Consider the following 57,671-nt stretch of genomic DNA (forward strand, 5'->3'; position numbering starts at 1 on the left):
AGGCCGTTTCACCGAAGTGAAACGTTGTTGCCGATGCTGCTTCGTCGTGCGACCCGAAGGTCTTTTCGTCGAAGCGAGCCGCCTATTATGTCAGGCTTTTCGTTTCCGTCAACACCTTCTTTCGAAGAAGTTGAAGTCCTGTTCCTTCGCGGTTGCCGCCTTGCGGTGGCCCCTGCGTCGGGGGAGGGAAAGTATGTCCCTATCCGCATCGTTTGTGAAGGGGGTAAGCGACATTTTTTCACGTCGCCTCCCTCCCATTCATGCTGGAAGGGGGCCGGATCGCCCGGACCCCTTGTGCCACCTAGGCCGCGACCAGCAGGACGCGTGCGAAGGTGCGCTTGCCGACCTGCAGCAGGCCTTCAAAACCGGGCGCGAACACCTGCTGGGCGTCCTCCACCACCTCGCCGTCCACCTTCACCGCACGCTCTTTGAGCTTGCGGGACGCTTCGGAGTTGCTCGGGGTGAGCCCGGCAGCGGTCAGCAGCGCACCAATCCGCAGGCCTTCGGCCGGAATGGTCACTTCCTGGAGCGGCAGCAGGGTCACATCGCCCTGCCCGGTCACGGCGGCATTCCAGCCGGCGATGGCCTGCTCGGCCGCGGCGGCGTCATGGAAGCGGGTGGTCAGCTCACGCGCCAGGCGCAGCTTCACCTCGCGCGGGTTCAACCCGCCCGCCTCGACCTGCCCGCGCAGCGCCTTGGCCTCGGCCTGGCCGATATCAAAGGAGAGCAGCTCGATCCAGCGCCACATCAGGTCGTCGCCGATCTTCATGGTCTTGGTGACGATGTCGATGGCCGGCTCGCTGATACCAATATAGTTGTTGAGCGACTTGGACATCTTGGCCACGCCGTCCAGGCCTTCCAGCAGGGGCATGGTCAGCACGATCTGCGGCTTCTGCCCGTAGTGCTCCTGCAGGCCACGGCCCATCAGCAGGTTGAACTTCTGGTCGGTACCGCCCAGTTCGACGTCCGCTTCCAGTGCGACCGAGTCGTAGCCCTGCACCAGCGGGTACAGGAACTCATGCAGCGCGATGGACTGCTGGGCGGCATAGCGCTTGGCGAAGTCGTCGCGCTCGAGCATGCGCGCCACGGTGTGCTGGCCGGCCAGGCGGATCATGTCGGCGGCGGCCATCTTGCCGAACCACTCCGAGTTGAAGCGCACTTCGGTCTTTTCGCGGTCCAGTACCTTGAAGACCTGGTCCTCATAGGTACGCGCGTTGGCGAGCACATCTTCCTTGGTGAGCGGCTTGCGGGTGACGTTCTTGCCGGACGGGTCGCCGATCATCCCGGTGAAGTCGCCGATCAGGAAGATCACCTGGTGGCCAAGGTCCTGGAACTGGCGCAGCTTGTTCAGCAGCACGGTGTGGCCCAGGTGCAGGTCCGGGGCGGTGGGGTCGAAGCCGGCCTTGACCCGCAGCGGACGGCCGCTTTCCAGACGCTGGCGCAGTTCGTCGGATTTGAGGATCTCATCGGCGCCTCGCCCGATCAGGGCAATGGCTTCTTCAATCGAGGACACGTGACAACTCCCGGCAATGCCTTATTTATATGAATGACGTTAAGTACAAGTTAACCGCAGGTGCTTCACAAAAGCCAATAGGCACAAGGGTTTGACGCGGTATTTATACCTGTCTATGTTACCGACGTTTGGGCCCGCGCTCCCGGGCCAGCCAGGAACAGACCGACGATGCTCAATTCCGATCAAGGCCGCGCGCGCAAGCAGCGCTTCAAGGAACGTCTCCACGTCCTCCACGACACCGCCCTCCATCGGAAGCTCAAACAGCATCTTCCCGCGGCCTTCAACCAGCGCTGGACCCGCCGCCACTGGATGCACGCCAGCCTGTTCGCCACCATCGGCGCCCTGGTGGCCACGATCGTCCCGGGCTTCTCGCACACCATCGACTCGCCCTACTCGGTCAGCCATTCGACCCTGGCGCTGCCGTTGCCGCCGCTGTCGCTGGAACGCCAGCAGCAGACTCCCGGCGACAGCTGGCAGGTGCTGCGCGTGCAGCGCGGCCAGACCCTGAGCAATCTGTTCGACCAGGCCGGGATCCCGGCCACGGTGATGCACCAGGTGCTGGAGCACCCCGGTGTGCGCGAGTCGCTGACCAAGCTGCGCCCCGGCGCGGAGATCGCCTTCGACCTGCCGCTGTCCGGTGAGTTGCGCACGATCCGCTTCGACCGTGATGCCGACAACCGCGTCGAGCTGTCCCTGGCCGGCGACAAGATCACCGAGACGGTGAGCAAGCGCGAGACCTCCACCCGCCGGGTGGTCGCCAGTGGCGAGATCACCAGTTCGCTGTACGCCGCCGCGCGCAAGGCCGGGCTGTCGCCCTCGGCGATCGCGACGATGACCGACGAGATCTTCAAGTACGACATCGACTTCTCCAAGGACCTGCAGCCCGGCGACCGTTTCAGCGTGGTGATGGACGAAACCTGGCGCGAAGGCGAGAAGGTGGACACGAGCAAGATCCTCGCGGCGACCTTCAGCTCGGGTGGCAAGACCTACAGCGGCTTCCGCTTCGACCGCAACGGCAAGTCCGAATACTTCGATGCCAGCGGCCGCCCCCTGAAGAAGAGCTTCATCCGCATGCCGATCCAGTTCGCGCGCTTGAGTTCGAGCTTCGGCGCGCGCAAGCACCCGGTGCTGGGCAAGATGCGCATGCACAAGGGCGTGGACTACGCCGCGCGCACCGGCACCCCGATCATGGCCGCCGGCGATGCCCGCGTGCAGTTCGCCGGCGTGCAGCGCGGCTACGGCAACGTGGTGATCCTCGACCACGGCCGTGGCCACACCACGCTGTACGGGCACATGTCGCGCTTTGGCAGCATCAAGACCGGCCAGCGCGTGGCCCAGGGCACCGTGATCGGCTACGTCGGCTCGACCGGCATGGCCACCGGCCCGCACCTGCATTACGAATTCCGCGTCAACGGCGTGCACCGCAACCCGCTGTCGGTGACGATGCCGCCGCCGGAGCCGCTGCAGGGTGCCGAGCTGGCCGCCTTCCGTGCGCAGACCGCGCCGGCACTGGCGCGCATCCAGGGCATGGAGAAGCTGATCTACGCCGACGCCAGCCCGGCGCCGGCTGCCACGTCGGCCGATACGGCCACCGCGAAGGCCGGCAAGCCGGTCAAATCCAACCGCGGCTGATCGCATCGATTGACGGCGGCAACGGGTTGCGCGGAAGCTGCATGCAACCCGTTGGACCGCCTGGCCATGACCTCTGCTGTTGATCCCACCACCCCGCTCTACCTGGGCCTGATGTCCGGCACCAGCGCCGACGGCATCGATGCCGCGCTGGTGCAGTTCCCCACCGAGGGCGGCTGCCGCTTTGTGGATGGCCTGACCCACGCGTGGGATCCGGCGATCCGCGCCGAACTGATCGCCCTGGGCGAAGGCGGCACGATCACCTCGCTGGACGCGCTGGGCCGGCTCGATGCCGAGGTCGGGATCACGTTCGCCGCGGCTGCCAACCGGCTGCTGGACAGCGCGCGCATCGACCGCACCCAGGTGCACGCCATCGGTTCGCACGGGCAGACCGTACGCCATCGGCCGCTGGCCGATCCTGCCTTCACGATGCAGATCGGCGACGCCAACCGCATCGCCGAATTGACCGGCATCACCACCGTGGCCGATTTCCGCCGCCGCGATGTGGCCGCCGGCGGCCATGGCGCGCCGCTGATGCCGGCGTTCCACCTGACGATGCTGGGTGACAGCGACGAAGACCGCGCCGTGCTCAACCTGGGCGGCATCGGCAATCTCACCTTGATCCCGCGCCAGGGCACCCCGCGCGGCTTCGATACCGGCCCGGCCAATGCGCTGATGGATGCCTGGTGCCAGCGCCACCGCGGCGAACCGTTCGACGCCGACGGGGCATTCGCGGCCAGCGGGCAGGTCGATACGGCGCTGCTGGCGCGGTGGCTGGCCGATCCGTGGTTTGCGCTGCCGCCGCCCAAGAGCACCGGGCGCGAGCAGTTCCACCTGGACTGGGCGCAGGCGCAACTGGGCGAGGGACAGGTCTCCGGCGCAGATGTGCAGGCGACCCTGCTGGAGCTGACCGCCGCGACGGTGGCCGATGCGCTGTTGGCGCACCTGCCGGGTGCGCAGCGGGTGCTGGTCTGCGGCGGCGGCGTGCGCAACCCGCAGCTGCTGCGGCGCCTGGGCGCACGCCTGCCGGGCGTGGTGATCGAGTCCAGCGCGGTGCACGGGCTGGATCCGGATTATCTGGAGGCGATGGGGTTTGCGTGGTTGGCGCAGCGCACCCTGGCCGGGTTGCCGGGCAATCTGCCGAGCGTGAGTGGCGCGCGCGGACCGCGGATTCTCGGGGCGATCCACCCGGCCTGAGGCGCCACGGCGGCGGGCGCTGCGTGCGGCAATGATCGCCGATGCGCGGCTCGGCGCGTGCCGCCGTTACAGCCCCTGCGCGTCCGGCAGCGCCTGCAGTGCCGCGATGGCATCGGCGAGCGCATCGACTTCGGGATCGTGGAAGCCGCTGCGGACCTCCAGTTCGCTGGCGAACAGGCCTTGTTCCAGCAATGCCACGCAGGTGTCCTCGCGGGACCAGCCACGCGCCACTGCGATGCGGCGGATACGTTCCAGCAACAGCGGGTCCATATCCCGCAGCAGTAGATCAGCCATCGTTCTCCCCGTTGGCGCGCCGCCATCCCCGCGGCGACTGTGCCGGCATGATCCATCAGGCTCTGCCGGCACGCAAACCACTCAGGCCGAGCTGCGGTCCCGGATCCGTGGCCACAGCCAGATCAGCAGCAGCAGGGTCGGGATGACCGTGGTGGCGCTGAGGATGAAGAAGGTGCTGTACGAGCTCGCCTCCACGATGTAACCGGAGACGCCGCCGACGAACTTGCCCGGCAGGTTGGCCAGCGAGACCAGCAGCGCGTACTGGGTGGCGGTGAAGTTGCGGTCGGTCAGCGAGGACATGAAGGCGACCAGCACCGTGCCGGCGAAGCCTTGGAACAGGTTGTCCGCGCTCAGCGCCGCATAGAACGCCCACAGTTGGCCCGGATTGTGCGCCATCAGCAGGAACGCCAGGTTGGACAGCGCCACGCCCAGCGCGGCAACCAGCAACATGCGGCGGAAGCCGAACGCGGCCACCGCGATGCCGCCGAGGAATGCACCGCCGATGCCCATCCACACGCCGAACAGCTTGGAGACGGTCGCGATGTCGGCCTTGGTGAAGCCCGAATCCAGATAGAACGGACCGGCCATCACCCCGATCACCTGGTCCGGGAATTTGTAGAGCCCGACGAAGGCCAGCAGCACCAGCGCCAGCACCACGCCATTGGTGCTGAAGAAGCTGGCGATCGGCTGCCAGAACGCGCCGAAGAAATCGATCCGGCGCTGGATGCGCACCTCGGGCTGCTCTGGCTCGCGGCACAGCAGCGTGGTGATGATCGGCAGGATCATCAACGCAGCCATGGCCAGGTAGGCCACGATCCAGCTCTCGAACTGGGCCAGGTACAGCGCGCCCGCGCCGGCCAGGATCAGGCCGATCCGATAGCCCAGCGTATAGGTCGCGGCAAGCGCCGCCTGGGCACTCTCCGGTGCGATCTCGATGCGGTAGGCGTCCACCACCGAATCCTGGGTCGCACCGGCGAACGAAGCCACGAGCACCCACAGCACCAGCGGGGTGACGCCGAGTTCGGGCCGGACGAAGGCCAGCGCGAACAACCCGCCGGTGACGCCGATCTGCGAGGCCAGCAGCCACGAGCGGCGCCGGCCCAGGAAGCCGATCAGCGGGAACGCGTAGCGGTCGATCAGCGGGGCCCAGACGAACTTCATCAGATAGAAGAAGCTGGCCAGGCTGATCAGCCCGATGCTGCCCAGGTCCAGGCCGACATCCCGCAGGCGGGTGGACAGCGTCTGCGAGGCGATCAGCAGGAACGGCAGGCCGCTGCCGAAGCCCAGGAAGGCCATCGTCAGCGCCGAGGGCGTACCGAAGGCGCGCTTGATCCCGGCCCAGCCCTTGTAGGACACCGGCTCGACCGCTTCGGTCATGGGGCGTAGTCCACCGTGAACGGCGCATGGTCGGAGAAGCGTTCATCGCGATAGACCGAGCAGCTGCGCAACCGGTCACGCAGGCCCGGGCTGACGAACTGGTAATCGATGCGCCAGCCGACATTGTTGGCGCGCGCCTGGCCGCGGTTGCTCCACCAGGTGTAGTCCTCGCCCTGCGGGTGCAGCAGGCGGTAGGCATCGGTCCAGCCCTGGCCGGCGGCGATGTCCAGTGCCTGGTCGGCATCCACGCACTGGCCGTTGAGCCAGTCGCGTTCGGGCGGCAGGCAGCCGGAGTTCTTCTGGTTGGATTTCCAGTTCTTGATGTCCAGCGCGGAACGCACGATGTTCCAGTCGCCGCACAGCACGTAGTCGCGGCCACTGGCCAGCCAGCCGGCCAGGATCGGGCGCAGCCACTCCATCACTTCGTACTTGAAGCCCTGGCGCAGATCGCCCGAGCTGCCCGAGGGGATATAGAAGGAGACCACGCTGAGGTTGCCGTAGCGGGCTTCGATGTAGCGGCCTTCATCGTCGAACGGGGCCCAGCCCAGTGAGGTGATCACCTGGTCCGGCTCGCGCTTGCTGTAGATCGCCACGCCGCTGTAGCCCTTCTTGGTGATGGCGTCGCGGTAGAAGCAGTGGTGCCCGTCCGGGCGGAACATCGGGTCGGTCAGCTGGTCTTCCTGGGCCTTGGTTTCCTGGATGCACAGGACGTCGGCGTCCTGGGCGCGGAACCACTCGAGAAAGCCCTTGGTGGCGGCGGAACGGATGCCGTTGGCGTTGAAACTGATGATGCGCATGCTGACCCGGGTCTGGAACGATACCCCCAAGAGCATACCGTTTCGGCCCTTGCAGGGGCTGGCTGGAAACGGACGGCATTACCGCCCGCGGCCATCTGGCGAAGCCGTCTCGCCAGCCCGTGCGACACCGGGCCGCATGGCTCGACGAGCGGAAAAGTGCGGGCATGCATTAGGATTTGCGCTCCAAATGAATTGAATCGAGTCTTGATGAGCGACCATCGCCACCGTTTCCTGCAACTGGCCCTGACCGCCGATGCCCTGCGTTTCGGCCAGTTCACCCTGAAGTCCGGCCGTCTGAGCCCCTATTTCTTCAACGCCGGCCGGTTCGATTCCGGCGCGCGCATGTCTCAGCTGGCGGCCTGCTACGCCGATGCCGTGGAAGCGACCGGGCTGAAGTTCGACGTCGTGTTCGGCCCGGCCTACAAGGGCATCCCGCTGGCCACCGCGACCGCCTGTGAATTCGCCCAGCGCGGCCGCGACCTGCCGCTGTCGTTCAACCGCAAGGAAGCCAAGGACCACGGCGAAGGCGGCAACCTGATCGGCGCGGACATGAATGGCAAGCGCGTGCTGATCGTCGATGACGTGATCACCGCCGGCACTGCGATCCGCGAAGCACTGGCGATCATCAAGGGCGCCGGTGGCACCCCGGCCGGCATCGTGGTGGCCCTGGACCGCCAGGAGATCGCCTCGGAAACCGACCGCCGTTCGGCCGCGCAGGCCGTGGCCGAAGAAGCCGGCATTCCGGTGGTCGCCGTGGCCACGCTGGCCGACCTGCTTGATTTTGCCTCCGGAAATCCGGAACTTGTGGGCTACCGGCAGCCGCTGGAGGACTATCGTTCCCGCTACGGCAGCCGTCCTACGCGTTGAGAGCAGGGGGCTTTCACCATGTCCAGGTTTGCCACGTTCACCGTTGTCGGCCTGTTGCTGGCCGTGCCGCTGTTGCCTGCCCAGGCGCAGAAGCGCGCGGCCGACGCAGCGCCGAAGAAGCTGTACTGCTGGAACAAGGGCAGCGAGCGGATCTGCAGTGATGCCCTGCCCCAGGAGGCGGTGAACAGTGCGCGCGAGGAATTCAACCTGCGCAGCGGCATGCGCAGTGGGGAAGTGCAGCGCGCGTTGACTGACGAGGAACGCGCCGATGCTGCGGCGCAGGCCGCGCAGCAGCGCCTGGACCTGGCCGCCGAGCAGACCCGCCAGCGTACCGAGCAGGCGATGCTGGCCACGTACGAGAGCGAGGACGACCTGCGCCGGGTGTTCGCCGAGCGCAGCGGCATCCTGGACAACAACATCCATACCGCCAGCTACAACGTGGCCAGCGTGCGTGATGCGCTGGTCACCCTGCTGGCCAGTGCGGGCAACCGCGAGCTGGATGGGCAGCCGGTGCCGGACAAGCAGGCCGAGCGCATCCGCCAGCGGCATGCCGAGCTGGTGACGCAGCGGCGCATGCAGGCCTCGTTCGAGCAGCAGCGCAGGGCGCTGGACGTGGAGATCGAGAGCACGCTGCAGCGCTATCGGTTGTTGAAGGGTATGGGGAGCGACCCGCGCGGGTAAGGGTGGATGTGCGATTGCGTTGAAACGAAGGCGGCCTTTGGGTCGCCTTCTTGTTTTAGTCCTCGCGGCAAGTGGGAAGCGTTCTGGACATTCTCAAGCGCGGCGGTCGATGGGTCGGGCGCTGGGGCGCGATGCCCTTGTCGGCGACGCCCCCGGTGCCGGCCTGCGGCCGTCCCCTCCTCCTTGATTTCGCCCACAAGGGCATAGCACCCCGCGTATCCAGACCACTGGCGCCCCGCTGAAAGCCCTGGGTTGCGGCACGCGCACCACATGCGAGCCCCGTCGCGGTGGGTAGGCTCCTGGGCAAAATCAAGGAGGAGGCTGTCGCCGTCAGGCGGCGGCCGGGGGACATTTGCCGAGGGGCCTGCCGGTCGCTGCGGGGCGTAACGATCGCGGCAGGGAAGCACCTTTTTATGCACTTTTTACGCGGGGCGCCGGTTTCGGCCGTGGAGCGTTTATGCCGTGCAGGCAGACCATGGGCGCCTGACGTGGAGTGGTTCCACCTGGACGTCCCATGAGCCCGTATCTGTCTGTCTTTCCTGCCGGTGCCCCGCGCACCGTGCGCTCCCTTTCCCGCGTTTGAGGCCACGACCATGTCTGCCTGGCTTTCCCTGCTGTGCGGCGTGCTGGTGCTCGTTGCCGCCGCCTATCTGCTGTACGTCGTGCTTCGGCCCGAAACCTTCTGACCGGAGCCGACCATGACCGAGATCCTGTTGATCCTGCTGGCCAGCATCGTGCTGGCCTTTCCGCTTGGGCTGTACCTGGCCCGGGTGATGCGCGGTGGCCCAATGCGTGGCGATGCGCTGTTCGGGCTGGTTGAAAAACCCCTTTACCGGCTGCTGGGAGTGAACCCGGCGCGCGGCATGTCCTGGCGTGGCTACGTGGGCGCCTTCCTGCTCAGCAACGTGGTGATCGCGGTGCTGGTGCAGGCCGTCTTCATGACCCAGGCCTGGCTGCCGTTCAATCCGGACCAGATCCCCAACATGCGCTGGGATACCGCGCTGCATACGATGGTGTCGTTCCTGACCAACACCAACCAGCAGCACTATTCCGGGCAGGCGCAGCTGTCGTATTTCTCGCAGATGACCGCGATCACCGGGCTGCAGGTGGTGACGCCGATGATGGGCCTGGCGCTGGTGGTGGCCACGTTGCGTGCGCTGTTCGGCGCGCGCCCCGAGGATGTGCCGGCCGACCAGGCTGCGCTGCTGAGTGCGGACCGCCGCGTCGATGTGGGCAATTACTACGCCGATGTGGTGCGCTCGAGCGTGCGCTTCATGCTGCCGCTGTGCCTGCTGTGGGCGCTGCTGCTGACCAGCCAGGGCGTGCCCGCCACCCTCGCCGGCGGTCCGCAGGCCACGCCGATCGACGCCTCGGCCGGCATGGACACGCAGAAGCTGCCGCTCGGGCCGGTCGCGGCGATGGTCGCGGCCAAACAGCTGGGCACCAACGGCGGTGGCTGGTACGGCCCCAACAGCGCGATGCCGCTGGAGAACCCGACCCCGCTGTCCAATGCGCTGGAACTGATCGGCATCCTGCTGATCCCGATCGCGGTGATCTTCATGCTCGGCGCGTTCACCGGGCGCAAGCGCCTGGCCGGGCTGGTGTTCGGCTGCATGCTGGCGATGTCCAGTGTGTCGATCGCCGCCACGGTGTGGCTGGAAGGCCACTCGGCCACTGCGGCCAGCCCGCTGCTGATGGAGGGCAAGGAAGTGCGCTTCGGTGCCGATGGCACGGGCTTGTGGGCCGCGATCACCACCCAGGTATCCAACGGTTCGGTCAACGGCATGCATGACTCGCTCAGCCCGCTGGCCGGCGCCGTGCCGATGGTCAACATGCTGGTCAATGCGATCTGGGGTGGCATCGGCTGTGGGCTGCAGCAGTTCATCGTGTACCTGCTGCTGGGCGTGTTCCTGGCCGGGCTGATGACCGGCCGCACCCCGGAACTGTTCGGCCGCAAGCTGGAAACGCCGCAGGTGCGCCTGCTTGCGCTGCTGGTGCTGTTGCAGCCGATCACCATCCTGGGCTTCACCGCGCTGACCCTGGCGATCCCGTCGATCACCGGCACCTCCAACCCCGGCTTCCACGGCATCAGCCAGGTGTTCTACGAGTACACCTCGGCGTTCGCCAACAACGGCTCGGGCTTTGAGGGCCTCGGTGATGCCACGGTGTGGTGGAACCTGAGCTGCACCCTGGTGCTGCTGCTGGGCCGCTACCCCGTGCTGGTGATCCCGTTGATCGTGGCCGCGCAGCTGGCGGCCAAGCGGCGGGCGCCGGAATCGGCCGGCACGCTGCAGATTGAAACCCCGACCTTCGCGCTGACCCTGATCGCGCTGATCGTCATCCTCACCGTATTGCAGTTCATGCCGGCGCTGGTCCTTGGCCCGGTGGCCGACCACCTGTCGCTGACGCTGCACTGAGACCGCCTTCCATGAGTACGTATCCGTTGAACGTTTCTTCCCATCGCCGCCAGCGCCTGCTCGACGGCGCCGGCTGGCGCCGAGCCCTGCGCGACGCCGTCATCAAGCTCTCGCCGCGGCACCTGCTGCACAGCCCGGTCATGGCCGTGGTGATGGTCGGCACGGTGGTCAGCGCACTGGTGACGCTGAGCGGCAATGCGCCGCTGGGCTTCGGCCTGGCGGTCACCGCGATCCTGCTGCTGACCGTGCTGTTCGGCAACTTCGCCGAGGCGGTGGCCGAAGCGCGCGGCCGGGGCCAGGCCGCCTCGCTGCGACGCGCCCGGCAGGACCTCAGCGCGCGCCGGTTGGCGGCCGCGCATGCCGGGGCCAGCGAAACCCAGGTCCCGGCGGCCGAACTGCGCCCGGGCGATCATGTGATCGTCAGTGCCGGGGAACTGATCCCGGCCGATGGCGAGATCGTGCAGGGCCTGGCCACCATCAACGAAGCGGCGGTGACCGGCGAATCGGCCCCCGTGCTGCGCGAAGCGGGTACCGACCGCAGCGGCGTGATCGGCGGCACCAAGGTGCTCTCCGACCAGATCATCGTGCGCATCACCGCCGAGCCGGGCCACAGCTTCCTGGACCGGATGATCGCCCTGGTGGAAGGCGCGAACCGCCAGAAGACCCCGAACGAGGTCGCCCTGACCCTGCTGCTGGCGGCGATGACGCTGACCTTCCTGGTGGTGGTGGCGACGCTGCCGGCGATCGGTGCGTTCGTTGGTGTGCAGGTCGATCCGCTGCTGTTGATCGCGCTGCTGGTGTGCTTGATTCCGACCACCATCGGCGGCTTGCTGCCGGCCATCGGTATCGCCGGCATGAACCGGGCGCTGGCCGCCAACGTGCTGGCCAAGTCCGGCAAGGCGGTGGAAGTGGCCGGCGACGTGGACGTGCTGCTGCTCGACAAGACCGGCACGATCACCCATGGCGACCGCCAGGCCACGCACTTCCATGCACTGGCGGGGATTGATGCCACGCAGCTGCGCGAAGCAGCGCTGCTGTCCTCGCTGGCCGACCCGACGCCGGAAGGCAAATCGGTCGTGCGTCTCGCGCGTGAGCAGGGCTGCACCACCGCCGAGCCGGACCGGGCGGACTATCTTGCGTTCTCTGCGCAGACCCGCATGTCCGGTGTGGATCTGGACGGCGGCCGCCGCATCCGCAAGGGCGCTTCCGATGCGATCACCGCGTATGTGCGTGAGCTGGGCGGGACCGTGCCGTCGGAGCTGCCGGGCCGCGTGGAGCAGGTGGCGCGCAACGGTGCCACCCCGCTGGTGGTGTGCGAAGGCCGCCATGTGCTGGGCGTGATCGAGCTGTCGGACGTGGTCAAGCACGGCATGCGCGAGAAGTTCGCGCAGCTGCGCGCGATGGGCATCCGCACGGTGATGATCACCGGCGACAACCCGCTGACCGCTGCGGCGATCGCCGCCGAAGCCGGTGTGGACGACTACATCGCCGAGGCCCGCCCCGAAGACAAGCTGGCCCGCATCCGCGCCGAGCAGGCCGGTGGGCGGCTGGTGGCGATGGTCGGCGACGGCACCAACGACGCCCCGGCGCTGGCCCAGGCCGACATCGGGCTGGCGATGAACTCCGGAACGCAGGCCGCCAAGGAAGCCGGCAACATGGTCGATCTGGATTCGGACCCGGCCAAGCTGCTGGCGGTGGTGGAAGTGGGCAAGCAGCAGCTGATCACCCGCGGTGCGCTTACCACGTTCTCGCTGGCCAACGATGTCTCCAAGTATTTCGCGATCCTGCCGGCGCTGTTCGCCTCAACCCTGCCGGCGATGGCGGCGCTGAACGTGATGCACTTGTCCAGCCCGCGCAATGCGGTGCTGGCGGCGCTTATCTTCAATGCGTTGGTGATCCCGGCGCTGATCCCGCTGGCCTTGCGCGGGGTGCGCTTCCGCCCGGCCACGGCCACCGCGCTGCTGCGCCGGAACATGCTGGTGTATGGCCTGGGCGGCGTGCTGCTGCCGTTTGCGGCCATCAAGTTGATCGACCTCTTCCTTGTCTCGGTATTCGGCGCATGAACCGCTCGCTTGCTACGTCCGTCCCCCGTCCGGCGCGCAGTCGCGCGGCCGCCTCCCTCCACCTGCAGCAGGACAGCGCCTGGCGCCCGGCCCTCGTGCTCGGCGTGAGCAGCCTGTTGCTGCTCGGCCTGGCCTATGCAGTGGCCACGACCAGCGTGAGCCGGCTGCTGTTCCCGGCGCAGGCCGATGGCAGCCTGCTGATCCGCGACGGGCAGGTGCGTGCCTCGCAGCTTATCGCCCAGCCGTTCGTCGGCGATGGCTACTTCCAGGCGCGGCCCTCGGCGGCCAACTATGACCCGATGGCCGCGGCCGGCAGCAACATGGCGCGCAGCAACCCGGCGCTGCAGGAACGGGTGCAGGCGGCGATCACGGCGGTGGCCGCACGCGAAGGCGTGCCTGCCGCGCAGGTGCCCGGCGATCTGGTAACCCAGTCCGGCGCCGGCATGGACCCGGAGATCTCCCCGGCCGCCGCGCAGGTGCAGGTGGCCCGCGTGGCACGCAGCCGTGGCCTGCCGGCCGAGCGCGTCGCCGCGTTGGTGCAGGCCAACACGCTGGGCCCGCAATGGGGCGTGTTCGGCCAGTCCCGGGTCAACGTGATGACGTTGAACCTGGCGCTGGAGGATCTCAAGGCCCGACCGTGATGCCGGGATCGCGCGAAGCGGCGCACAATCCCCGCCCATGAGCGACTCCCGTACCCGCCAGGCCGATGCCCTGGTCGACACCCTGCAGCGCGAAGCCGGCGGCAAGCTCACTGTGTTCCTGGGCGCGGCCCCGGGGGTAGGCAAGACCTTCAGCATGCTGACCCGCGCGCATGAGCAGCTGCGCCGCGGCGTGGACGTGGTGATCGGGCTGGTGGAAACCCACGGCCGCGCCGAGACCTCGGCGCTGCTGGCGGGCCTGACGCAGGTACCGCTGCTGCAACGCGAGTACCAGCAGCACGCGCTGGAAGAAATGGACCTGGACGCGGTGCTGGCGCGTCGCCCGGCCCTGGTGCTGGTCGACGAACTGGCGCATCGCAATGTGCCCGGCAGTCGCCATGAACGGCGCTGGCAGGATGTGATGGAACTGCTCGATGCCGGCATCGACGTGTGGACCACGGTCAACATCCAGCACCTGGAAAGCCTCAACGACGTGGTCATGCGCATCACCGGGGTGCGCGTCAGCGAGACCGTGCCGGATGCGGTACTCGACCGCCTGCACGACATCGTGCTGGTGGACCTGCCGCCGCGCGAACTGATCGAGCGCCTGCAGCAGGGCAAGGTCTATGTGCCGGAGCAGGCGGCGCAGGCGCTGCAGGCATTTTTCTCGCCGGCCAACCTGACCGCACTGCGCGAATTGGCGATGCAGGAAGCCGCCGACCGCGTGGACAGCAGCCTGCGCGAGACCCGTGCCGCGCGCGGCGAAGGCAACCTGCCGCTGCGCCGCCGCGTGCTGGTGGCGATCGATGGCGGCGGCCAGAGCGAGTACCTGGTGCGGGTCGGCCGGCGCATCGCCGAGCGGCGCGATGCGCCGTGGACGGTGGTGACGGTGCAGGCGCGCGCGCACGACGAGCAGACCCGGCGCGAGATCGATGCCGCCTTCGCCCTCGCCCGCCGCCTCGGGGGTGAGGCCGAACTGCTGCATGGCTCCAGCATCGCCGATGCGCTGCTCGATCATGCCGCACACAACGGGGTCTCCACGCTGGTGCTGGGCCGCACGCGCGAGCGGCCGCTGGCGCGCATGCTCAACCGCACGCTGACCCAGCAGCTGATCCGTCGTGGCGCACATTTCGAGATCACGATCATCGGCACGCCGCAGGCACGGGCGCGGGCGCGCCGGTCGGGGCTGTCCATTCCCAGCCGCAGCGCCGGCAAGGACGCGCTGCTGGCGCTCGGCGCCACGGCGGCGGCGTGCCTGGTGGCGCTGGTCGCCGATCGCTGGATCGGGCTGTACGACCTGTCGATGGTGTTCATCGTGGCGGTGGTGATGGTTGCCGCGCGCAGCCGCACCAGTGCGGCGGTGATCGCCGCCGCGCTGTGTTTCCTGGCCTACAACTTCTTCTTCATCGCGCCGCGCTTCACCTTCGCGATCAGTGCGCGCCAGGGCGTGATCACGGTCTTCCTGTTCCTGGCCGCTGCCTTGGTGGCAGGGCGGTTGGCCTCGCGCCTGCGCATGCAGGTGGTCGCGTTGCGCGCGGCCAACCGGCACGCGCATGCGCGCCAGGCACTGGGCCGGCAACTGGCCAGTGCGGCGAGCAACGAGCAGGTCGCGCAGGCCGGCCGCGAGGCACTGGAACAGGCGATGGACGCCCCGGCGTGGCTGCGCATCGGGCAGTACACCAGTGCCAGCGGCAGCGCCGCACCGGGCGACACCGATCTGGCCGCGGCCGACTGGGCGCACCGGCATGGCCAACCCAGCGGACGCTTCACCGATACCCTGGCCGGTGCTGGCTGGTGGTTCCTGCCGCTGCTGGACGGCGACGACCGCGCGATCGGCGTGGCCGGCATGCGCTTCCCGCGCGAGGCACCGCGGCTGACACCGGAACAACGGCAGCTGGCCGAAGCGATGGTGGACGACATCGCGCAGGCCGCGCTGCGCACCCAGCTGGTGGCTGACCTGGAAAAGGCGCATGTGAGCAACGAGACCGAGCGGCTGCGTTCGGCGCTGCTGTCGTCTGTGTCGCATGACCTGCGCTCGCCGCTGGCAGCGATGATCGGCTCGGCCGACAGCCTCTCCAGCTATGCCGATGCGATGGACGCCAGCGACCGGCGCGCCCTGCTGGACACCATCCTGGTGGAAGGCGAGCGCCTGGACCGCTACATCCAGAACCTGCTGGACATGACCCGGCTGGGCCATGACGGGCTGCAGATCAACCGCGACTGGATCGGCGTGGACGAGCTGGTCGGCTCGGCCGCGCGCCGCCTGCAGCGCTATCAGCCGGATGCGCTGTTGAAGCTGGACATACCCGCTGAGCTGGCGCCGATCTGGGTGCATCCGGCGCTCGTCGAACAGGCCGTGTTCAATGTGATGGAAAACGCCGCCAAGTTCTCCCCGCCCGGCGCGGCGGTAGAGGTGCAGGCACGGTTGGTCGAGGGCGAATTGCGCATCGACGTGCTCGATGCCGGACCGGGCATCCCGGACGAGGAGCGCGCGCGCATCTTCGACATGTTCTACAGCGTGGAACGCGGCGACCGTGGCCGGCATGGCACCGGGCTGGGCCTGACCATCTGCCAGGGCATGATCGGCGCGCATGGCGGCAGCGTACAGGCGCTGCCGGGCCGCGACGGACGCGGTACCCTGATCCGCATCACCCTGCCCTTGCTGCATCCCCACCCCGCCGATGACAACGACGATTCCTGAGGCTTCCCACGGCGTGCCCCCGGCGCGCGTGCTGGTGATCGACGATGAAGCGCAGATCCGGCGCTTCCTGGAGATCAGCCTGCGCGCGCAGGGCTACCGCGTGTCCCAGGCCGCGACCGGCCAGGCCGGGCTGGAAGCACTGGTCGGCGAAGGGGCGGATCTGGTGATCCTGGATATCGGCCTGCCCGACATGGAAGGCCATGAGGTACTTGGCGAGCTGCGCCAGTGGAGCCAGGTGCCGGTGATCATGTTGACCGTGCGCGCCAGCGAGACCGAGAAGGTGCGGGCGCTGGATGCCGGTGCGAACGACTACGTGACCAAGCCGTTCGGTACGCAGGAGCTGATGGCGCGTGTGCGGGCACTGCTGCGCTCGCGCACGGTCTCCAGCGAAGGCGTGCTGCCGCAGTTCGATGATGGCCACCTGCATATCGATCTGGTCCGGCGCGAAGTGCACCTGGACGGCGCGCCGGTGGCGTTGACCCGCAAGGAGTACGCACTGTTGTCGCTGCTGCTGCGCAACGCCGGGCGGGTGGTGACCCAGCCGCAGATCCTGCAGGAGATCTGGGGACCGACCCACCAGCACGACACCCACTACCTGCGGATCCTGGTCGGCAAGCTGCGCCACAAGTTGGGCGATTCGGCGCTGGATTCGCGCTATCTGTTCACCGAGCCGGGCGTGGGGCTGCGCTTCAAGGGGTGATCGACGGCATCCACGCATGGCGTGGATCTACATGGGCATGGCATGGATGTACATGCGCGTGGCGCAGATGCACGGTAGTGCCGGCCGCTGGCCGGCTCCACGTCACGTTCAAGGAATGCGAAGCGCCGGCCAGCGGCCGGCACTACCGCTGATCGCCACGGTCGGTACCCACAGATCAGAAGCCCAGTTCAACACCCGGCAGCAGCGGTTGCAGCTGCGCGCGGAACAGTGCCTTGATGCGCTCCAGTGCCGCCTCGTCGTCGGCTTCGAAACGCAGCACCAGCACCGGCGTCGTATTGGATGCGCGCACCAGGCCCCAGCCATCGGGGAAATCGGCACGCAGGCCATCGATGGTGGACAGGCGCGCGCCCGCGAACGGCGAGTCCTCCACCTGCACCGAGGAGACGAACAAGGACACCAGCGCGTGCGGGGTACCCGCATCGACCGGCACCTTCAACTCCGGGGTGGAGACGCTGTCGGGCAGCTCGTCGAGCACCTCCGACGGCGTCTCATCGCGCTGGGCCAGGATCTCCAGCAGGCGCGCGGCGGCGTACAGACCGTCGTCGAAGCCGAACCAGCGTTCCTTGAAGAAGAAGTGGCCGCTCATCTCGCCCGCCAGCTCGGCGTCGGTCTCGCGCATCTTGGCCTTCATCAGCGAGTGGCCGGTCTTCCACATCAGCGGGCTGCCACCGTTGCGCAGCACGTAGTCGGAGAGCTTGCCGGTGCACTTCACGTCGTAGATCACCAGCGCGCCCGGGTTGCGCATCAGCACGTCGGCCGCGAACAGCATCAACAGCCGATCGGCATAGATGATCTTTCCTTCGCGGGTGACCACGCCAAGCCGGTCGCCATCGCCATCGAAGGCCAGGCCGATATCCGCGTCGAAGCGCTTCACGGTCTGGATCAGGTCTTCCAGGTTGTGCGGATCGCTCGGGTCCGGATGGTGGTTCGGGAAGCTGCCGTCCACATCGCAGTACAGCGGAATGACCTCGGCGCCAATCGCCTCCAGCAGCGGCTGGGCCAGCTCGCCGGCAACACCGTTGCCCGCATCGGCCACCACCTTGAGCGGGCGGTCCAGCTGCACGTCATCGGCAATGCGCTGGATGTAATCGGCATTGACCTCGCGGGTCTGGAAGCTGCCCGGTTCTGATGCCACGTGCAGCTGCCCATCGCGGATGCGGTGGTACAACTCGGTGATCGCATCGCCGGACAGCGTCTCGCCGCCGACCACGATCTTGAAGCCGTTGTAGTCTGGCGGGTTGTGGCTGCCGGTCACCGCCACGCAGCTGCCGGCGCGCAGGTGGTAGCTGGCGAAGTACACCACCGGGGTCGGTGCGAGGCCGATGTCGGTGACGTTGCAGCCGGCGCGGCGCAGGCCCTCGATCAGACCGGCGGTGAGTTCGGGGCCGGACAGGCGGCCATCGCGACCCACCACGATGTCGCGCAGGCCCTGCACCTGCAGGACCGAACCGATCGCCTGCCCGATCAGGGCGGCGACCTTGGGGGTCAGCTCGCGGCCGACCACGCCGCGGATGTCGTAAGCGCGGAAGATATCGGGGGCAACGGATTCGCCCGGCACGGACGGCGGCGGCGGTGCTGCCTCGTCGCTGGTGTCGACGGCCTCCACCGCAAGCGGTGCCTGGGCGAGGCTTTCGCTCAGGGTCGGGCCGGCGTCGGCGGCACCGTCATCCGCACCGCGGCGGCGCGGCAAGGGCACTTTGCCTTTGCCGAGCACCAGCAGCACCGCGATCAGCAGCAGCAACAGCGCCACGATCGCACTGGAGATCGCCCCCAGTCCCAACGGGCCCGGTTCGATGTCCGGCACCGCCGCAGACAGGCGCAGCCCACTGGTGCCGATCGGGCGCGCCAACGCTTCAGCGCCGCCGGACAGCGCGCGGCTGCCCTGTTCGACTACGTTGTGGTTGCCCTGGCGCAGTGCGAGGTAACCGTCGGCGGGCACGGCAACCTGATCGAACACGCCGGTCAAACGCAGCAATGGCTGGCGCACGTAAACGACCGCGGCACCCTGCGGGCCCAGATCGACGGCGGCCGCCAGGCCGAGGCGCTGCCCACCGGCATCGCGGACGACGCGGGCCACCGGCTTGTCATCTGCGATGGCGGCTTCGAGCAGCGCCAGGCGCGAGTAACCGAAGGCCTTCGGATCGGCGTAGGCCGCATCGAGATCGGCGGTCAGGACCTGGACGTCTTCCACGCCCGGCCAGCCTTCGCGGATGGCCACGGCCGCCCCCTGTGCGTTGCCGCTGGCCAGTGCACTGGCAACGGGCCCGGTCTTGAGCACCTTGCCGAACCTGCCCAGCTGACCCGTCACCGCCGTCTGCAGCCCCTCGACCACGCGGTCACGCGACTGTTCAAGCTCGGCGCCGACGGCGGCCTGGCGCCATTGGCGCACACCGCTCCACCCGAACCAGACCGCCAACAGCACCAGCAGCACGGCCAACAGCGGCACCGAGCGCCCTGTGGTCAACCGCGGCCGTCCTTCCGCCTTCGCCTTGCTCATGACGCTCCCCTGTCAGCGCACCCCGGTATGGCCGAATCCACCCGTTCCCCTGGCGCTGTCGGTGAAAGTATCCACTACCTGAAGCGCCACGCGTGCAATGGGCAGCACCACCAGCTGGGCGATGCGATCGCCGGGCTGCAGGGTGAACGGCTCGCGCCCCCGGTTCCAGGCGCTGATCAGCAGCGGGCCCTGGTAATCAGCATCGATCAGGCCGGTGCCGTTGCCCAGCACGATGCCGTGGCGATGGCCCAGGCCCGAGCGCGGCAACACTACCGCGGCCAGGTTCGGATCGGCGATATGGATCGCGATACCGCTGGGAATCAGCGCCGTATCGCCCGGCTGCAGGGTGAGCTCGGTTTCCAGCGCCGCGCGCAGGTCCAGCCCGGCGCTGTGTTCGGTGGCATAGGCCGGCAGCGGCCATTCGTCGCCGAAACGCGGGTCCAGCAGCTTGACCTGCAGGGGCTGGAGGGAGGAATCGATGGTCATGCGTGCAACCTCTGGGCAATCAGGGACAACAGTTGTTCGGCCAGCACGGCCTTGGAGGTGCCGGGGAACACCTGTTCGCCGCCCTGCCAGTAGGCCGTGGCCGCGTTTTCATCGCTTTCGAAACCGCCGGTGCTGATCCCGACCTGGTTGGCGATCACCAGATCCAGGCGCTTGTCCACCAGCTTGCCGCGCGCGTACTTCTCCACGTCGTGGGTTTCGGCGGCGAAGCCGACCACCAGCTTGAGCGCGTTGGTCTGCGCGGCGACCTCGGCCAGGATGTCCGGGGTGCGCACCAGCTCCAGGGTCAGGCTCTGGGTGCCGGCGGTCTTCTTGAGTTTCTGCGGGGCGACCTGGCGTGGGGTGTAATCGGAGACGGCGGCCGCACCGATATAGATGTCGGCCGGCAGTGCAGCGAGCACCGCTTCGCGCATCTGTGCGGCCGAGCGCACATCGACACGCTGCACGCCCGCGGGCGTGGCCAGCTGGACCGGGCCACTGACCAGCACCACCTGCGCGCCGAGGCGGGCGGCGGCGGCGGCCAGGGCATAGCCCATCTTGCCGCTGCTGCGGTTGCCGACGTAACGCACCGGGTCGATGTCTTCATAGGTGGGACCGGCGCTGATCAGCACGCGCAGGCCCTTCAGTTCACTGGCGGCCGGCGGCTCGGCCAGGGCCGGTGCCTGCAGCGTGGCCAGCGCGGCCACGATCGCGTGCGGTTCGGTGAGCCGGCCGGGGCCGGATTCGCCTTCGGCCAGCGGGCCGTCTTCCGGCCCGATCACCTGGGCACCGCGCTCGCGCAGCAGGCCGATGTTGGCCTGGGTGGCCGGGTGCAGCCACATGCGATGGTTCATCGCCGGGCACACGGTCAGCGGCGCGGTGGTGGCCAGGCACAAGGTGGTGACCAGGTCATTGGCGTGGCCATTGGCCAGCCGCGCGAGCAGATCGGCGGTCGCGGGCGCGACCACGATGCGGTCGGCCCAACGCGCCAGCTCGATGTGGCCCATGGCCTGCTCGGCCGCGCTGTCCCACAGGGTGGTGCGGGTCGGCTGGCCGGACAGTGCCTGGAAACTGAGCGGGGTGACGAACTGCTGGGCCCCGGCGGTCATCGCGACCTGCACCTGGGCCCCGGCATCGCGCAGGCGGCGCACCAGTTCCAGCGACTTGTAGGCAGCGATCCCGCCACCAACGCACAACAACAGCTTCTGGCCTTCCAACGGGCGCGCGGCCGCCGGAGAAGCCTGGGGGGAGTCAGCCACCTTGGGTGTTCCTGTCGAACCGAGGCGATTAGCTTACCCGATGGTCTGTAGGCCGCCTGATGCGCCAGCGGCATAAGGAGGCAGGTTTTCGTCATAAGCAACCACCGGACTGGGCACGATTTCCTGCATTTACCGACACGATGGCGCCCGGTTCACCGATGGTGGCGGGGCCGGCAGGGAGTGGAGACTGAGGGCATGTCGATCCGAGACTGGCCCAGTGCCGAGCGTCCCCGCGAAAAGCTGCTTGCCCAGGGCGCCGGCGCCCTGTCCGATGCCGAGCTGCTGGCGATCTTCCTGGGCTCGGGGCTGCGCGGGCGCGATGCGGTGGAGACCGCGCGCGACCTGCTGCAGTCCCACGGCCCCCTGCGCAACCTGCTTGATCTGCCGGCCACCGCGCTGGCCGCCCTGCCCGGCCTGGGCCCGGCCCGCAGCTGCAAGCTGGTGGCCGGGCTGGAACTGGCGCACCGGCATCTGGCCGCCGAGCTGGCCCGGGGCGACAGCCTGCGCGACCCCGCCGCCGCCGGGCGCTACTTCAAGCAGCGGCTGCGGTCGCGTCCCAACGAGGTGTTCGCCGCGCTGTTCCTGGACAACCAGCACCGCACGCTGGCCTGCGAGGAGCTGTTCAGCGGCACGGTGGACGCGGCGGCGGTCTACCCGCGCGAGGTGGTCCGGCGCGCCCTGCTGCACAACGCGGCGGCGGTGATCGTCAGCCACAACCACCCTTCCGGCAGTGCCGAACCCTCGCTGGAAGACCGCCGGATCACCACGCTGCTGCAGCAGGCCTTGGCCCTGGTGGACATCCGCCTGCTCGACCACGTCGTGATCGGCGACGGGGCCCCGGTATCGATGGCCGCGCGCGGCTGGATGGGCATCGCAGCGGCCTGATCCGGGCGGGAAACGCCGCCGCTCGGCCCCGGTTCAATGGATCGGGGTGGCTTCTGGGCTAAAATTGCCGATTCCGCCGCTCCAGTCCCAAAGCAGGCCTTGTGAAAAATCTCCTCCGCGCCCTGATCAGCCAAGGCATCGAAGCCTTGCGCGCCAACGGCACTCTGCCGGCCGATACCCTGACCCCGGAATTCGTGGTCGAACGCCCGAAGACCCGTGAGCACGGCGATTTCGCCACCAACGCCGCGATGCTGCTGGCCAAGCCGGCGCGCAGCAGTCCGCGCGCCCTGGCCCAGGCGCTGCTTGATGCGCTGCCCAAGAGCGATGACGTGGCCCGCGTCGAGATCGCCGGCCCAGGCTTCATCAATTTCCACCTTGCCCCGAGCGCCTACCAGCGCGAAGCGGCCAGTGTTCTCAAGGAAGGCGCCGATTACGGCCACAACCTGAGCGGCAACGGCCGCACCGTGGGCGTGGAATACGTGTCGGCCAACCCGACCGGTCCGCTGCATGTCGGCCACGGCCGCGCGGCGGCGATCGGTGACTGCCTGGCGCGCCTGCTGGAAGTGAACGGCTGGAACGCCAAGCGCGAGTTCTATTACAACGACGCCGGCGTGCAGATCGAGAACCTGGCGCTGTCCACCCAGGCACGCGCGAAGGGCCTCAAGCCCGACGACGCCGGCTGGCCGGAAGCGGGCTACCGCGGCGATTACATCGAGGATGTGGCCAAGGCTTACCTGGCCGGCGCCACCGTAGAGCTGGAAGGCCATTCGGTGGTCGGCGAGCGCGACCCGGACAACCTCGATGCGATCCGTCGCTTCGCCGTGGCCTACCTGCGCAACGAGCAGAACCAGGACTTGGCCGCGTTCGGCGTGGATTTCGACATCTACTTCCTGGAAAGCTCGCTGTACAAGGACGGCAAGGTCGAAGAGACCGTCGCCCAGCTCAATGCGGCCGGCCATACCTATGAGGAAGGCGGCGCGCTGTGGCTGCGCTCGACCGACTTCGGTGACGACAAGGACCGCGTGATGCGCAAGTCCGACGGCACCTACACCTACTTCCTGCCCGACGTGGCCTACCACCTGAGCAAGTGGCAGCGCGGCTACGAGCGCGCGATCACCGAGCTGGGCGCGGACCACCACGGTTCGCTGGCGCGCGTGCGCGCCGGCCTGCAGGCGCTGGACGTCGGCATCCCGAAGGGCTGGCCGGAATACGTGCTGCACCAGATGGTGACGGTGATGCGCGGCGGCGAGGAAGTGAAGCTTTCCAAGCGTGCCGGCAGCTACCTGACCCTGCGCGACCTGATCGAAGAAGCCGGCCGCGATGCGACCCGCTGGTTCCTGATCGCGCGCAAGCCCGATTCGCAGCTGACCTTCGATATCGATCTGGCCCGCCAGCAGAGCAACGACAACCCGGTGTTCTACGTGCAGTACGCGCATGCCCGCGTCTGCAGCCTGCTGCGCCAGGCGCAGGAGAAGGGCCTGGGCTACACGCCGGCCGAAGGGCTGGCCGGGCTGTCCTCGCTGGGCGATGAGGCCTCGCTGTGGTTGATGGTGGAAATGTCGCGCTTCCCGGAAGTCGTCGAGGCGGCCGGCCTGGCGCTGGAACCGCACCTGATCGCGCAGTACCTGCGTGAATTGGCGCATGCCTTCCACACGTGGTATCACGGCACGCAGGTACTGGTGGCCGACGAAAGCGAACGCAACGCCAAGCTGACGCTGGCCTGCGCCGCGCGCCAGGTCCTGGCCAATGGTCTGAACATCCTGGGCGTATCCGCCCCGGAAAAAATGTAAGCAGTGGAGAAGCAGTAAATGGCAGCACGACGCGGCAAGAGCCAGGCACGGCGCAACAGCAACCAGGGCACCCCGGGATGGGTGTGGCTGGTCGCGGGTGTGGCGATTGCGGCCGTGGTGTTCCTGGCGGCACCCAACCTGTTCAAGAACGACGGTGACGGTTTCCTGCGGGTCGGCCCGCAGCCGGACCCGAACGCCCAGCCGGCCCCGGTGAGCGATGCCGACACCGACGTCGGCACCGAGCTGCCCAAGCCGGGTGCCGCCAAGCCTGCCGAGCCGGCCAAGCCGGCGGCGACGCAGTACGACTTCTACACCCTGCTGCCCGGCAAGGAAGTGGAAATGTCCGATGCGGAGCTGGCCGCAAGCGCACGCGCCGAAGACCAGCGCCGTGCCAAGGCCGAAGCGCAGCGCGCGCAGGCCGCGCTGGAAGGCCGCCCGTTGCCGCCCGCACCGGCGCCGACCAGCACCGCCGCGACCACTTCGCCTGCGGCGGTGAGCACCGCCCCGCTGCCGGCTCCGGTGGCGGAGCGCCCGGCGGCGACCACGGCTCCGGCGACGCCGCCGGCGCAGACCGCGGCGGCGGCTCCGGCTGCACCGACGCCGGCGGCGGCGACGCCTGCTGCCGGGGCGGCTGAGCCGGCAGCCAGCAACGTGCGCTACATCCTGCAGGCCGGTGCGTTCGGCGCGTCTGGCGACGCCGAAGCGACCAAGGCCAAGCTGGCCATGATCGGCCTGGCCGCGCGGGTGGAATCGGCGCAGATCAACGGCAAGACGGTATACCGCGTGCGCATGGGGCCGTATGGCAGCGCCGGGGAGCTGGCCGAGGCGAAGCAGAAGCTGGATGGGACGGGGCTTCAGGCGATGGCGATCAAGGCGCAGTAGCCGCGCGCCGCGACAATTACAGGAACGCCGGGTATTGCCTGGCGTTTTTTTTACCGCCCAGGGCAGCCGACCAACGGTCGGCTCTACGGGGCTACCTTTCAACGAGACGCCTCCATGAGCACCGCACACGGCAACGATCGCCGGATCGACAACATTGAATTCAACGTGGCTGACATCGCGCGCAGCAAGGCGTTCTACGGCAGCGTGTTCGGCTGGTCGTTCACCGATTACGGCCCGGGCTATACCGAGTTCTACGATGGCCGCCTGCGCGGTGGGTTCACCACCGACGCGCCGGTGCGCGCCGGTGGGCCGTTGGTGATTCTGTATGCCGATGACCTGGTAGCCACGCAGCAGCGGGTGGAAGCGGCCGGCGCGGACATCTGCCAGGCGGCGTTCGATTTTCCGGGTGGGCGGCGGTTTCATTTCCGCGATCCGGATGGGTATGAGTTGGCGGTGTGGACGGCCGCCTGAGGTAGAGCCGACCGTTGGTCGGCTGCCAGGATGCAGGTAGAGCCGACCGTTGGTCGGCTGCCGTCAGCGGTGGGTATGTGCCAAGGGCAGCCGACCAACGGTCGGCTCTACCTGTTTCGGGTGTGTGGCCGAGGTGTTGGCCAGCGGTACCCTTGGATCAGTCGCGCGCGACCTGGAAGCCGGCGAACGACTGGCTGACCGGCATCACTTCGAGGCGATTGATGTTCAGGTGCGCCGGCAGCGAGGCGACCCAGAAGATCTGCTCGGCGATGTCGTCGGCGGTCATCGGGTTGGCACCGGTGTAGAGCTTGTCCGAGGCGGCCTGGTCACCATGGGTGCGGACCACGGTGAACTCGGTTTCGGCCATGCCCGGCTCGATCGTGGTCACGCGCACGCCGCTGCCGTGCAGGTCCGAGCGCAGGCCCAGCGAGAACTGGCTGACGAAGGCCTTGGTGCCGCCGTAGGCATTGCCGCCCGGGTACGGGTAGACGCCGGCAACGGAGCTGATGTTGATGATCGCACCCTTGCGCGCGACCAGCTGCGGCAACAGGCGATGGGTCAGCGTCACCAGGGCGGTGACGTTGGTGTCGATCATGGTGCGCCAGTCTTCCAGCGAGGCGCTCTGCGCCGGGGCGGTGCCCTGGGCCAGGCCGGCGTTGTTGACCAGCAGGTCGATGTCGGCGAAGCCGGCCGGCAGGGCCGCCAGGGCCGCTTCCATCGCCACGCTGTCGCGCACGTCGAACACCGCGGCATGCACGCGCTCGGGACCGTAGGCGTCGACCAGCGGCTGCAGGCGCTCGGCACGGCGCCCGGTGGCGATCACGCGCCAGCCGGCCTGGGCGAAACGGTGGACAGCGGCGGCGCCAAAGCCGGACGTGGCGCCAGTAATCAGAGCGGTACGGGTCATCGAGGTACTCCGTGAAGATCCCGACCATTTTCGCACCGATGCGCGCCCGGTGTGGCGCCGGGCGCCGCCCGGCTGACCGGCGCCACGGGTCGTCCCGTCAGCGGATGCGGAATACCCGCGCCTTGGGCAGGTCTTCATCCACCTGCAGGAACCAGCGCCCGGCGATGCCCGGCACCACGACGATCCCGGGGTTGCTGCGGGCGGTCTTGAGCTTCATCTCGCCCTTGAGTACCTGCCACTGCTGGCCGTTGTCCAGGGTGAACACCGTGCCGGGGGCCCAGCCGTCCACCTGGCCGGTGACCTTGGCGTTGATGGGGCCGTCGTCCAGCCCGGGGAACATCGGGGCCGGCGTCGGCACACCCGGGCCTGCGGCAGGTGCCGCCGCGACGGCCACCGGGGCGGGGGCATCGGCCTGGGCCTGGCGCAGCAGGCGGTTCAGGGCCTGCAGCTGGGCCGGGGTCAGCCCGACGTCGGCCAGCGCCTGCGGATCCAGCCGCTGCTCCAGCGCCACATAGGGGGCCTGCGCCCACGCCGGGGCCGCCAGCAACATGCCCACACACCCGAGAACCTGCCACCTGCGCATTGCCTGCTCCACTGCCTGTCGATGCCTGATCGCGGCACTGTGCGTCACTTTCGTGGCAGCCAGATGACAGCGACCACCGGTCGCAGCCGGCCGCGCGCCCGGCACGGGGTAAAATGACCGCCAGCCGCGCAGCCGCGTCGGCGGTATTGGACGTCCCATGATCAACAACGATGTACTGCGCAGCATCCGCTACATGCTCGACCTCAGCGACGGCATGATCGCCGACACCTGTGCCCTGGCCGATCCGGCCTTCGTGGTCGACAAGGCCGATGTGGCCGGCTGGCTGCGCAAGGAAGACGAAGAAGGCTTCGTGCCCTGCGACGATCGCACCCTGGCGCATTTCCTGGATGGCCTGATCGTGCATTTCCGCGGCCGCGACGAGAGCCAGCCGGCGCGCCCGGTGGAAAAGCGCATCACCAACAACCTGGTGCTGAAGAAGCTGCGCGTCGCCTTCCAGCTGAAGGACGTGGACATGCACGAAGTGTTCGACGCCGCCGGTTTCTCGGTCTCCAAGCCGGAACTGTCCGCGCTGTTCCGTCAGCCGGACCACAAGAACTACCGCGCCTGCGGTGACCAGATGCTGCGCAATTTCCTCAAGGGCCTGACCCTGCGCGTGCGCGGCGCCTGAAGACGTCGTTGATGCCTGGCTCCGATGCAGGGGCCACGCGCCTCCACTGCCTGGCGTGGGTGAGCCATCTGGATTTCAGATGCATGGGATGAAGACGTTTCATTTCCCCCTTTCGCCCATCAGGCGGACACTGGCGCCCCTTCTTTCCCGGAGCCCGTCATGAGCAACGACGCGCCCTCGCCACTCAGCCGTTGGCAGGTCCTGCTGATGGCCTTCGCCACCGGCGTGGCCGTGGCCAGCAACTACTACGCGCAGCCGCTGCTGCATACCATCGCCGGCCAGTTCGGCGTGTCCTTCGCGCGGGCCGGCACGGTGGTGACCGTCGCCCAGCTGAGCTATGCGGCGGGCCTGATCCTGCTGGTGCCGCTGGGCGATCTGTTCGAGCGCCGCCGGTTGATCGTGGTGATGTCGCTGCTGTCCGCGGCGGGGCTGGTGCTGAGCGCGCTCAGCCATCAGTTCGTGTGGCTGCTGGTGGGCACCGCGCTGACCGGCCTGTTCTCGGTGGTGGCGCAGGTGCTGGTGCCGTTCGCGGCCACGCTGGCGCGGCCCGAAGAACTCGGCCAGGTCGTAGGCACGGTGATGAGCGGGCTGCTGCTCGGCATCCTGCTGGCACGCACCGTGGCCGGGGCACTGTCCTCGCTGGGCGACTGGCGCACCGTGTACTGGATCGCCGCGGCCGCGCTGGTGCTGACCACGGGCATGCTCGATCGGCATCTGCCGCGCTTCCATCAGACCGCCGGGCTGGGCTATCTGCAGCTGCTGCGCTCGATCGGTACGCTGTTCGCGCAGGAACCGGTGTTCCGCCTGCGCACCGTGCTGGGTGCGCTGAGCTTTGCGATGTTCGCGATCTTCTGGACGCCACTGGCGTTCCTGCTCGCCGCCGAACCGTATGGCTACAGCGATGCGACGATCGGCCTGTTCGGGCTGGTCGGTGCGGCCGGCACGCTGGCCGCGGGCGTGGCCGGGCGCATGGCCGACCGGGGCAAGGCGGCGCTGGCGACGACCGTGGCGCTGGTGCTGCTGGCCGCATCGTGGCTGCCGCTGGGCTTTTCCACGCACTCGCTGATCGCACTGGTGCTGGGCGTGATCGTGCTCGACCTGGCCGCGCAGCTGCTGCACGTGAGCAACCAGAACGTGGTCTATGCGCTGCGTCCGGACGCCCGCAACCGGCTCAATGCCGGCTACATGACCGGCTATTTCATCGGCGGCTCGCTGGGCTCACTGGTCTCGGCGCAGGTCTTTGATCGCTTCGGCTGGACCGGCGTGTGCGTGACCGGTGCCGGCGTCGCGATGGTGGCGATCGCGGTGTGGACGGTGGCGGTAGTACGCCGGTAGAGCCGACCGTTGATCGGCGGCATTGCGCGCCGCCTGGGGCAGCCGACCGACGGTCGGCTCTACCCGGTGGGATTCGCACCCGACGTCTGGAATATCGAGTGAGGTTGGCTCGAGCAGCCGACCAACGGTCGGCTCTACCGCGCGGGGTGGGTGGGCGCTCCGTCAGAAGGCGGTTTGTACCGCGAACTCGACGCGCGAGCCTGCGTTGCCGGGGAACAGGCGTTTGGCCGCACCATCGGTGTCGTGCGCGGTGAGGCGCAGCTCCCACGGGCCGTGCACCTTCCAGATGGCGCTGAGCTGGCCATGCAGGTAGTCATCGGCCTGCGCGCTGTCCAGCCAGTAGTGGCCTACCGCGCCCTCGACACGCCACTGCTCGCCCAGCGGCAGGCGCGCACCGAGCTGGGCGTAGGTGCCGCCATGGCCACCGGCCAACGCGTTGTCGGAGACGCCGACCTGCAGCCAGGCGCGCTGCCGCCAGGTGACGGTGCCATTGAGCTCGGTCCAGTCCAGATCGACCGTGGCGGACGGATAGACGTAGCGGGTCAGATTGACGCCCACGCTCCAGTCCGGCGTCACCGCCCCGCTCCAGCCGGCGACAAGATCAAACTCGCTGCGCGCGCCGTTGTCCGGCCGGAACGAGACACCCGAGCCCCACGCCGAGGCATACCAGCCGTTGGACGCACTGAGTTTCACGCCCGCCTGCACGGCCGGATCGCCGTCGCTCTGCGAGCTGCCGCGCCAGACATAGTCCGAAGTCAGCGTCGCGTTGCCGTCCACCGCGGCCGCCGCCGCCCCGCTCATGATCAGCCCCACCAGCACCACGCCGCCGCGCAGGCGCTGTTTTGATTGTTTACCCACCACGTGTCCCGCTCCAGATGACGGCTGCGCCGTCGAGAGCGACAGTGTCCGCGGGCACCGCGTAAAGTCGCCATGGCGCCGCCGCGCGATCGGCGCAACGTTTCTGTAAATCCTGCGTCAGGGTGGCGCCGGGAGGTGCGCGGTATCATGCCCACTCTGACCTGTTGCGAGTAATGGCGTGGACGCGATCCTGACCCCGGTATCGATTGGCGAGCTGATCGACAAGATCACCATCCTGGAAATCAAGGCCGAACGCATCACCGATGCCGGCAAGAACGCCAACGTCCGCAAGGAACTCGAGGGCCTGTGGCCGCTGTGGCAGCAGCAGGTAAGTGCTCAGCCGGGGCTGGAAGCATTGAAGACGCATCTCAAGGCGATCAACGAGCGCATGTGGGAGATCCAGGACCAGCTGCGCGACAAGGAAGCAGTGCAGGTCTTCGACGATGCCTTCATCCAGCTGGCGCGCGGTGTCTATGGCACCAATGGCGAGCGGGTCAAGGTGAAGAACGAGATCAACCGCATCGCCGGCTCGCAGCTGGTCGAAGAGAAGCAGTACCAGGGCGAGTAATCGCGCCGGCGCGCGCCGGGCTCAGTGCCCGGTCGCGGCCATGAAGCGTTCGCGGTCCTGCTGGGTCCGCCGGCGGATTTCGGCCAGCGCTTCATTCTCGGTGGCTTCCAGCATCGATTCGAACAGCCGCTGGAAGTGGTTGCGCATGGCCAGCCGCGCCGCTGCCGGATCACGCTGGCGCAGGGCGTCCAGAATCCGGGTGTGTTCCTCGTCGCGGGTGTCATCGTCGTTGTGGCAGACGTTGGCATACACCTGCTTGACCCGCGGCAGTTCGTTGCGCATCCGCCAGATCAGCTGCACGCAGTGCTCCACCACCGGGTTGCCGGCGATCCGCGCGATCGAGAGGTGGAACTGGCGGTCGGCCTCGCTGGCCGCCGCTTCGCCCGAATTGGGGTCGACCATGGCCGCGATCAGGCCGGCCAGGTCCTCCAGTTCGGCATCGGTGATGCGGCTGGCCGCCATCGCTGCGGCCTCGGCCTCGATCACCGCGCGGGCGGCGGTCAGGTCGAACGCCGAGACATCGGGCAGTGCGCCCGGCGCCTGTGACGGTTTGGCCTTCACGTAAACGCCCGAGCCGGTCTTGATGGTGATCAGGCCCTGCGCTTCCAGCGCGATTTCCGCCTCGCGCACCGTCACCCGGCTCACGCCCAGGCGTTCGGCCAGGTCGCGTTCGCCCGGCAGGCGCGAGCCCGGCGGGAATTCGCCCTTCTCGATCAGCGCGACGATTTCGGCGGCAATGGACTGGTACAGACGGGGTTCGGACATCATCAAAGGCCTGCTGACAGGTGGCTGGGGACCGACACGCGACCGCGCCTTCAGAGAGCGGCGCGGTCGGAAAAACCGCGCCACTGACCTCAGAAGCGGTAGCGCACCCCCAGATAATACCGCCGCCCGTACGTGGTGTACTCGCGGAAGCTGCCGAGGATGGGCATATCCGATACCCGCGGCTCATCGGTGAGGTTGCTGGCCGACAGCGACAGCGACAGGTGCTTGTTCACCTTGTAGGTGGCGCGGAAGTCCAGCGAACCATTGTCACGCACATAGCGGTTCTGCGACGGGTCACCGACAAACTGCTGGTAATAGTCGGAGCGGTACTTGTAGATCGCCTGCAGATCGAGCCTGCCCAGGCCCCAGTACACCTGCGCCGAGGCCACGTGCTTGGACAGGCCGAAGATGTTGGCCGGCTCGACGATGCCCGGGGTCACCACGCCGGTGGCCGGGTCGGTGGATTCGCCCAGGCGCAGGTCTTCGGTCTTGAAGTTGGAATCGGCGTAGTTGTAGCTGGCCTTCACGCCCAGCCCGGAGAAGATCCCCGGCAGGTAGGAGAAACTGTGCGAGGCGGTGAACTCCACGCCGAACAGATCGCTCTTCTGGTCGCTGGTGGCCAGCTGCTCCACCGGCACGGTCACGGTCTGGCCATCGATATCGAAGGTTTCGTTGACGATCACCGGCATCGAGCCGCCGTTGAACTGCTTGTAGTACAGCGCACCGGACAACATGGTGTCTTCGTTGGCATACCACTCCAGCGAGAGGTCGCCGTTCCACGACATCAACGGCTTGGCGCGCGGGTTGCCGGTGGCCGTGATGCTGCGCAGCGCATCGCCCACGCTGTTGAACTCGGTATCCACCTCACCCAGGTTGAAGGTGCGGCCAAAGCCTTCAGCGGCCAGGTCCGGGCGCGACATCGCCCGATACGCACCGACGCGCAGCAGCAGGTCCGGACGCAGTTCGAAGGCGGCGTTGAAGCTGGGCAGCCATTCAGTATTGCTGGATTTGAGCACCTGCGAGGTGAAATCGCCGGTGGGTTCCAGGGTCACGGTACCGTCGGGATTGTTGATCACATCCAGACCGCTGCGCAGGCCGACCGAGCGCACTTCGGTGCGCACACCCCGCACGCCGATATTGCCGGTCACCGGCAGGCCGAACCATTCGGTGCTGTAGTCGCCCATCAGGTACAGCGCGCTGGTTTTCTCGGTGACATCGTTGTTGGCCGGGTTGCGCAGGTCCGCGCTCAGGCCGGTATCGTCCACGCCGGTGAACGCCTTGAACAGGCAGCGACTGTCGAAGCTGGCCCACTGGTCGATGGTGTTGCCGCTGGCATTGGCCAGGAAATCGTCCTGCGGGAACGCCTGGCGGCAGGCGAGGTTGGCGGCGCGGATCGCCGCGACGTTCGTGGTGGTCACATCCACCGTGTCGGTGTAATCGGTGTAGGTCGCCTCGGAGCGGCGCAGGCCGCCCTTGATGGCGGTGAAGAAGCCGCTTTCCGGGGTGAACGTGGCATCGAAGCGGCCAGCACGGATGGTGTGCTCGCGGTGCTGCTGGCGACGACGCACCAGGGCCGAGTCGGTGAAGTTGTCCGGATTGTTCACATCGAACGCCGGATCCAGGGTGATGCTCGGCACATCGCCGCTGTAATCGTAGGTGTAATCGACATAGCGGGTGTTCTTGATGCCGCCAACCGGCCTGCCGTTGACGTCGGTGCGGCCGGCGCGCAGGCGGGTGCTGCGTTCGATCTGATCGCGCTCGGTGTTGGAATAGGACAGATCGGTGGACAGCGTCCACGCCGGGCTCGGCCGGAAGATCACGTTGAGCCCGCCGCCGGTGTATTCCTCCTGGCGCTCCAGGAAATTGCCGGTGGAATCGACCGTGGTGCTGCCGGTGTGGTGCAGCAGCGCGCCATCATCGGTGACCACGCGGTTGTTGAGGTTGCGCATCATCGAAGACAGCGACAGATCCGAGCGGTCTTCGGTGTAATCGCGCTTGGAGTGCTGGTAGTCCAGGTTCACTTCCACCAGGTCGCTGGGGCGCCACTGCAGCGCGGCGAACTGCGAATCGCGCTTGTCGTGTTCGATGAACTGGCGATAGATGCGGCTGCTGGGCACCAGGTAGTACGGCACGCCATTGGCGACCTGGTTGCCGTTGACCTGGGTGCAGTTACGCGTCGCCCCGACCACTTCACGGCCATCGCAGGCCACCCAGGTGGAGCTGCTGGAGAACATCTCTTCCGGGTTGCTGCCTTCCAGCGCCTGTACGCCGATGGAGACACCGAGCTTGCCGGCGTTGCCCATGTCGAACTGATCGATGTAACTGGCGGTACCGCGCCAGCCGACGCCGTCCTTGTCCTTGAGGCGGTCGTCGTAATCCTGCCAGGTGCCGCGACCATCGAGCTGGAACGTGCGTTTGCCGTACTCCAGCGGTTTGACCGTCTCCATGTTGATCGTGCCCGCCACACCGCCTTCGACGAAGTCGGCACGCTGGGTCTTGTAGATCGCCACGGTGTTGATCAGCTCGGACGGGAACTGGTTGAAGTTGACCGAGCGGTCGCCGCTGCCGTTGGTGGCCTCGCGGCCATTGAAGGTGGACGAACCCAGGAACGGGCCCAGGCCGCGGATGGAAATTTCCGACGCACCGCCTTTTTCGCGGTGGGTGGAGGCGCCGGTGATGGTTTCGATCGCTTCACCGATGGACAGCGCCGGCAGGTCGCCGATGTCGTCGGCCGCCAGTACGTCGGAGACCACGGTCTCCTCGCGCTTCTTGTCGATCGAGGTCTGGATGGTGCCGCGGATGCCGGTCACCTGGACCTGATCCAGCGTGGTGGCTTGCCCCGGCGGCGAGGCCGGGGCATCGGCGTCCTGTGCGTGGGCCAGCGGCAGGGCCGCGGTGGCACACAGGGCATAGAACAGCGCGCTGTGCAGCGCGGTGCGGCGGAGGCCTCGTGGTGAGGCCGTACGGCGGTCATGCAACATCGTGATCTCCCTCCCAGGATGGATCGTCCGATTACACGGATTCGATCCGGAAGATTCACGACTGATGAACCAATGTCAATGAATTGGTACTAAAGTCTACCCCACACCACCGTCCAGACCACTTTGCGTGGAATTAATGTGCGGACGCAGCAGAAAAATGCGCAAATCACATACCACATGCGCCTAAAGTGGTATGCGATTGTGGTTGACGTCCGCGCACGGCAACCTGTTAGGATCGTGGCTCGCGTCAGTCGCCACGGTCCATCTGGGAGGGTAAGCCCGTGACTTTGCAACACTCGCAGGCGCCGTTGGCGCGGCGTCCCATGGCCAAGGCCTTGCTGTTGAGCCTGTCCCTAGCGGCATTCCCTGCCGTGGCGGCCGATTATCTGGTGCGCGACGCTGCTGCCTATGCCACCGCCGTACGCGCCCTCGCCCCCGGCGATACGGTGATCCTGGCGGACGGCGTCTGGCGCGACGTGGACCTGCTTTTCCGGGGAACCGGCAAAATTGGTCAACCAATTAAGTTGACGGCGCAGACCCCCGGCAAGGTGATTCTCAGCGGCCAGTCCCAGCTGCGTCTGGCCGGTGAGCACCTGGAGGTCTCCAACCTCGTCTTCCGCGATGGTTGGGCGCCGGGTGGCGAAGTGGTGTCGTTCCGGCGGTCAGCCAGTGAGTGGGCCAACCACAGCCGGGTGACCGGGATCGTGATCGACCGCTACAACAAGCCGGATCGCCAGCAGTCCGATCACTGGGTGGCGCTGTACGGCCAGCACAACCGCTTCGACCACAACCAGCTGGTCGGCAAGACCAATGCGGGCACCACCCTGGTGGTGGTGCGCAACGCCACCAGCGGCCTGGACAACCAGCACCGCATCGACCACAACTGGTTCGGCCCGCGCCCCAACCTCGGTTCCAACGGCGGCGAGACGATGCGCATCGGCACCAGCCACGATTCGCAGTCGGACTCGCGCACCGTGGTGGAGAACAACTGGTTCGAGCAGTGCGATGGCGAGGTGGAGATCGTCTCCAACAAGTCCGGCGGCAACATCTACCGGGGCAACGTCTTCCAGGACTCGCGCGGCTCGCTGGTGCTGCGTCACGGCCACGGCAATCGGGTCGAACGCAATGTGTTCCTCGGCCATGGCAAGGCGCATACCGGCGGGGTGCGTGTGATCAACCGCCACCAGACCGTGCGCGACAATTACTTTGAAGGCATCGCCGGCGACAACTTCGCCGCGGCCTTGAGTGTGATGGCCGGTACCCACGACGCGCCGTTGAACCGCTACGAGCAGATCGATCACGCGGTGATCGAACGCAACAGCTTCATCCAGGTCGGCACCGTGCTGCTCGGCGCGGGGCTGGATGAGGAGCGCAACGCGATGCCGGTGAACAGCCGCATCGCCGGCAACCTCTTCATCGGCGATGGCAAACGCGAGCTGCTGCGCGCGCAGGGTGACCTCTCCGGCATCACCTTCGCCGGCAACGTGCAGAGCCCGGCCGTATCGCCCGGCTTCCCCGGCGGTGTCAGCGGCCATTCCCTGACCCTGCAGCGCGCGCCCAACGGCCTGCTCTACCCCACCGCGGCGCTCGATGCCGGGGCCCCGCGCGATCTGGCCCCGATCGCCCGCGACCAGGTCGGCGTGGACTGGTACCCCAAGACCCTGACCACCACCGCCCTGGACAGCGGCGCGGTACGCACGGTCGCGCCGGGCGAGGACACCCTGACCGCCGCCGTGGCAGCCAGCGCCCCGGGCGACCGGCTGCAGTTGCAGCGTGGCCGCTACACCGTGAGCCAGGTGCTCGCGGTGGACCATCCCTTGAGCGTGGCAGGTCCCGCGCGTGGCCAGGCCAGCGTGCAGTTCTCGCGGCCCAGCCTGTTCGAGATCAGTGTGGGCGGTTCGCTGCGACTGGCGCGACTGGACATCGACGGTGCGCTCGCACCGGATGCGGCCGGCAATGCGGTGATCCGCGTGCCGCCGGGCAGCCAGGCGTTCAACTACACGCTCCTGCTGGAAGACAGCCACGTGCACGGGCTGACCGCCAACAAGGCCTTCGATGTGATCGCCACCGGCAAGGGCAGCCTGGCCGCGCGGATCGCGCTCTCGAACGTCACGGTGGAGGACATCACCGGCAGTGTGATCGCCGCGGCCGCCGAGACCGATGACCTGGGCACCTACAACGCCGAGCAGGTGGATCTGCTGGACTCCACGTTCCGCCGCATCGGCGGGCCGGTGGTGAACCTGTATCGCGGCGGCACCGACGAAAGCACCTTCGGTCCGGCGCTGCAGGTGCACGGCAACCAGTTCGAGCAGGCAGGGGTGGCCGATGACACCAGCCTGCGCCTGCATGGCGTGCAGTTCGCCAGCATCCGCGACAACCGCTTCGACCGCAGCGGCCGCATCCGTTTCAGCCATCGCGTCGGGGAACCGACCCTGCGCATGGGCGACAACCCGCTGACGGCCACCGCGCCGTTGCTGTCCGATACCCCTGTTGAGGCCCTGCCATGAATTACGCCCCGCCCCTGATGCTGCTGCTCGCCGCCACGCTTGGCGGGGCCGCGTTGCCCGCTGCGCAGGCCGCACCCGCCGCCCGGCAGGCGCCCGCGGCGTCCGCCACCGCACCGGTGCTGGTCACCGCCGCGCAGTGGACGCAGATGCGTGCCGAGGGTGCGCGCTCGCCACTGTTCGCCAAGGAACAGCAGCGTGCCGAACAGCGCGTGCGCGCGATGATGAAGGCCGGCATCGACGTGCCGGTGCCCAAGGACAAGGGCGGCGGTTACACGCACGAACAGCACAAGCGCAATTACCAGGCCATCCAGGCCGCCGGCGCGCTGTATCGGCTGACCGGCGACAAGGCCTATGCCACCTTCGCCCGCGACCTGCTGCTGGGCTACGCCAAGCTCTACCCGGGCCTGGGCGCGCACCCGCAGGGCCGCGGCCAGATTCCCGGCCGGCTGTTCTGGCAGACCCTCAACGATTCGGTGTGGCTGGTCAGCGCGGCGCAGGGCTACGACGCGATCCGCGACACGCTCAGTGACGCCGACCGCAAGACGATCGACGACAACGTGTTCCGCGCGATGGCCGACTTCCTGTCCGGCACGCCGGAGAACTTCGACAAGATCCACAACCACGCCACCTGGGCGGTCGCTGCGGTGGGCATGACCGGCTACGTGCTGCGCGACACCAACTACGTCGACAAGGCGTTGCAGGGCAGCAAGCGCGATGGCAGTGCCGGCTTCCTGAAACAGGTTGATCAGCTGTTCTCGCCGGACGGGTATTACGAAGAAGGCCCGTACTACCAGCGCTATGCACTGGCCCCGTTCATCCTGTTCGCCAACGCCATCGAGCGCAACGAACCGCAACGCGGCATCTTCAAGCGCCGCGACGGCGTGCTGCTCAAGGCGGTCGATGCGCTGGTGCAGAGCAGCTACGGCGGCTACTTCTTCCCGATCAACGACGCCATTCTCGACAAGGGCCTGGACACCGAGGAACTGGTGGCTGGCATCGATATCGCCTACGCGCAGACCGGTGATGCACGCCTGCTGTCGGTCGCCAAAACACAGAAGCGCGTGCTGCTCTCGCCCGAAGGCCTGCAGGTGGCCCAGGCGCTGGCGGAGAACAAGGCCAAGCCGTTTGCCTTCGTACCGACCCTGCTGCGCGATGGCCCGGACGGCACCGAAGGCGCACTGGCAATCCTGCGCATGGGGGGCGAGAACGGCCAGGCGCTGGTGATGAAGAACACCAAGCAGGGCATGGGCCACGGCCACTTCGACAAGCTCAACTGGTTGTTCTACGACAACGGCCAGCGCGTGGTCACCGATTACGGTGCCGCGCGTTTCCTCAACATCGAGGCCAAGGCCGGTGGCATCTACCTGCCGGAAAACAACAGCTGGGCCCGGCAGACCATCGCGCACAACACGCTGGTGGTGAACGAGCAGAGCCACTTCGGTGGCGACTGGAAGAAGGGCCAGCCGCTGGCGCCGACGCCGCTGCTGTTCGCGGTCAGCGACGATACCCAGATCGCCTCCGCGCGGATGGAAGGCGCCTACGACGGGGTCAGCTTCACCCGCACCCAGGCGCTGCTCTCGCACCCATCGCTGGGCGAGCCGGTGGTGCTGGACCTGCTGCGCGTCACCGGCAGCAAGGCCGCGCGCTATGACCTGCCGCTGCATTTCAATGGGCACATCATGGACGTCGGCTTCAAGACCCAGTCCGCCGTCGCCGCCCGTCCCGTGCTGGGCAAGGCCAACGGCTACCAGCATGTGTGGGTCGATGCGGCCAGCGAGCCGACCCGCGATGCGCGCAGCCTGACCTGGCTGCTGGACGGTCGCTTCTACACCTACCGATTCGCCAGCACCGCACCCTCGCGCGCCGTGATCGGCGAGAGCGGCGCGAATGATCCCTCGTTCAACCTGCGCCGTGAGCCGATGCTGCTGCAGCGCGTGGATGGCCAGGCCGCCACCACGTTCTACGGTGTGCTCGAACCGCATGGCCAGTACGACGGCACCGCCGAGACCGTGCGCGGCGCCAACAGCCGCATCGATCGCCTCACCCACTACCGCGGCAAGGATGCGGATGTGCTGGTGCTCGACCTAGCCGGCGGCAAGCGGCTGGCGCTGGGCATCGCCGACGACCCCACCCAGGGCGGATCGCATGAAGTGAGTGGCGATGGCCAGAGCTGGCGCTGGGACGGCGGCTGGAAGCGCTTCGATACCGGCACCGGCGCCGGCAAGGACAGCAAATGAAGGTCACCACGCAGGCCCGCACCTATGTCCGTTGGCTGATCGTGGCGCTGATCGCCGTCGCCACGGTGATCAACTACATCGACCGCAACGCGCTGGCGGTGATGTGGCCGCAGATTTCGCAGGATGTCGGCGCGACCAAGGAAGACTACGCGCTGCTGGTCACGGTGTTCATGCTGTTCTACGCCGCCGGCCAGTTCGTGTTCGGGCGCCTGTTCGACATCATCGGTACGCGCCTGGGCTTTGCGCTCTCGATCGCGGTGTGGTCGATTTCGATCGCGCTGCACTCGGTCACGCACTCCATCCTGTCCTTCAGCATCGTGCGCGCCATGCTCGGCATCAGCGAAGCCGGTGCATGGCCGGGCGCGGTGAAGGCCAATGCCGAGTGGTTCCCGGCGCGGGAACGCGCACTGGCGCAGGGCGTGTTCAACGCCGGCGCCTCGATCGGCGCGATCATCTCCGCGCCGCTGATCGCCGTGCTGTTCCTGTGGCTGGGTTGGCGCGGGACCTTCATCCTGATCGGTGCGATCGGTTTCATCTGGCTGCTGCCGTGGCTGATCATCTACCGCGCCGGCCCGGACAAACACCCGTGGGTAAGCGCGGCCGAGCGTGCACTGATCCTGGATGCGCCGACCGAGCAGCCGGCCGTGCCGGTGGCCGAGTACGTACCGAACGTGCGCCAGCTGCTGGGCCATCGCCAGACCTGGGGCATCCTGATCTCGCGGTTTTTCCTGGACCCGATCTGGTGGCTGTTCGTGTCGTGGCTGCCGATCTACCTCGCCGATACCTTCGGTTTCGACATCAAGCAGATCGGCATCTTCGCCTGGGTGCCCTACGTAGGCGCGATGATCGGCAGCCTCGGCGGCGGCTGGTTGTCCGGCCGTCTGATCGGTGCCGGCTGGAGCGTGGATAAAGCCCGCAAGGTGGTGATCACCCTGGGCGGCGCGATCATGGCCCCGGCGCTGATCGGTGCGGTGCTGGCCACCGATCCGGTCTGGGCGGTGATCACCATCGCTTTCGTGCTGCTCGGCTTCCAGATCGCGATCGGCAACATCCAGACCCTGCCCGGCGACATCTTCAGCGGCAAATCGGTCGGCTCGGTGGCTGGCCTGGGCGGCATGGCCGCGGTGGCCGGCACGCTGATCACCACCTGGCTGGTGCCGGCGATGACCCACGACTCCTACGCACCGATTTTCATCCTGGTGGCGGCCCTGGTGCCGGCCTCCCTGCTGGCGCTGTGGCTGGTCACCGGTCGCGTGGAAAAAATCCACGGCCCGGTCGAGCGCCGCTGAGTTCCCTTCTTCCCTTTCCCCCAACGCATCACAGGAGTGTTTCATGACCCAATTCAAGGACAAGGTGGCGATCGTCACCGGTGGCGGCCGTGACATCGGCCGCGAGATCTCGCTCAAGCTGGCCGCGGCCGGTGCCAAGGTGTGCATCAACTACGCCAACGACGAAGCCAGCGCGCAGGAGACCCTCAAGCAGGTCGAAGCCGCCGGCGGCACCGCGATCGTGCATCGCGCCGATGTCACCGATGCCAAGGCGGTGGCGGCGATGGTCGCCGCGACCCAGGCCGCGTTCGGTCCGCAGATCGACGTGCTGGTGAACGTCGCCGGTGGCATGGTCCAGCGCCGTCCGCTGGCCGAGATCGATGAGGCCTTCTTCCACAAGGTGATGGACCTCAACATGAGCTCGGTCTACCTGACCACGCATGCGGTGGTGCCGCACATGCCCGAAGGCGGCGCGATCGTGAACTTCGCTTCGCAGGCCGGCCGCGATGGCGGTGGCCCCGGCGCGGCGATCTACGCCACCGCCAAGGCCGCGGTGATGACCTTCACCCGTGCCATGGCCAAGGAGCTTGGCCCGCGCGGCATCCGCGTCAACGCGCTGTGCTGCGGCATGATCGCCACCCGCTTCCATGATGAATTCACCAAGCCGGAAGTACGCACTGCCGTGGCCGGCAATACGCCGCTGCGCCGCCAGGGCCGTCCGCAGGAAGCCGCCGATACCGCGGTGTACCTGGCCTCCGACGCCGCCGGTTTCATCACCGGTGCCAACGTCGACGTCAACGGCGGCACCTACTTCTCCTGATTGACCCGCTGACCGCCTGGGAGGGCCGCCATGCTGCGCTGGATCACTGCATTCTCTCTTGCACTCGCTACCAGCGCTGCGGCGCTGCCCGCCCAGGCCCAGGTCTGGGTGCCGGCCTGGACCGCCTCGCCGGCCCCGGACCGTCTTGATGGCACCCCCGAGGCCCCGATGCAGTTCGCGAACCAGACCGTGCGCCAGGACATGCGCCTGGCCAGTTCGGCCAGGGCGCTGCGCTTCCGCATCAGCAATGAACTCGGCCAGGCGCCGCTGCGTATCGGCAGTGCCTCGGCCCACCTCACCGGCACCGCCACCGCGGCCAGGCCGGTCACGTTCAATGGACGTGGCGATGTCGTGGTGCCGGTCGGCGCCGCCCTGCTCAGCGACCCGGTCGCGATCACCGCACCGGCGCTGGCCGACGTCTCGCTCACCGTGTACTTCCCGGATGCCACCCGCCCGGCCGTCCGGCGTACCGCGCTGCGCATTGCCGAGGGCCGCGCTGCCACGGTCGGCGATGCGGTCAAACTCGCCTACCGGCAGAACGTGGTCTCGGCCGTGCTGGCCGAACGCACCCGCAAGCCGATCGTCGTGGTGGCCCTGGGCGACTCCATCACCGAAGGCGCCACCGCCACCCGCGGCAGCAACGGCGACTGGCCCGCACTGCTGTCCGCCCGCGTGCAGCAGGCCTGCCCGGATCAGGTGGTGGTGGTCAACGCCGGCATCAGCGGCAACAAGGTGATGGACCATGGCCGCAGCCACAGCGCGCTGGCGCGGCTGGACCGCGACGTGATCGCGCTGCCGAACGTGGACCGCGTGATCCTGTTCGAAGGCATCAACGACATCCGCCACGACGGCGGCACCCCACCCGTGCCCGGCCGCAACGCCGAGGACATGGTGCTGGGCTACCGGCAGATCGCCGAACGCCTGCACAGCAACGGCATCCGCCCGATCGCCGCCACGATCACGCCGTTCGGTGGTTCGGACCGCTACGAGCCGATCGCGGCCGCCACCCGCACCACCCTCAACGCCTGGATGCGCGGTGGCCGCAGCGGCTTCGATGGCCTGATCGACTTCGACCGGATCCTGCGCGACCCGGCCAACCCGGAGAACCTGCCCGAGGACATCACCCGCGATCACCTGCATCCCAACGATGAAGGCTACCGGCGCATGGCCGACGGCATCGATCTGGCCCTGCTCGGGTGCCCGGTACGATGACGGCCCAGACCTTCGTTGTCGCACCCGACAACGGCCAGCGCTGGGACGCACTGGCGCTGGGCGAAGTGATGCTGCGCTTCGATCCCGGCGAGGGCAGGATCCGCAGCGCGCGCCAGTTCACCGTGTGGGAAGGCGGCGGCGAGTACAACGTGGCGCGTGGCCTGTGCAGCACGTTCGAACACCGCACCGGGGTGCTCACCGCCCTGCCGCGCAACGAGCTCGGCCTGCTCGCCCAGCAGCTGATCCAGGCCGGTGGCGTGGATGCCAGCCAGATCCTCTGGCGCGACTACGATGGCATCGGCCGCAACACCCGCATGGGCCTGAACTTCACCGAGCGTGGTTTCGGGGCGCGTGCGCCGCTGGGCATCTCCGACCGCGCGTACTCGGCGGCCTCACAGCTGCAGCCGGAGGTCTTCGACTGGGACGCGCTGTTCGGCCAGCACGGCGTGCGCTGGCTGCATACCGGTGGGATCTTCGCCGCCCTGTCCGAGCACAGCGCGGCGACGGCGATTGCGGCGGTGCGTGCTGCGCGCCGGCACGGCGTGGCGGTCTCCTACGATCTCAACTACCGCGCCAGCCTCTGGAACAGCCATCCGGACCCGGAGGCCGCGCGGCACACCAACTGCGCCATCGCCGCCGAATGCGATCTGCTGATCGGCGATGAGTATTCGTTCGCCGCATGCCTGGGCATGGACCTGAGCGATCTCGGTCGCCGCCACACGCCGATGGATGTCGGTCCGGCCGAGGCAGCCGCCGTGCGCGCGATGACGCAGTTCCCGGCGCTGCAGGCGGTCGCGTTCACGCTGCGCGACGCCGCCAACGCCGCCCGCCACGGCTGGGCCGGCGCGCTGCGCACCCGGTCGCAACTGTATGTCTCCGCCGCACGCGAAGTAGACCTGCTGGACCGGGTCGGCGGTGGCGACGCCTTCGTGGCCGGTGTGGTGCATGCCCTGCTCGGCGGCAAGGGCGAGCAGGCAGCGGTGGACCTGGGCGCCGCGCATGGCGCGCTGGCGATGTCCACGCCGGGCGATTGCGCTGTCACCAGCCTGGCGGAAGTGGAGGCCGTGGCGCGCGGCGATGGGGCGGCGGCGCGGCGCTGAGCGCCGCCACGGTGCAGCTCAGTTCGCGATCGAGAGGTGTTCCAGGGCCTTCCGCGCAGAAAGCGTCAGCGGCGCCGGCAGCGCATCCGTCATGAACCAGCCCAGCCCGAGCAACGCCTCGGGCTCTTTCACCGATGCGACGGTCGCGTCGAGCGCACGCACCAGATACACCGGGGCCACCCAATGCTGCCCCAATGCCGGCTCGAAGTGGTCGACCACGCACAGCAAACGCGTCACTGCGACGCGCAGCCCGGTTTCCTCCTGCACCTCGCGCACCACGGCATCTTCGACCTTCTCCATCCAATCGACCTTGCCGCCGGGCAGGCCCCAGTGGCCCTGTTCGGGCTGACGCCCGCGCTGGACCAGCAGGAGCGCGCCATCGGCGCGCTGGATGACGGCGCCGCAGCCGAGGCGGGGGTGCTGCAGATCAGAGGACGGGGGCATCGGGCATCTCCATGGCGGTGCTTCATTATCCCTCGGGCCCCGTGCCTGGATCGCGCCCACGAAAAAGGCCCGGCAATGCCGGGCCTTTCCTGCCACGCCGGTCAGGCGCGTGGCGATGCGGTCACGCTGGGATTACCAGCTGAAGCGCGGGCCGACCGACCATTCCTTGTCACCATGGCGATCCATCTTGATGTCGCCGTTGATGCCCCAGTTCTGGTTCAACTTCACCTGGCCACCCAGGCGGCCGTAGAACTGGCCATCCGGATTGACGCCGTGCTTCTTGCTGTAATCCTCGTAGCCAGCCATGGCATAGACTTCGGCATGCTGGCCAAAGGCGGTACGGATACCGGCTTCAGCGCTGTAGCCGTTGAAGTCCTGGCCTTCCTTCGGGTCGAACTTGTTGTAGGCGACGCGGCCCACGAAGTCGGTGCTGTTGCCGATTTCCTGGTTGTAGCCAACGCCCACGCGCCACTGGTCGATCTTGAAGTCGCCGATGTCGGTCTTCTGCTGGTTGTACTCACCGAAGGCGTGGAAGTTCGGGTGGAAGGCGTAGGAACCCTTCACGCCCCAACCATCGGCCTTGCCGCCATCTGCGTCGGTCTTGACGTAGTCGGCTTCAGCATAGTTGTAGGACAGGCCTTCAGCCGCCGAAGCGGTGAACGGGAGGGCGGCGGCCAGGGCCAGAGCAATCAACGAAGTCTTCATGGGGGTACACCTTTATGTCTTGGACTACTTGCACCCGGCATGGAGGCCGGACTGCATCGGGAATGTAAATTCTCCGTTATTCGACACAACCCGCCCTGAAGTTGACCGCGTCCACAAAAGTGAATTTTGGGGCGGCGTTCAGACGCGGTCTGGCATACGCGCGTGACTTTTTCCAGGCGAGGACGGCGTGAGCGCCCGTTGCCGCGGGGATCACGCGGGGGCGTCATGCAAAGGGGAAGGCGCGCCGCGCAGGTGAACGGGGCCGGAAAGGATTCTGGTCACGACGGTGCCCTTTCGGGGCGTCACGCGCTGGGGAAGCCGCTCTTGGGGAGTTATCGGCTAACGCGTCCATCCTCCTGGATGCACCGAGGTCCGTGCCGTGGGGCGTTGGACCGCAGGGCGCCGTAGGGCGTCCTGCCCGGCAAGGCCATCATGAGCTGAATGCGTCAGCTGGACTATCAGGATGTTCCCCTCAATGACTCAGACTTTTCTGACATTTGTCCCAAAGGCAGCCCGAAAGGACGTGTCGGATGCTGAATTTGTTCACGCCATGACCCGTCTGGACAACTTCACTGGCCGCAAAGGCCAGCGGGCGCAGTGTCGAGATTCCGTCCCCCGGTTCGTCGTATGTCTTGAAGACGCCCATCCCGGCGCGTCATCTGGAGCTCTGCCATGGCCTACATCGATGGTTTTGTACTTGCCGTGCCGACCGCGAACAAAGCGAAATTCCTGGAACACGCGCACATGGGCGATGCGATCTGCATCGAGCATGGCGCGCTGCGCGTGGTCGAGTGCTGGGGCGACGATGTCCCGCATGGGAAGCAGACCGACTTCCATCGCGCGGTGGCGGCCAAGGACGATGAAGCCGTGCTGTTCTCGTGGATCGAATGGCCGGACAAAGCCACCCGCGATGCCGGCATGCAGAAGATGATGGAGGACCCGCGGATGAACCCGGAGAACAATCCGATGCCGTTCGACGGCAAGCGGATGATCTACGGTGGCTTCGTGCCGGTGGTGGAACTGACACAGTAAGCGGGGGCCCCGAGGGGCGCACACGCTGCCGCAGCGCCGCTTGAGTGCGCGCTGGAGCACCGGCATGCTCGGTGCTCCAGGCTGGCAGGAGCGCGCGCCATGATGACGATGCCGCCTGCCGGGCGACCGTCATCAGGGAGCGATACGCATGGCCGCACCACGTTCGGGGATGTTTCACTGTCTGCTCTTTCTCGGCGTGGCGGTCACCGCGATCACCAGCCCACCGGCCGGGGCCGAGGCGCCGGGCCTGGTGCAGTACCAGTGCGCCGAGCGCGTGCTCGACCAGCAGCTGCACGGCAAGGTCCGCAATGCCAGCGTCGCGCCGCGCTGGCTGCAGGACGGCCGCTTCTGGTATGCCCGCCAGGAGGACGATGGCCGCATCGGCTACGTGCTGGTCGATCCGGTGGGCTCCACGCGCGCGGCGCTGTTTGACGACGACGTGATGCGTACGGCGCTGCAGGCTGCCGGGGTCGCTGATCCGGGCAACGTCATGCAGCAGGTGGACCGCGTCGCCAACGGCGACGATGGACTACGGATTACCTTGCGCGTGGACGCACAGCGGGTGGCGGCATGCACGCTGCCGATGCCGTGCAAGGTGCAGTCATCGCCTGCCGTCGATCCGCGCGACCTGCCTGCGCCTGACGGTCGGCACAGCGTGCGGGTCGAGCAGGACAATCTGTGGCTGCGGCGCGGCGCCGACGGCGAACGACGGGCGCTCACTCTTGATGGTGAGCCTTCGTACGGCTATGGGGTACTGCCCGATTTTGCATTGCGCGGCATTCCGCGCCGGGAAGGCCGGATGCAGATACCACCGTTCGCGGTGACCTGGTCTCCGGACAGCCAGCGCCTGTTCGGCGTGCGCTACGACGAACGCCGCGTCCTGCCCTATCCCTACCTGGCCACCGCGCCGGCCACCGGCTTCCGCCCGGTCGTGCACGAAGTACGGCTGGGCCTGCTGGGCGACGTCGAGCAGGTCCGCGATGCGTGGTTCGTCAGCGAGGTGGATGGCGCCACACGCAGCATCCCCGTTCCCGCGGGCTGGCATGCATTGACCGAAGCCGGCGTGCTGGGCTGGTCGGCCGATGCCGGCAAGGTCTATACGGCGATCGCGCGCTATGACCACCCTGCACGGCTGCGTCTGGTCGAGGTGGATGTCAGTACCGGCAGCGTGCGCACCGTGCAGGAGGAGCGCAGCAATACCCGCGTGCAGCTCAACAGCTATCCCTACAACCGGCCGGCGGTGCACGTCCTGCAGCACGACGACGGCATCGTCTGGTTCTCGCAGCGCGATGGGTGGGGCCATCTGTACCTGGTCGATCGACGCGATGGACGTGTGGTCCGCCAGCTCACCAAGGGCGCATGGCTGGTGCGCGATGTGGTCGGCGTCGATGAGGTGCGTCGCCAGGTGCTGTTCACTGCGGGCGGGCGCGAGCCGGGTGATCCGTATCAACGACGCCTGTACCGCGTGTCGCTGGATGGTGGCGCGCCGGTCCTCCTCACACCTGAAGCGGCCGATCATGCGATCGATGGCGGAACCGGTGTGCTCATGGGCGGGCGTCCCTCCCACCTGTTGTCGCCCTCGGCGGCGTACGTGGTCGATGGCTACTCGCGGGTGGACCAGCCGCCAGTCAGCGTGCTGCGCTCAACGGCCGATGGCCGGGTCGTGCTGGAACTGGAGCGCGGCGACGACCGCGCCGTGCGCGCCGCCGGCTGGACGTCACCGCAGCGGGTGAGTGTCCTGGCCGCCGATGGACGCACCGAACTGCAGGCCACGGTCTATCTGCCGCCTGGCTACCGCGAGGATGGACGGCATCCGGTCATCGATGCCATGTACGGCGGACCGCACATCACCAATACCCCGGTGGGCTTCGTCGACGCCACCGCGACGATGAACCCCGTCGCGCGCTCCAGCCTGGCCCAGCTCGGCTTCGTGGTGGTGAGCATCGATGCGCGTGGCACACCCGGACGTTCCAAGGCTTTCCACGATGCCAGCTTCCTGAGCGCGGCCGATCTGCAGCTGGACGATCACGTCGCGGCGATCCGCGCGCTTGCCGTACGTTATCCGGGCATGGACCTGACGCGAGTCGGCATCTATGGGCATTCCTTCGGCGGCTACAGTGCGGCGCGTGCGCTGCTGCGTCATCCGGCCTTCTACAAAGTCGGCGTGGCTTCGGCCGGCAGCCACAGCTTCCAGGGCATGTACGGCGGCGCGATCCACGGCATGGACCGCCTGGTCGGCGGCCAGCCGGTCTATGCAGACGGCACCGCCGTGCGCCCAGCAGCGGATGCAGTGCCAGCGCTGTTCCAGCCGCTGGCCAACGATGCACTGGCCGATCGCCTGCAGGGTCGGCTGATGCTGGTCTACGGCGACCTGGATGAGAACGCGATGCCGGCGCTGACCCTGCAGTTGGCGCGCGCCCTCACGCTGGCCAACAAGGACTACGACCTGCTCTACCTGCCCAACCAGGACCACGAACTGTTCCGCAACGACGATTACTACATGCGCCGGATGTGGGATTACTTCGTCACGCATCTGATGGGCGCGACGCCGCCGCCCTACCGGATCGGGGCGGCCGCCTCGCCGTGAGGTGACGCGCCTCGCTCAGCGATGGGTATCGGCAGCATCCTCCGCTCCGCCCCCCATGCCAGCGCCGCCCATTCCTCCCATGCCACCCCCGCCTCCACCGCCCATCCCTCCGCCGCCTTTGCCGCCACCCTTGTCACCCGCATCGCCCTTGCCCTTCGCACCGGCCGAGGGCCGTGCGGGACCCTGGCGCGGGATGGTGACCGAGGCCGGGATCGGATCCAGATCCAGCGCCTGACGAATGAAGTCGCGCAGCGACACCACCAGCTCGGCGGTGGGAACAAGGCGACCCTGGGCCATCTCGTTGGCGGCGTGGGCGGCCAGGCGCACCTGCTCGTCGGTGCCCAGCAGGACGATGTCCGACAGGGCCGCTTCCACCGCATCACGGATCCGCCGCGCACGCTCGCCACCGTTCTCGGCCTCCGCCGGCAGGTGCAGCGCATCGCCGGCTTCGCTGCCGTCGGGCAGCGCGCGGAAATCCCGGCGATGGCGAGGATCGACATCGAGCGTGCCGGTGAACGAACCACCCAGGACCTTGTAAGCCGCGATCAGCGTGCGCAGTCGTTCGTTGATCTGCCGGTTCTCGCGCTCGCGGCGCTGCTGCATGGTCTGCATGACCAGCAGCCGTATGCCGACACCGATCAGGGTGATGATCGCCAGCCCAGCCAGGGTGGAGAGCATGGCCTGCCAGGAGGTGAAGTCGAGACCGCGCATGGAATGCCTCCAGAAGTCGGCGTCCAGACTAGCAGGACGATACGCCCGCAATCGTCAAGGCTGCGCCGTGCTCAACCCGTGCAGTACTGCTCCAGTTGTGCGATCCGGGCCTGATAGGCGTCTTCCAGACAGGAGGCGTCGCTGCACTGGTTGCGCTGATGTTGCAGCCACTGCCGCTGATCGGCGCGCAATGCAGCGCGGTCCGTCCCACATGCAGGTGCATCGGCATACGCTCGAGCCATGCGAACGTCCATGGCTGCCAGGCTGGCGTCACTGCATAGCAGGTGTTCGGCAGGATGGCTCGCCCGGGCGCAGTCGAAACTCGGTCGGGCCGTCGCTTGCTCAGCCTCGCGCGCCATGCGCGCCATCATGCCGGCATAGCCGGTTTCATCTGCAGGCGCTGCCTGCACTGCGATTCGCTCAATGGCTTCCGGCCCGGCTGGCGCATCAAGGGGATCGGCGGATTCCGAGTCCAGGTCAAACCCCTCTGTGGTCGCCGCCGCATCGGTGTGGAGGGTGACGTCGCTCACCTCTGGCGCGGCTGCTTCCACGGGAAGGCTATCGGTCGCAGCCACTTTGCGCCGTCGCTTTTCGTTCTCGGCAGCCACGGCCGCAAGTTCCGAAAGCTCGTTGGGCGTCACCAGGAACTGACCCGCCGCCAGACCGTAGGTCACCTCGATGTTGTTCATCAGGATACGCCGCCACCACCCGGGACGATCCTGTTCGTTGCGATCGATCACCCGCTGAAGTGCCTGCCTGGCAGCAGCATAGGCCTGGGGGTCCGGATCGGGAATCTTTGCGAACTCGTCTTCCAGCCGATCAAGCATCAACTGTGTTGCAGCGACGTTGTACTTGACGCGCATGGCAACGCACTTTGTCGTCGCGCCTGCACCGAAACACTCGGAGCGGAACTCCATCGCCATCAGGTCGAGGCGGATCGCCCGACCCTGCTGGCAGCCGGCAAGCACGACCAACAGTACACCCCACAGAATTTTCTTCACTGCGTATCCCCTGATGCGTCCAATGCGTGATGCCCTGCGGCAGCTGCCTTTCTGCAGGCATATTCCTTCATGCGCGGGCGATAATGCGGCTTGGAGCCAAATGCGTCACGTCAGGAGTTTCCCTACAGGCACCATTCGCATGCGTTTGTTCCATGCCGTTGACTTTAGGATATCCTTGCCCGCGAAAGGATACAGGGGGACGGCGTGGCCGCCGGAGCAGAGCGAGGTGTCCGTTGGCACCTGGATAATGAGTCGTGGGTGCAGAATGGAACCGGATTTTCTCTGGTCGCCATCGACGCTGCCGTGCCTCCAACATCACTGAGCGATCTGGACTATCTGTCTGGCGCGTATCGCGTGCCCGAGGGGGGTTATCTCCCGGGCAGCTTCCGGTTTTCTCCCTTTACCGGCCAGCCGCTTGAGCGGCGCCCGGTTGAGCAGTGGCGAACACCGTTTGGCGGGGATGATGGGGGGCGCAGCTGCAGCGCCTCCGCGGCGGAACCGATCCCCTCGACGCTTCAGGCGCTGTTCGATCAATGGCAGCGAAGTGGCCAGTCCATGCAGGACGCCGCCGAGGTGATCAAGTCACCGCAGCCGAGTGGCCTGTTCTTTTTCAGCAGCCGCGCCGGTGGCCATCGCAATGGATTGTTCGCGGCGAGCCGCTCTGGCCAGCTGTCGCTTTGGCAGCACGGTCACCGCCATTGGGTGCCGCTGACACCGCGCGGGGCCTCACTCGGCCGCAGCCATCTTGAAACATGGGCGAATGCTACACTGACGTTGCCGCACGACGATGGCCATGAGGTGATCATGGCGACTGATTCAGGTGCCGATTGCGTCAGCGTCGACGCAATGACATTGAGCTATCAGATTGATCGCGCGGTGGGTCGGTCCCTGGGTGCACCCGGCCTGCTGGACGATGCCGCCTTCGTGCCACAGGAACATGAGGGCCAATGGTGCCTTGCGATCCGCCGCACCGGTGAGGCATGGCAGCAGTTGGTGCTGACGCTTGACGCGCCCCTGCAACTGCTTGCTGCGCCGATCAGCGATCCAGCGCACCGCAGCCTGTTCTGGATCGGCACGCAGGGCGTGCTGAGCGTGCGCCTGGACGGCCAGGGGGACGTTTACACCCGGTGGCAGAGCTGGCCCGAGGGCTATCAGGCCACCCCGGTTCTGGGTCCACCGTATCGCGACGGCGAAGGCTTCTGGCAGTTGCTGTATGACACCCGGGACAAAAAGTGGCTGCTCACCCGGTTGGACACCGTGCTGCCCGAGCAACGCCCCGCGCCACGCGGATACACCAGCACCGGCCGAACCAGCTTTCAGTTCAACGTCCGCCTGGAGCGCCCGTGGGACGAGTTCGACCATGACCTGTATTCGGTGACCCATGTGGTCTATCCGTTCCTGGAAGTCGTCGAACCGGGGTTGATGCTGTCGCTCCACGCGCCGCTGCCGCAGCAGCGCAGCCTGCTGTCATTCTTCGAGAGTCAGGCGACCGTGCATGCCACGTTCTGCCTGGAGCGGATCGGCGGTCATGCCTACACCTATGCCATGGACACACCCTCGCCCTGGAATGCGCAGTGGTTCGTCCACGATGAGGCACTGTGGCTCTGGGTAGACGCGCGCGGCACCCTGCTGCGTTGGAGCCTGCCGCAATGAACGGCGTCGTCCTGAATCGCCTGCTGGGCGTCGCGGTGCTGCTGGCGAGCAGCATGGGCATGAGCGTCGGAGCCACCGAACTGCGGCAGGCAGTACTGGTGCAGAACTCTGGCTGGATGGAGCCGTTCTACGTCGATGCCGAGTCGCCCTTCAAGCCGCTTGTCACGCAGCTGGCGCAGGATGCGGCTGGCCACGGAGAGGTCGTGGTGGGCGCGTTCAACCAGTCCGATGCTACCCACCCCTCGCCGGAGTGGGTGTATCGCGGACCGGGCAACCACCCGGGGCTCGCCCAGGCGATGACGCGCCTGCAGATGGCGCACAAAGGTAGCGGCGCACTGGCCGACACCGACTTCAAGGAAGCGCTGCTCGGTGCGATCGAGGTGGGCCTGGAAGGCCGCCCGGGCATCATCTGGATCGTCACCAACAACAAGAACAGCCCCAACAACAGTACCGAGGTCGTGGCTCGCAATCGCGAGTTCTACGAGCTGCTGCATGGTGAGGATGTCATCAGCCGGATCGCTGCGTTTCCGCTGAAGATGCCGGTACAGGGCAAGCATTACCGCGCCAACGGTTTGATGCTGTACGCGTTGGCCTACGGCGAACCGGCCTCGGCCGCGCTGGACGCGATACTCGCGCAACCAGCCCTGACCGCACTGCTTCCCGAGGGACATGTGCGCCTGAAGCCACTGAACGAAGCGGCCGTGCGCTTCAGCCCGACGGGTGTGAAAGATTCGCCGGGCATCGCCGCTGGCCTCGCCCCCGACGGCCACACCCTCGTGCTGTCGTTCGACGCCAGCACGCAGGTGCGCACTGCACAGGTGCAGGGCCGGTTCGAGAATCTGTTCAATCCCTACCGTATCGTCAGCGCTGACACGTCATTGGTGACGCCGCCAGCCATCGGCCTGCAGGGCGAGATGTCCACGCACTCGCTGCAGGCGCTGGATCCAGGCAAACAGAGTGATCCGCTGACCCTGCGCCTGTCGCTGCCCCCCCTGCCGTCGCAGTGGTCGCGTGAGGTGTTGCTACGCAGCGGCTATGAACGGCGCGGGGCGATCGATATCCACCTGGATAACCAGCAGCTGGAAGTATCGCCGCAGTTCCGCGCGCACATGGCCGACCTCTTCCCGGGGGATGCGCTGCCGGAGGTCTTCCTTCCTCCGGTCACGGCCAATGCCTCGGTCACACGGGTCCCGCTGCTGCTTCGGGTGCAGTACCCGGTGTGGCCTGCCGTGGTGGTCTATGGCGGCGGCCTGCTTGCCCTGATCGGGGCGTTGCTGTTTCTCGTGCTGGTGACCGGCGCGCGCAAAGCAACGGTCTGGATCGACGATCAACCCCAGCACCTGCGGCTCAAACCGTTCACCACTACCGAGGTGCGCGATGCCAACGGCACGCATGTTGCCACGGTCCGTCGCGGCGCGTTCAAGCCTCGCGTGAGCTGGGCCCAACCTGATACATCCATCCGCATCAACTAAACGATTCACCGCCAAGGACAGAGCATGAGCCAGAAGAGTTCCCTCCCAGCGCCAGTGACCGACCAGCCGGCCACCGCCACGCCGTCCGAACAGACCGCACCGGCGACGACCGCGGGAACGCAGCAGCCGACTGCGACCTTCACCGGCGACTGGGACATCCAGGTCGGCGAGCAGACCAGCAGCCGCGATGCGCTGATTGGTGGTGTGGTGCTGCTGGTGCTGGCCGTGGTGTTCTTCGTGGTGAAGAACGCGTATGCCAACTGGCGGGTCAAGGAGCGCGTCGCGCCGAGTCGTGCCAATGCGTCGGGCTGGTTCCTGTTCATCGGTCTGATGGCGGTCGCCACGGTGACCGTGCTGGCCTTCGTCAACGCCGGGCGGTTCCTGGCGCCGTTGTATCTGGTGCCGATGAGCGCCTTGGCCGGCGTGTCGTTGATCGCCTGGCTCGCCACCTTCTCCGCCAAGCGTTGATCCAGGGGTCCGCCGCATGAACGATGCCACCGAAAGTACCTCCCTGCCCGGTCAGCCGCCGCAGGTAACCGAGAAGATCCGTCCGACGCTGTTCATCGCCCTCGGCGGCACCGGCATGAAGGTCAACATCCGTCTGCGCCGCCGCATTCTCAATGCGATCTGGGGCGGCAACGCGAAGGTCGAGAACGTCGCCGACTTCCCGGTGGCACAGTTCATCAACTTCGATCTGGATGCCGGTGAGGTCACCCAGGACGGCAAGTCGGTCAAGACCGACGTACTGGCCGAGCAGGTCGCCTTCACTCCAGAAGAGAAGATCATCGAGCGGCTGGACCTCAACAAGTACACCCAGTCCGACGACGAGCTGCGGCGTCATCGGGAAGTAGCTGAGTGGTTCCCGCTCACGCCCGAGCGCATCCGCCTGCTGGGCGTGGATCCAAGCAAAGGCGCAGGCCAGATCCGTGCGCTGTCCCGCCTGTACTTCTTCGACAAGTATCCGGTGATCCGGGACAAGCTGCGCGACAAGATCGAGACGCTGCTGAGCAACATCGGCGCGCGTGCGGACAAGCTCAAGAAGCTGGGACTGGAAGTGGAGCCGGGCAAGGTGCGGGTGGTCATCACCGGTTCGGCGGCCGGCGGCACGGGCTCCGGCTCGTTCCTGGACATGGGCTACCTAGCCAAGGCGATCCTCAAGGAGAAGAATGTCGAGGGCAAGGTCGACCTGTACATGGTCCTTCCCGGCGGCTTCATCACCACCACCAACCCCGACCGCATCCAGGCCAACGGTTACGCCGCGTTGATGGAGCTTGAGACTGCACTGCGCGGCAATGTCCTGGTCAAGCATTGGGATGCCTCGGACAACCTGCACATCGACAGTCGCCCGTACGACGATGTGTACATCGTCGACAACACCAACGTGGCGATGGCCAAGACCAGTGAACAGGAAGACATCTACGAGATGCTCTCGGATGTCTTCTTCACCGACTTCACCTCCCAGGACTTCGCCAACCGCAAGCGCTCTGTGGCCGTCAACCAGAACCAGCACAAGATCCGCGCCTATTCGGTTCCGCTGCCGCAGGACTATGGTGACGATACGGAACTGCGTTTCACCGCGAGCTACTCCGGCGTCGGCCAGGCCGTGCTTGATACCCAGGTGGAAGCGCGCCAGAACGTACGCATGAACCGCCAGGTGCAGGCGATGCTCAAGGCGTTCTTCGGCATCGCCAATATCCAGGCCCCGGGCAACCGCCCCACTGATAAAGAACGCGATGATTTCCTGCGTGAGCAGCTGGCGATCGTGCCACGCACCTTTACGGATATTCCGCAGTTCCTCTCCCGCGGCGATCTTGCCACGCTCAACGGTGAGTTCACGCACTACCAGGTCGCTGATGATCTGTTGAAAGTGACCGGCGACGCCAGCATCGGTGCGCAGATCGAACAGAAAGTCGAGAATGCCTTCCAGCAGCTGATGCACGGCAGCGCTGACCGCGACCAATGGCCGCTGCACGTCCAGGATGTGATCAAGCAGCTTGAGCGCGATACCAAGGGCAACCGGGTGGACAGCGCCGACCGCAACCACGAAGTCCGCATCAAGGAGAATCGCCAGCGGGTGTTGCTGTCGATTACCGATGAGGCTGAACTGCCGGCGCAGATCTTCCGGCGCCTGGACGATGACGAGCGCGGTGGCCTGGACTACACGCTGGCCTTGGTGGAAATGATCAAGGACCGGCTCGAGAACGAAGGTACCGGCATCGTTCCTGCGCTGGAACGCAATGCGCAGCGATTCGCCGAGATTTCCGAGAGGCTGCAGAACGCCGAGCTTGCGCGCGAGTTCGAACGCCTCAAGGAGACCACCGGCAAGGGTCTGCTTGCGCGGATCAGCGGCAAGGACAAGCAGGCCGAGACCGTACTGGCGCAGATCAAGGAAACGATCCGCGACAGCCTGCTGTTCTACGTGCGCTCGGTCGCTTCGCGCGAAGCCGCCAACCTGCTGCGCGACGTCTCGGGCTGGCTCGGCGTCAAGGAAGCTGTCGATGCCCACGGTCGCCCGCTTTGGAGTGGTTTCGTCGGGCGCCTGCAGGACGGTCGCCAGTCGGTTGAGTCCCTGCTGCTGCACGTCGAGCGTGACATCGGCAAGATCGAGGCGGCCATCGCCGAGAAGCATGCGACCCTGATCGCGCTCAAGGCACCGCAGGACGAAGAGCAGCCGGCAATCGATCCGGCCGAGTTCAGGCAATGGGCCAAGGAAGCATTCAAGGACTTCGGTGGCTCCCAGACGCTGTTCCAGAAGCTGCTCAGCGACGACGGCGCGCAGGAAGTGTTGGGCAAGCTGCGCAACAAGGCCGTGGCACAGCTGCCCCAGGTCGATGCCCGAACCCAGACCGATCCGCTGATGCAGGCGCTGGCCGCGCTTACGCCCGAGCAGCTGCGCGAGACGTTCCGCCTGCTGCTTCAGCGTGCGATGCCATGGGTGCCGCTGAACCTCAACGGTGGATTTGATATCTCCAAGGACCGCTACACCTGCCTGGTCGGCGTAAAGGATGCGCGCCTGTTCCGGCGCCAGTACGGCGCGATGCTGGAGCAGGCCGTACCGCAGGGCACCGGCATGACCGCCAGCCAGATCGACTTCGTCGAATCCGGCATTCCGGGCAAGCTGATCTGCTTCACCGAGTTGTCTGGCTTCCCGGTTCCGGCACTCACGCCACTGCCGACCTATCAGGCGGCTTACCGCAAAGAGGCGGCCCGTATTCCGCTGCACATCCACAAGCGGGTCAGCCAGTTCGTGCAGCCCATCCAGTTCACTCAGGGCCAGTACCGGCAGTTCGCTGAGGATTTCAGGATATACCTGCATGCCCTCGGCCTGGGGGTGCTCAAGCGCCGTGCCGATGGCAAGTATGAGATCACGCTGGAAGGCGACGGGTTCAGCATCGGCGATGAATTCTCCGTGCGGCAGAGTGGCCTGGACGGGAATGACAAACGCAACATCGAAGAACAGCTGCGCCAGCGCTCGGCCAACGTGCGCGACCCGCTGCAGCTGGCTGTGCTGGCCCAGCTGTTCCGGCATTACGCCACCGTGGCATACAAGCCGATCAAGCAGGAGGACCAGCAGGGTCGCGAAAGCTTGAAGAAGCGCTTCCCCTACAAGCTGAGTGAGATGTTGGCCACCGACTATCGGCAGAAGCTGGTGCAGGCCGCCGGTGACGAAGCCGACCGGATCGAAGAGCGCGCCCGTGCATTGTTCGACGCCTGGACGCAGCCGGTTACCGGCTCTTCGGCCGATGTCTATGCTGACGAGGTCGCCACCGACCGGGGCGAGAAGCGACAGGTAAGTGATGCCTTCGCCCAGATGCTTGGCGTTACGTCCATTGCGGGCACGAGCGCGGCGAGGCTTGCCCCGGGCGCGGTACCACCGCCTCCGCCGCAGGGCAGCCTGCCCGGGGCACCCCCGCCACCGCCGCCGATGGTCGATTACAGCTACTACGTCGGCTACAACAACCAGTCGCTGGGACCATATACGGTCCAGCAGCTGCAGCAGTTCGTGGGCACCGGCAACATCAACCGCAACAGCCTGCTCTGGCGCGAAGGCATCGAGTGGAGCGCGGCCGGTGCACTGCCGGAACTGGGCCATCTGTTCACCGCCCCATCGGCCCCGCAACCGCCGGCTCCCCCGCCGCCGCCCACCGGGTACTGAGGCTGTATCGCCGTAATGACTGACGCCAGCGCCACCGCCTCGATCTGTGTCAACGACCAGTGCATGAAGCCCCTGCCCGGGCAGGTACGCTTCTGCCCGTTCTGTGGGGTATCCGCGCCCGCGGTCGTGGCGCCGCCGGTCATAGCCCCGGCGGCGGTCATGCCGCCGCCCCCGATTCCTGCGACACCCTCGCCAGCGGCGCCGACAGTGGTGGAATCCGTGCCTCCACCGGCCCCTGCAGCGCCTCCGCCTTCCGCTGCGCAACCGGCATCTGCGCCGGGACCCAAGCGCTCGACCAGGCCACCTGCGCCTCCCGCGCCGATCGCGCCTGCGCCGATCGCTCCCGGGCCGAGCCCACGACCACGCTCACGCGTGCCGCTGGTCCTGGTCTGCCTGGTCCTGGGCGGGCTGTTCTGGGCGATCTTCCTGCGCGATCGAGGTACGTCGCCAACGGTGTCTGCCGGCCGCATCGAAGCGCATCGTGCGGCTGTGGAGTCATGCCTCGCGCGGGCAGACCTGGCCTGTGCACGCGTCGCCTTGCTGGGCATGCAGCGCGATCTTCCGGGTGAAGAGAACTGGCGCGATCTGCAGGTCCGGGTGACTGCATTGGAAGCCGACCTTGCCAAGCAGGCCGAGCCCGCGCGCCCGACCCGCGCAGCGACACCGGCACCGGCTCCAGCGCCAACCGCCGCACAGGTACCCCTCCACACTGAGGTTGCCCAGGCGCCCCCCCCACCTTCGTCGATCCCGGACCGGTCTGCACAGGTGGATGCCGCATCGCGCGAGCGCGCTCCCGTGCGCTATCCGCCGGATGCAGTGCGTACCGGGGCACGCGGAACCGTTCTGCTCAGCATCGATGTTGCCGAAGATGGCACCGCGACGGCCATTTCGGTGATGCGCACCAGTCGGGTGCGGTCGCTGGACCGTGCTGCGCTGGAAGCAGCGCGTCGCTGGCGTTATCTACCGGCCATCCGGGAGG

Annotated in this window: 46 protein-coding genes (1 of these 46 running past the window's edge); 30 read left to right on the forward strand and 16 right to left on the reverse strand. The window is 67.3% G+C overall.

Annotation, left to right across the window (positions count from 1 at the left end):
• Window positions 1–301: 301 nt before the first annotated feature.
• Window positions 302–1,513: a tyrosine--tRNA ligase gene (gene tyrS / locus NJD74_RS18390; protein ID WP_319624736.1), complete on the reverse strand. Its 1,212-nt coding sequence runs from the start codon at window positions 1,511–1,513 to the stop codon at window positions 302–304.
• A gap of 168 nt (window positions 1,514–1,681) precedes the next feature.
• Between tyrS and NJD74_RS18395 the strand changes: the two genes are divergently transcribed.
• Entirely contained in the window at window positions 1,682–3,145 is a 1,464-nt protein-coding gene (locus NJD74_RS18395; RefSeq protein ID WP_046272990.1) for a peptidoglycan DD-metalloendopeptidase family protein, read from the forward strand.
• 66 nt (window positions 3,146–3,211) lie between these two features.
• Window positions 3,212–4,339 (forward strand): anhydro-N-acetylmuramic acid kinase, encoded by a 1,128-nt coding sequence (locus NJD74_RS18400; RefSeq protein WP_319624737.1) that lies wholly within the window; start codon window positions 3,212–3,214, stop codon window positions 4,337–4,339.
• 66 nt (window positions 4,340–4,405) lie between these two features.
• Here NJD74_RS18400 and NJD74_RS18405 read toward each other — a convergent pair whose 3' ends face one another.
• The 3 genes from NJD74_RS18405 to NJD74_RS18415 all read right to left on the reverse strand — a co-directional run bounded on the left by NJD74_RS18405 (window position 4,406) and on the right by NJD74_RS18415 (window position 6,807).
• The gene (locus NJD74_RS18405) at window positions 4,406–4,633 is read right to left on the reverse strand and encodes a hypothetical protein (protein WP_019183956.1); all 228 of its coding nucleotides are present in this window, start codon (window positions 4,631–4,633) and stop codon (window positions 4,406–4,408) included.
• A gap of 81 nt (window positions 4,634–4,714) precedes the next feature.
• Window positions 4,715–6,010, reverse strand: coding sequence for an MFS transporter (locus tag NJD74_RS18410; protein WP_019183957.1), 1,296 nt, complete (start codon window positions 6,008–6,010; stop codon window positions 4,715–4,717).
• Window positions 6,007–6,807, reverse strand: coding sequence for an exodeoxyribonuclease III (locus NJD74_RS18415; protein WP_019183958.1), 801 nt, complete (start codon window positions 6,805–6,807; stop codon window positions 6,007–6,009). Before NJD74_RS18415 ends, NJD74_RS18410 begins: the two co-directional genes overlap by 4 nt.
• Window positions 6,808–7,014: 207 nt before the next feature.
• Between NJD74_RS18415 and pyrE the strand changes: the two genes are divergently transcribed.
• The 8 genes from pyrE (at window position 7,015) to NJD74_RS18455 (ending at window position 16,874) form a co-directional block, all read left to right on the forward strand.
• Entirely contained in the window at window positions 7,015–7,674 is a 660-nt protein-coding gene (gene pyrE, locus NJD74_RS18420; protein WP_046272987.1) for an orotate phosphoribosyltransferase, read from the forward strand.
• An 18-nt stretch (window positions 7,675–7,692) separates the two neighbouring features.
• A complete protein-coding gene (locus NJD74_RS18425; protein WP_319624738.1) occupies window positions 7,693–8,355 on the forward strand; it encodes a hypothetical protein in 663 nt (220 codons plus the stop codon).
• 593 nt (window positions 8,356–8,948) lie between these two features.
• Window positions 8,949–9,041 carry a potassium-transporting ATPase subunit F gene (locus NJD74_RS18430; protein ID WP_019183961.1) on the forward strand — a complete coding sequence of 31 codons (93 nt, stop codon included), beginning with the start codon at window positions 8,949–8,951 and terminating at the stop codon, window positions 9,039–9,041.
• A gap of 12 nt (window positions 9,042–9,053) precedes the next feature.
• On the forward strand, window positions 9,054–10,772 hold the full coding sequence (kdpA, locus tag NJD74_RS18435) for a potassium-transporting ATPase subunit KdpA (RefSeq protein ID WP_019183962.1): 1,719 nt from the start codon (window positions 9,054–9,056) through the stop codon (window positions 10,770–10,772).
• 11 nt (window positions 10,773–10,783) lie between these two features.
• Window positions 10,784–12,835, forward strand: a complete 2,052-nt coding sequence (kdpB, locus tag NJD74_RS18440; protein ID WP_319624739.1) for a potassium-transporting ATPase subunit KdpB — start codon at window positions 10,784–10,786, stop codon at window positions 12,833–12,835.
• Complete coding sequence (gene kdpC / locus NJD74_RS18445) at window positions 12,832–13,476, forward strand: potassium-transporting ATPase subunit KdpC (RefSeq protein WP_102789679.1); 645 nt, start codon at window positions 12,832–12,834, stop codon at window positions 13,474–13,476. Before kdpB ends, kdpC begins: the two co-directional genes overlap by 4 nt.
• Before the next feature lie 37 nt (window positions 13,477–13,513).
• Complete coding sequence (locus NJD74_RS18450) at window positions 13,514–16,174, forward strand: sensor histidine kinase KdpD (RefSeq protein ID WP_319624740.1); 2,661 nt, start codon at window positions 13,514–13,516, stop codon at window positions 16,172–16,174.
• A complete protein-coding gene (locus tag NJD74_RS18455; RefSeq protein WP_019183966.1) occupies window positions 16,155–16,874 on the forward strand; it encodes a response regulator transcription factor in 720 nt (239 codons plus the stop codon). Before NJD74_RS18450 ends, NJD74_RS18455 begins: the two co-directional genes overlap by 20 nt.
• Before the next feature lie 175 nt (window positions 16,875–17,049).
• Here NJD74_RS18455 and NJD74_RS18460 read toward each other — a convergent pair whose 3' ends face one another.
• Genes NJD74_RS18460 through coaBC form a run of 3 tightly spaced genes read right to left on the reverse strand, consistent with a single transcriptional unit; the run spans window position 17,050 to window position 21,134 of the window.
• Window positions 17,050–19,392, reverse strand: a complete 2,343-nt coding sequence (locus NJD74_RS18460) for a phosphomannomutase/phosphoglucomutase (protein WP_319624741.1) — start codon at window positions 19,390–19,392, stop codon at window positions 17,050–17,052.
• 12 nt (window positions 19,393–19,404) lie between these two features.
• Window positions 19,405–19,878 carry a dUTP diphosphatase gene (gene dut, locus NJD74_RS18465; RefSeq protein ID WP_046272982.1) on the reverse strand — a complete coding sequence of 158 codons (474 nt, stop codon included), beginning with the start codon at window positions 19,876–19,878 and terminating at the stop codon, window positions 19,405–19,407.
• Window positions 19,875–21,134: a bifunctional phosphopantothenoylcysteine decarboxylase/phosphopantothenate--cysteine ligase CoaBC gene (coaBC, locus tag NJD74_RS18470; RefSeq protein ID WP_102789682.1), complete on the reverse strand. Its 1,260-nt coding sequence runs from the start codon at window positions 21,132–21,134 to the stop codon at window positions 19,875–19,877. The genes dut and coaBC overlap by 4 nt, the downstream gene beginning before the upstream one ends.
• A 195-nt stretch (window positions 21,135–21,329) precedes the next feature.
• On the opposite strand from coaBC, the gene radC reads away from it, so the two are divergent.
• The 4 genes from radC to NJD74_RS18490 all read left to right on the forward strand — a co-directional run bounded on the left by radC (window position 21,330) and on the right by NJD74_RS18490 (window position 25,162).
• Window positions 21,330–22,019 (forward strand): DNA repair protein RadC, encoded by a 690-nt coding sequence (gene radC, locus NJD74_RS18475; RefSeq protein WP_070426457.1) that lies wholly within the window; start codon window positions 21,330–21,332, stop codon window positions 22,017–22,019.
• Between the two features lie 101 nt (window positions 22,020–22,120).
• Entirely contained in the window at window positions 22,121–23,809 is a 1,689-nt protein-coding gene (gene argS / locus NJD74_RS18480; RefSeq protein WP_319624742.1) for an arginine--tRNA ligase, read from the forward strand.
• 18 nt (window positions 23,810–23,827) lie between these two features.
• A complete protein-coding gene (locus NJD74_RS18485; RefSeq protein ID WP_319624743.1) occupies window positions 23,828–24,691 on the forward strand; it encodes an SPOR domain-containing protein in 864 nt (287 codons plus the stop codon).
• Between the two features lie 114 nt (window positions 24,692–24,805).
• The gene (locus NJD74_RS18490) at window positions 24,806–25,162 is read left to right on the forward strand and encodes a VOC family protein (RefSeq protein WP_102788887.1); all 357 of its coding nucleotides are present in this window, start codon (window positions 24,806–24,808) and stop codon (window positions 25,160–25,162) included.
• Window positions 25,163–25,319: 157 nt separating this feature from the next.
• Here NJD74_RS18490 and NJD74_RS18495 read toward each other — a convergent pair whose 3' ends face one another.
• Window positions 25,320–26,069: an SDR family NAD(P)-dependent oxidoreductase gene (locus tag NJD74_RS18495; RefSeq protein WP_019185578.1), complete on the reverse strand. Its 750-nt coding sequence runs from the start codon at window positions 26,067–26,069 to the stop codon at window positions 25,320–25,322.
• Between the two features lie 97 nt (window positions 26,070–26,166).
• A complete protein-coding gene (locus tag NJD74_RS18500) occupies window positions 26,167–26,619 on the reverse strand; it encodes a hypothetical protein (protein ID WP_152663802.1) in 453 nt (150 codons plus the stop codon).
• Window positions 26,620–26,809: 190 nt separating this feature from the next.
• Between NJD74_RS18500 and NJD74_RS18505 the strand changes: the two genes are divergently transcribed.
• A complete protein-coding gene (locus NJD74_RS18505; RefSeq protein WP_046274114.1) occupies window positions 26,810–27,280 on the forward strand; it encodes a DUF1456 family protein in 471 nt (156 codons plus the stop codon).
• A gap of 159 nt (window positions 27,281–27,439) precedes the next feature.
• Window positions 27,440–28,615 carry an MFS transporter gene (locus tag NJD74_RS18510; RefSeq protein WP_319624744.1) on the forward strand — a complete coding sequence of 392 codons (1,176 nt, stop codon included), beginning with the start codon at window positions 27,440–27,442 and terminating at the stop codon, window positions 28,613–28,615.
• Window positions 28,616–28,777: 162 nt separating this feature from the next.
• Here the strand turns inward: NJD74_RS18510 and NJD74_RS18515 are convergent, their stop codons facing one another.
• On the reverse strand, window positions 28,778–29,416 hold the full coding sequence (locus tag NJD74_RS18515) for a TorF family putative porin (RefSeq protein ID WP_319624790.1): 639 nt from the start codon (window positions 29,414–29,416) through the stop codon (window positions 28,778–28,780).
• A gap of 235 nt (window positions 29,417–29,651) precedes the next feature.
• On the opposite strand from NJD74_RS18515, the gene NJD74_RS18520 reads away from it, so the two are divergent.
• Window positions 29,652–30,041, forward strand: a complete 390-nt coding sequence (locus tag NJD74_RS18520) for a DUF6165 family protein (protein WP_319624745.1) — start codon at window positions 29,652–29,654, stop codon at window positions 30,039–30,041.
• A gap of 21 nt (window positions 30,042–30,062) precedes the next feature.
• Here the strand turns inward: NJD74_RS18520 and NJD74_RS18525 are convergent, their stop codons facing one another.
• Together NJD74_RS18525 and NJD74_RS18530 are read right to left on the reverse strand one after the other, a co-directional pair.
• A complete protein-coding gene (locus NJD74_RS18525; RefSeq protein ID WP_019185572.1) occupies window positions 30,063–30,806 on the reverse strand; it encodes a FadR/GntR family transcriptional regulator in 744 nt (247 codons plus the stop codon).
• 89 nt (window positions 30,807–30,895) lie between these two features.
• Window positions 30,896–33,787 carry a TonB-dependent receptor gene (locus NJD74_RS18530; RefSeq protein WP_319624746.1) on the reverse strand — a complete coding sequence of 964 codons (2,892 nt, stop codon included), beginning with the start codon at window positions 33,785–33,787 and terminating at the stop codon, window positions 30,896–30,898.
• A 281-nt stretch (window positions 33,788–34,068) separates the two neighbouring features.
• Between NJD74_RS18530 and NJD74_RS18535 the strand changes: the two genes are divergently transcribed.
• From NJD74_RS18535 to NJD74_RS18560, 6 genes are read left to right on the forward strand one after another with little or no spacing between them, the layout of a single operon-like run.
• Window positions 34,069–36,294, forward strand: a complete 2,226-nt coding sequence (locus NJD74_RS18535) for a polysaccharide lyase 6 family protein (RefSeq protein WP_319624747.1) — start codon at window positions 34,069–34,071, stop codon at window positions 36,292–36,294.
• Window positions 36,291–38,531 carry an oligoalginate lyase gene (locus NJD74_RS18540; protein WP_254427816.1) on the forward strand — a complete coding sequence of 747 codons (2,241 nt, stop codon included), beginning with the start codon at window positions 36,291–36,293 and terminating at the stop codon, window positions 38,529–38,531. Before NJD74_RS18535 ends, NJD74_RS18540 begins: the two co-directional genes overlap by 4 nt.
• Window positions 38,528–39,820, forward strand: coding sequence for an MFS transporter (locus tag NJD74_RS18545; RefSeq protein WP_019185568.1), 1,293 nt, complete (start codon window positions 38,528–38,530; stop codon window positions 39,818–39,820). The genes NJD74_RS18540 and NJD74_RS18545 overlap by 4 nt, the downstream gene beginning before the upstream one ends.
• Window positions 39,821–39,863: 43 nt before the next feature.
• On the forward strand, window positions 39,864–40,619 hold the full coding sequence (locus NJD74_RS18550; RefSeq protein WP_019185567.1) for a glucose 1-dehydrogenase: 756 nt from the start codon (window positions 39,864–39,866) through the stop codon (window positions 40,617–40,619).
• Between the two features lie 30 nt (window positions 40,620–40,649).
• On the forward strand, window positions 40,650–41,831 hold the full coding sequence (locus tag NJD74_RS18555) for a GDSL-type esterase/lipase family protein (protein WP_319624748.1): 1,182 nt from the start codon (window positions 40,650–40,652) through the stop codon (window positions 41,829–41,831).
• Window positions 41,828–42,931: a sugar kinase gene (locus NJD74_RS18560; RefSeq protein ID WP_102788881.1), complete on the forward strand. Its 1,104-nt coding sequence runs from the start codon at window positions 41,828–41,830 to the stop codon at window positions 42,929–42,931. The genes NJD74_RS18555 and NJD74_RS18560 overlap by 4 nt, the downstream gene beginning before the upstream one ends.
• An 18-nt stretch (window positions 42,932–42,949) precedes the next feature.
• Here the strand turns inward: NJD74_RS18560 and NJD74_RS18565 are convergent, their stop codons facing one another.
• Both NJD74_RS18565 and NJD74_RS18570 read right to left on the reverse strand, forming a co-directional pair.
• The gene (locus NJD74_RS18565) at window positions 42,950–43,375 is read right to left on the reverse strand and encodes an NUDIX domain-containing protein (protein ID WP_070474466.1); all 426 of its coding nucleotides are present in this window, start codon (window positions 43,373–43,375) and stop codon (window positions 42,950–42,952) included.
• 132 nt (window positions 43,376–43,507) lie between these two features.
• Window positions 43,508–44,080 (reverse strand): Ax21 family protein, encoded by a 573-nt coding sequence (locus tag NJD74_RS18570; RefSeq protein ID WP_019185563.1) that lies wholly within the window; start codon window positions 44,078–44,080, stop codon window positions 43,508–43,510.
• Window positions 44,081–44,752: 672 nt separating this feature from the next.
• On the opposite strand from NJD74_RS18570, the gene NJD74_RS18575 reads away from it, so the two are divergent.
• Together NJD74_RS18575 and NJD74_RS18580 are read left to right on the forward strand one after the other, a co-directional pair.
• Window positions 44,753–45,112, forward strand: a complete 360-nt coding sequence (locus NJD74_RS18575; RefSeq protein WP_019185562.1) for a DUF1428 domain-containing protein — start codon at window positions 44,753–44,755, stop codon at window positions 45,110–45,112.
• 169 nt (window positions 45,113–45,281) lie between these two features.
• On the forward strand, window positions 45,282–47,699 hold the full coding sequence (locus tag NJD74_RS18580; protein ID WP_319624749.1) for a DPP IV N-terminal domain-containing protein: 2,418 nt from the start codon (window positions 45,282–45,284) through the stop codon (window positions 47,697–47,699).
• A 15-nt stretch (window positions 47,700–47,714) separates the two neighbouring features.
• Here the strand turns inward: NJD74_RS18580 and NJD74_RS18585 are convergent, their stop codons facing one another.
• Together NJD74_RS18585 and NJD74_RS18590 are read right to left on the reverse strand one after the other, a co-directional pair.
• Window positions 47,715–48,410 carry a hypothetical protein gene (locus NJD74_RS18585; RefSeq protein ID WP_319624750.1) on the reverse strand — a complete coding sequence of 232 codons (696 nt, stop codon included), beginning with the start codon at window positions 48,408–48,410 and terminating at the stop codon, window positions 47,715–47,717.
• Window positions 48,411–48,481: 71 nt separating this feature from the next.
• A complete protein-coding gene (locus tag NJD74_RS18590; protein ID WP_102788878.1) occupies window positions 48,482–49,411 on the reverse strand; it encodes a lysozyme inhibitor LprI family protein in 930 nt (309 codons plus the stop codon).
• Window positions 49,412–49,669: 258 nt separating this feature from the next.
• Between NJD74_RS18590 and NJD74_RS18595 the strand changes: the two genes are divergently transcribed.
• The 5 genes from NJD74_RS18595 to NJD74_RS18615 form a co-directional block, all read left to right on the forward strand.
• A complete protein-coding gene (locus NJD74_RS18595) occupies window positions 49,670–51,064 on the forward strand; it encodes a hypothetical protein (RefSeq protein ID WP_319624751.1) in 1,395 nt (464 codons plus the stop codon).
• The gene (locus tag NJD74_RS18600; RefSeq protein WP_319624752.1) at window positions 51,061–52,536 is read left to right on the forward strand and encodes a hypothetical protein; all 1,476 of its coding nucleotides are present in this window, start codon (window positions 51,061–51,063) and stop codon (window positions 52,534–52,536) included. Before NJD74_RS18595 ends, NJD74_RS18600 begins: the two co-directional genes overlap by 4 nt.
• A gap of 24 nt (window positions 52,537–52,560) precedes the next feature.
• Complete coding sequence (locus tag NJD74_RS18605; RefSeq protein WP_026070152.1) at window positions 52,561–53,004, forward strand: hypothetical protein; 444 nt, start codon at window positions 52,561–52,563, stop codon at window positions 53,002–53,004.
• Between the two features lie 16 nt (window positions 53,005–53,020).
• Window positions 53,021–56,692, forward strand: coding sequence for a tubulin-like doman-containing protein (locus NJD74_RS18610; RefSeq protein WP_070474445.1), 3,672 nt, complete (start codon window positions 53,021–53,023; stop codon window positions 56,690–56,692).
• A gap of 372 nt (window positions 56,693–57,064) precedes the next feature.
• Window positions 57,065–57,671 carry the 5' portion of an energy transducer TonB gene (locus NJD74_RS18615; RefSeq protein ID WP_070474438.1) on the forward strand. 323 nt of this gene lie beyond the right edge of the window, so 607 of the gene's 930 nt are visible here — the first part of the coding sequence; it begins with the start codon at window positions 57,065–57,067; the stop codon falls past the right edge of the window.

The sequence above is a fragment of the Stenotrophomonas sp. RG-453 genome (assembly GCF_033843685.1).
GTDB lineage: Bacteria > Pseudomonadota > Gammaproteobacteria > Xanthomonadales > Xanthomonadaceae > Stenotrophomonas > Stenotrophomonas bentonitica_A.

What these genes read in the sequence shown, in the direction of transcription:
- NJD74_RS18395 (WP_046272990.1), top strand. Translation starts at nt 1,682, where the DNA reads ATGCTCAATTCCGATCAAGGCCGCGCGCGCAAGCAGCGCTTCAAGGAA.
- NJD74_RS18400 (WP_319624737.1), top strand. Translation starts at nt 3,212, where the DNA reads ATGACCTCTGCTGTTGATCCCACCACCCCGCTCTACCTGGGCCTGATG.
- NJD74_RS18405 (WP_019183956.1), bottom strand. Translation starts at nt 4,633, where the DNA reads ATGGCTGATCTACTGCTGCGGGATATGGACCCGCTGTTGCTGGAACGT.
- NJD74_RS18410 (WP_019183957.1), bottom strand. Translation starts at nt 6,010, where the DNA reads ATGACCGAAGCGGTCGAGCCGGTGTCCTACAAGGGCTGGGCCGGGATC.
- NJD74_RS18415 (WP_019183958.1), bottom strand. Translation starts at nt 6,807, where the DNA reads ATGCGCATCATCAGTTTCAACGCCAACGGCATCCGTTCCGCCGCCACC.
- pyrE (WP_046272987.1), top strand. Translation starts at nt 7,015, where the DNA reads ATGAGCGACCATCGCCACCGTTTCCTGCAACTGGCCCTGACCGCCGAT.
- NJD74_RS18425 (WP_319624738.1), top strand. Translation starts at nt 7,693, where the DNA reads ATGTCCAGGTTTGCCACGTTCACCGTTGTCGGCCTGTTGCTGGCCGTG.
- NJD74_RS18430 (WP_019183961.1), top strand. Translation starts at nt 8,949, where the DNA reads ATGTCTGCCTGGCTTTCCCTGCTGTGCGGCGTGCTGGTGCTCGTTGCC.
- kdpA (WP_019183962.1), top strand. Translation starts at nt 9,054, where the DNA reads ATGACCGAGATCCTGTTGATCCTGCTGGCCAGCATCGTGCTGGCCTTT.
- kdpB (WP_319624739.1), top strand. Translation starts at nt 10,784, where the DNA reads ATGAGTACGTATCCGTTGAACGTTTCTTCCCATCGCCGCCAGCGCCTG.
- kdpC (WP_102789679.1), top strand. Translation starts at nt 12,832, where the DNA reads ATGAACCGCTCGCTTGCTACGTCCGTCCCCCGTCCGGCGCGCAGTCGC.
- NJD74_RS18450 (WP_319624740.1), top strand. Translation starts at nt 13,514, where the DNA reads ATGAGCGACTCCCGTACCCGCCAGGCCGATGCCCTGGTCGACACCCTG.
- NJD74_RS18455 (WP_019183966.1), top strand. Translation starts at nt 16,155, where the DNA reads ATGACAACGACGATTCCTGAGGCTTCCCACGGCGTGCCCCCGGCGCGC.
- NJD74_RS18460 (WP_319624741.1), bottom strand. Translation starts at nt 19,392, where the DNA reads ATGAGCAAGGCGAAGGCGGAAGGACGGCCGCGGTTGACCACAGGGCGC.
- dut (WP_046272982.1), bottom strand. Translation starts at nt 19,878, where the DNA reads ATGACCATCGATTCCTCCCTCCAGCCCCTGCAGGTCAAGCTGCTGGAC.
- radC (WP_070426457.1), top strand. Translation starts at nt 21,330, where the DNA reads ATGTCGATCCGAGACTGGCCCAGTGCCGAGCGTCCCCGCGAAAAGCTG.
- NJD74_RS18485 (WP_319624743.1), top strand. Translation starts at nt 23,828, where the DNA reads ATGGCAGCACGACGCGGCAAGAGCCAGGCACGGCGCAACAGCAACCAG.
- NJD74_RS18490 (WP_102788887.1), top strand. Translation starts at nt 24,806, where the DNA reads ATGAGCACCGCACACGGCAACGATCGCCGGATCGACAACATTGAATTC.
- NJD74_RS18495 (WP_019185578.1), bottom strand. Translation starts at nt 26,069, where the DNA reads ATGACCCGTACCGCTCTGATTACTGGCGCCACGTCCGGCTTTGGCGCC.
- NJD74_RS18500 (WP_152663802.1), bottom strand. Translation starts at nt 26,619, where the DNA reads ATGTTGCTGGCGGCCCCGGCGTGGGCGCAGGCCCCCTATGTGGCGCTG.
- NJD74_RS18505 (WP_046274114.1), top strand. Translation starts at nt 26,810, where the DNA reads ATGATCAACAACGATGTACTGCGCAGCATCCGCTACATGCTCGACCTC.
- NJD74_RS18510 (WP_319624744.1), top strand. Translation starts at nt 27,440, where the DNA reads ATGAGCAACGACGCGCCCTCGCCACTCAGCCGTTGGCAGGTCCTGCTG.
- NJD74_RS18515 (WP_319624790.1), bottom strand. Translation starts at nt 29,416, where the DNA reads ATGAGCGGGGCGGCGGCGGCCGCGGTGGACGGCAACGCGACGCTGACT.
- NJD74_RS18525 (WP_019185572.1), bottom strand. Translation starts at nt 30,806, where the DNA reads ATGTCCGAACCCCGTCTGTACCAGTCCATTGCCGCCGAAATCGTCGCG.
- NJD74_RS18530 (WP_319624746.1), bottom strand. Translation starts at nt 33,787, where the DNA reads ATGTTGCATGACCGCCGTACGGCCTCACCACGAGGCCTCCGCCGCACC.
- NJD74_RS18540 (WP_254427816.1), top strand. Translation starts at nt 36,291, where the DNA reads ATGAATTACGCCCCGCCCCTGATGCTGCTGCTCGCCGCCACGCTTGGC.
- NJD74_RS18545 (WP_019185568.1), top strand. Translation starts at nt 38,528, where the DNA reads ATGAAGGTCACCACGCAGGCCCGCACCTATGTCCGTTGGCTGATCGTG.
- NJD74_RS18550 (WP_019185567.1), top strand. Translation starts at nt 39,864, where the DNA reads ATGACCCAATTCAAGGACAAGGTGGCGATCGTCACCGGTGGCGGCCGT.
- NJD74_RS18555 (WP_319624748.1), top strand. Translation starts at nt 40,650, where the DNA reads ATGCTGCGCTGGATCACTGCATTCTCTCTTGCACTCGCTACCAGCGCT.
- NJD74_RS18560 (WP_102788881.1), top strand. Translation starts at nt 41,828, where the DNA reads ATGACGGCCCAGACCTTCGTTGTCGCACCCGACAACGGCCAGCGCTGG.
- NJD74_RS18565 (WP_070474466.1), bottom strand. Translation starts at nt 43,375, where the DNA reads ATGCCCCCGTCCTCTGATCTGCAGCACCCCCGCCTCGGCTGCGGCGCC.
- NJD74_RS18570 (WP_019185563.1), bottom strand. Translation starts at nt 44,080, where the DNA reads ATGAAGACTTCGTTGATTGCTCTGGCCCTGGCCGCCGCCCTCCCGTTC.
- NJD74_RS18575 (WP_019185562.1), top strand. Translation starts at nt 44,753, where the DNA reads ATGGCCTACATCGATGGTTTTGTACTTGCCGTGCCGACCGCGAACAAA.
- NJD74_RS18580 (WP_319624749.1), top strand. Translation starts at nt 45,282, where the DNA reads ATGTTTCACTGTCTGCTCTTTCTCGGCGTGGCGGTCACCGCGATCACC.
- NJD74_RS18585 (WP_319624750.1), bottom strand. Translation starts at nt 48,410, where the DNA reads ATGCGCGGTCTCGACTTCACCTCCTGGCAGGCCATGCTCTCCACCCTG.
- NJD74_RS18600 (WP_319624752.1), top strand. Translation starts at nt 51,061, where the DNA reads ATGAACGGCGTCGTCCTGAATCGCCTGCTGGGCGTCGCGGTGCTGCTG.
- NJD74_RS18605 (WP_026070152.1), top strand. Translation starts at nt 52,561, where the DNA reads ATGAGCCAGAAGAGTTCCCTCCCAGCGCCAGTGACCGACCAGCCGGCC.
- NJD74_RS18610 (WP_070474445.1), top strand. Translation starts at nt 53,021, where the DNA reads ATGAACGATGCCACCGAAAGTACCTCCCTGCCCGGTCAGCCGCCGCAG.